The sequence below is a fragment of the Chitinophaga silvisoli genome (assembly GCF_003412465.1).
Lineage (GTDB): Bacteria > Bacteroidota > Bacteroidia > Chitinophagales > Chitinophagaceae > Chitinophaga > Chitinophaga silvisoli.
In genome coordinates this window covers 1-57671 of the sequence record NZ_QTJV01000001.1, presented here as the reverse complement: position 1 = coordinate 57671, position 57671 = coordinate 1, and the positions used below count along the sequence as shown (strand labels likewise).

38 protein-coding genes (1 of these 38 running past the window's edge) are annotated in these 57671 nt (G+C 46.4%); 19 read left to right on the top strand and 19 right to left on the bottom strand.

What is annotated here, in order from left to right; all coding sequences use genetic code 11:
* Nucleotides 1-918, top strand: partial view of a TonB-dependent receptor gene (locus DXN04_RS00185; protein WP_116851321.1) — the 3' portion only. The gene continues 1092 nt to the left of window position 1, outside the view; 918 of the gene's 2010 nt are visible here — the last part of the coding sequence; its start codon lies beyond the left edge, outside the window; its stop codon occupies nucleotides 916-918.
* Between the two features lie 139 nt (nucleotides 919-1057).
* Here the strand turns inward: DXN04_RS00185 and DXN04_RS00180 are convergent, their stop codons facing one another.
* From DXN04_RS00180 to DXN04_RS00165, 4 genes are all read right to left on the bottom strand, one after another.
* Nucleotides 1058-2122, bottom strand: a complete 1065-nt coding sequence (locus DXN04_RS00180; RefSeq protein WP_116851320.1) for a UDP-glucose--hexose-1-phosphate uridylyltransferase — start codon at nucleotides 2120-2122, stop codon at nucleotides 1058-1060.
* 214 nt (nucleotides 2123-2336) lie between these two features.
* Nucleotides 2337-3503, bottom strand: coding sequence for a galactokinase (galK, locus tag DXN04_RS00175; RefSeq protein ID WP_116851319.1), 1167 nt, complete (start codon nucleotides 3501-3503; stop codon nucleotides 2337-2339).
* A gap of 30 nt (nucleotides 3504-3533) precedes the next feature.
* A complete protein-coding gene (locus DXN04_RS00170; RefSeq protein WP_116851318.1) occupies nucleotides 3534-4598 on the bottom strand; it encodes a cellulase family glycosylhydrolase in 1065 nt (354 codons plus the stop codon).
* A gap of 282 nt (nucleotides 4599-4880) precedes the next feature.
* A complete protein-coding gene (locus DXN04_RS00165; protein WP_116851317.1) occupies nucleotides 4881-5903 on the bottom strand; it encodes a LacI family DNA-binding transcriptional regulator in 1023 nt (340 codons plus the stop codon).
* A 228-nt stretch (nucleotides 5904-6131) separates the two neighbouring features.
* On the opposite strand from DXN04_RS00165, the gene DXN04_RS00160 reads away from it, so the two are divergent.
* The gene (locus tag DXN04_RS00160) at nucleotides 6132-7250 is read left to right on the top strand and encodes an acyltransferase family protein (protein WP_116851316.1); all 1119 of its coding nucleotides are present in this window, start codon (nucleotides 6132-6134) and stop codon (nucleotides 7248-7250) included.
* Between the two features lie 96 nt (nucleotides 7251-7346).
* Nucleotides 7347-8132, top strand: coding sequence for an SDR family oxidoreductase (locus DXN04_RS00155; protein WP_116851315.1), 786 nt, complete (start codon nucleotides 7347-7349; stop codon nucleotides 8130-8132).
* A gap of 205 nt (nucleotides 8133-8337) precedes the next feature.
* Here DXN04_RS00155 and DXN04_RS00150 read toward each other — a convergent pair whose 3' ends face one another.
* From DXN04_RS00150 to DXN04_RS00130, 5 genes are all read right to left on the bottom strand, one after another.
* Nucleotides 8338-9768, bottom strand: a complete 1431-nt coding sequence (locus DXN04_RS00150) for a SusD/RagB family nutrient-binding outer membrane lipoprotein (protein WP_116851314.1) — start codon at nucleotides 9766-9768, stop codon at nucleotides 8338-8340.
* Between the two features lie 23 nt (nucleotides 9769-9791).
* Nucleotides 9792-12989: a SusC/RagA family TonB-linked outer membrane protein gene (locus tag DXN04_RS00145; RefSeq protein WP_116852377.1), complete on the bottom strand. Its 3198-nt coding sequence runs from the start codon at nucleotides 12987-12989 to the stop codon at nucleotides 9792-9794.
* Between the two features lie 247 nt (nucleotides 12990-13236).
* A complete protein-coding gene (locus tag DXN04_RS00140) occupies nucleotides 13237-13983 on the bottom strand; it encodes a hypothetical protein (protein WP_147319800.1) in 747 nt (248 codons plus the stop codon).
* A gap of 6 nt (nucleotides 13984-13989) precedes the next feature.
* Nucleotides 13990-14784, bottom strand: coding sequence for an N-acetylmuramoyl-L-alanine amidase (locus tag DXN04_RS00135; protein WP_116851312.1), 795 nt, complete (start codon nucleotides 14782-14784; stop codon nucleotides 13990-13992).
* Between the two features lie 257 nt (nucleotides 14785-15041).
* Complete coding sequence (locus tag DXN04_RS00130; protein ID WP_116851311.1) at nucleotides 15042-17330, bottom strand: GH92 family glycosyl hydrolase; 2289 nt, start codon at nucleotides 17328-17330, stop codon at nucleotides 15042-15044.
* A 296-nt stretch (nucleotides 17331-17626) separates the two neighbouring features.
* On the opposite strand from DXN04_RS00130, the gene DXN04_RS00125 reads away from it, so the two are divergent.
* Nucleotides 17627-19198: a S41 family peptidase gene (locus DXN04_RS00125; RefSeq protein ID WP_116851310.1), complete on the top strand. Its 1572-nt coding sequence runs from the start codon at nucleotides 17627-17629 to the stop codon at nucleotides 19196-19198.
* Between the two features lie 30 nt (nucleotides 19199-19228).
* Here DXN04_RS00125 and DXN04_RS00120 read toward each other — a convergent pair whose 3' ends face one another.
* Nucleotides 19229-20125, bottom strand: coding sequence for an aldo/keto reductase (locus DXN04_RS00120; protein WP_116851309.1), 897 nt, complete (start codon nucleotides 20123-20125; stop codon nucleotides 19229-19231).
* A gap of 95 nt (nucleotides 20126-20220) precedes the next feature.
* Here DXN04_RS00120 and DXN04_RS00115 point away from each other — a divergent pair, with 95 nt between their 5' ends.
* The 12 genes from DXN04_RS00115 to DXN04_RS00060 all read left to right on the top strand — a co-directional run bounded on the left by DXN04_RS00115 (nucleotide 20221) and on the right by DXN04_RS00060 (nucleotide 41623).
* On the top strand, nucleotides 20221-20877 hold the full coding sequence (locus DXN04_RS00115; protein ID WP_116851308.1) for a GIY-YIG nuclease family protein: 657 nt from the start codon (nucleotides 20221-20223) through the stop codon (nucleotides 20875-20877).
* 116 nt (nucleotides 20878-20993) lie between these two features.
* Complete coding sequence (locus DXN04_RS00110) at nucleotides 20994-21776, top strand: DUF6515 family protein (RefSeq protein ID WP_147319799.1); 783 nt, start codon at nucleotides 20994-20996, stop codon at nucleotides 21774-21776.
* A gap of 706 nt (nucleotides 21777-22482) precedes the next feature.
* Nucleotides 22483-29718: a type I polyketide synthase gene (locus tag DXN04_RS00105; RefSeq protein ID WP_116851306.1), complete on the top strand. Its 7236-nt coding sequence runs from the start codon at nucleotides 22483-22485 to the stop codon at nucleotides 29716-29718.
* Nucleotides 29719-29739: 21 nt separating this feature from the next.
* Nucleotides 29740-33906, top strand: a complete 4167-nt coding sequence (locus tag DXN04_RS00100) for a type I polyketide synthase (protein WP_116851305.1) — start codon at nucleotides 29740-29742, stop codon at nucleotides 33904-33906.
* Nucleotides 33894-34190 (top strand): acyl carrier protein, encoded by a 297-nt coding sequence (locus DXN04_RS00095; protein WP_116851304.1) that lies wholly within the window; start codon nucleotides 33894-33896, stop codon nucleotides 34188-34190. Before DXN04_RS00100 ends, DXN04_RS00095 begins: the two co-directional genes overlap by 13 nt.
* On the top strand, nucleotides 34181-34996 hold the full coding sequence (locus DXN04_RS00090; RefSeq protein ID WP_116851303.1) for an alpha/beta fold hydrolase: 816 nt from the start codon (nucleotides 34181-34183) through the stop codon (nucleotides 34994-34996). The genes DXN04_RS00095 and DXN04_RS00090 overlap by 10 nt, the downstream gene beginning before the upstream one ends.
* Nucleotides 34975-36195, top strand: coding sequence for a glycosyltransferase (locus DXN04_RS00085; protein ID WP_116851302.1), 1221 nt, complete (start codon nucleotides 34975-34977; stop codon nucleotides 36193-36195). Before DXN04_RS00090 ends, DXN04_RS00085 begins: the two co-directional genes overlap by 22 nt.
* Before the next feature lie 21 nt (nucleotides 36196-36216).
* Nucleotides 36217-37416, top strand: a complete 1200-nt coding sequence (locus DXN04_RS00080; protein ID WP_116851301.1) for a glycosyltransferase — start codon at nucleotides 36217-36219, stop codon at nucleotides 37414-37416.
* On the top strand, nucleotides 37413-38684 hold the full coding sequence (locus DXN04_RS00075) for a hypothetical protein (RefSeq protein WP_116851300.1): 1272 nt from the start codon (nucleotides 37413-37415) through the stop codon (nucleotides 38682-38684). Before DXN04_RS00080 ends, DXN04_RS00075 begins: the two co-directional genes overlap by 4 nt.
* Nucleotides 38681-39967 carry a condensation domain-containing protein gene (locus DXN04_RS00070; RefSeq protein ID WP_116851299.1) on the top strand — a complete coding sequence of 429 codons (1287 nt, stop codon included), beginning with the start codon at nucleotides 38681-38683 and terminating at the stop codon, nucleotides 39965-39967. Before DXN04_RS00075 ends, DXN04_RS00070 begins: the two co-directional genes overlap by 4 nt.
* A complete protein-coding gene (locus tag DXN04_RS00065) occupies nucleotides 39951-40439 on the top strand; it encodes a hypothetical protein (protein ID WP_116851298.1) in 489 nt (162 codons plus the stop codon). The genes DXN04_RS00070 and DXN04_RS00065 overlap by 17 nt, the downstream gene beginning before the upstream one ends.
* Nucleotides 40440-40513: 74 nt before the next feature.
* Nucleotides 40514-41623: a hypothetical protein gene (locus DXN04_RS00060; protein ID WP_147319798.1), complete on the top strand. Its 1110-nt coding sequence runs from the start codon at nucleotides 40514-40516 to the stop codon at nucleotides 41621-41623.
* Nucleotides 41624-41658: 35 nt separating this feature from the next.
* Here DXN04_RS00060 and DXN04_RS35555 read toward each other — a convergent pair whose 3' ends face one another.
* From DXN04_RS35555 to DXN04_RS35160, 3 genes are all read right to left on the bottom strand, one after another.
* Nucleotides 41659-42267, bottom strand: coding sequence for a response regulator (locus DXN04_RS35555; protein WP_116851296.1), 609 nt, complete (start codon nucleotides 42265-42267; stop codon nucleotides 41659-41661).
* 30 nt (nucleotides 42268-42297) lie between these two features.
* Entirely contained in the window at nucleotides 42298-43455 is a 1158-nt protein-coding gene (locus DXN04_RS00050; RefSeq protein WP_116851295.1) for a lanthionine synthetase C family protein, read from the bottom strand.
* A 237-nt stretch (nucleotides 43456-43692) separates the two neighbouring features.
* Entirely contained in the window at nucleotides 43693-43827 is a 135-nt protein-coding gene (locus tag DXN04_RS35160) for a class I lanthipeptide (protein ID WP_199414958.1), read from the bottom strand.
* A gap of 150 nt (nucleotides 43828-43977) precedes the next feature.
* On the opposite strand from DXN04_RS35160, the gene DXN04_RS00045 reads away from it, so the two are divergent.
* A complete protein-coding gene (locus DXN04_RS00045) occupies nucleotides 43978-46986 on the top strand; it encodes a lantibiotic dehydratase (protein ID WP_116851294.1) in 3009 nt (1002 codons plus the stop codon).
* 52 nt (nucleotides 46987-47038) lie between these two features.
* Here DXN04_RS00045 and DXN04_RS00040 read toward each other — a convergent pair whose 3' ends face one another.
* From DXN04_RS00040 to DXN04_RS00015, 6 genes are all read right to left on the bottom strand, one after another.
* Nucleotides 47039-48349: an alkaline phosphatase family protein gene (locus tag DXN04_RS00040; protein ID WP_116851293.1), complete on the bottom strand. Its 1311-nt coding sequence runs from the start codon at nucleotides 48347-48349 to the stop codon at nucleotides 47039-47041.
* 113 nt (nucleotides 48350-48462) lie between these two features.
* A complete protein-coding gene (gene mnmE, locus DXN04_RS00035; RefSeq protein ID WP_233525489.1) occupies nucleotides 48463-49851 on the bottom strand; it encodes a tRNA uridine-5-carboxymethylaminomethyl(34) synthesis GTPase MnmE in 1389 nt (462 codons plus the stop codon).
* A 98-nt stretch (nucleotides 49852-49949) separates the two neighbouring features.
* Nucleotides 49950-50786, bottom strand: coding sequence for an energy transducer TonB (locus DXN04_RS00030; protein WP_116851292.1), 837 nt, complete (start codon nucleotides 50784-50786; stop codon nucleotides 49950-49952).
* Between the two features lie 45 nt (nucleotides 50787-50831).
* Nucleotides 50832-51431 carry an ExbD/TolR family protein gene (locus tag DXN04_RS00025; protein ID WP_116851291.1) on the bottom strand — a complete coding sequence of 200 codons (600 nt, stop codon included), beginning with the start codon at nucleotides 51429-51431 and terminating at the stop codon, nucleotides 50832-50834.
* Nucleotides 51432-51497: 66 nt separating this feature from the next.
* Nucleotides 51498-52160, bottom strand: a complete 663-nt coding sequence (locus DXN04_RS00020; protein WP_116851290.1) for an ExbD/TolR family protein — start codon at nucleotides 52158-52160, stop codon at nucleotides 51498-51500.
* 66 nt (nucleotides 52161-52226) lie between these two features.
* Nucleotides 52227-53090, bottom strand: a complete 864-nt coding sequence (locus DXN04_RS00015) for a MotA/TolQ/ExbB proton channel family protein (protein ID WP_116851289.1) — start codon at nucleotides 53088-53090, stop codon at nucleotides 52227-52229.
* Between the two features lie 764 nt (nucleotides 53091-53854).
* Here DXN04_RS00015 and DXN04_RS00010 point away from each other — a divergent pair.
* Nucleotides 53855-56425, top strand: coding sequence for a zinc-dependent metalloprotease (locus DXN04_RS00010; RefSeq protein ID WP_116851288.1), 2571 nt, complete (start codon nucleotides 53855-53857; stop codon nucleotides 56423-56425).
* A gap of 84 nt (nucleotides 56426-56509) precedes the next feature.
* The gene (locus tag DXN04_RS00005; protein WP_116851287.1) at nucleotides 56510-57556 is read left to right on the top strand and encodes a LacI family DNA-binding transcriptional regulator; all 1047 of its coding nucleotides are present in this window, start codon (nucleotides 56510-56512) and stop codon (nucleotides 57554-57556) included.
* Nucleotides 57557-57671 lie beyond the last annotated feature (115 nt).

The window sequence follows — 57671 nt, the reverse complement described above, 5'->3', positions numbered from 1 at the left end:
AACAAGGGCAGGAGAGACACTGTGCAGGCAGCCAGCAATATCACTGCCGGCCAACATTTCTTTTTCACCAGTCTCTCGCTGCGCCCCGGTACACAATGGATTGTTGAAGCGGCGTTGAGTGCGAACTATTTCAAATATAGATTTGAAGAAGGCAGAAAGAAATTCGATGCAGAGTTGATGCCCCGCTTTAGTATCTCCTATCTTATCCTCCCGGAATGGTCCGTACGTGCCTCCGTAAGCAAAGGATATTCCCCACCTTCCATAGCTGAAGTACGGGCGACGGACAATATTATTAATACCACTTTACAGGCTGAAACAGGCTGGAATTACGAAGCCGGCTTCCGCCTGCAGGGGCAACGTCATCAATACCAGCTGGATGCCTCAGTGTTTTATTATAAACTACAGGATGCCATCGTACGTCAATTGCACGACGATGGTACCGAATACTTCATCAATGCAGGTGGTACCGAACAAAAAGGGATTGAACTGCAAGGCATGGTATGGTTGACAAAGTGGCTGCAATGCAATGGTAGCTATGCTTACAGCCATTTCATATTCAGTGATTACAATGTGGCCGGTAAAGATCTTTCCGGTAATTCCATTACAGGGGTTCCCCGCCATGTGGTCAATGCAGGGTTACTGGCTAATCTGCCGGCGCACCTTTCCTTATATACACAATATACATTCACGGACAAACTACCGCTGGACGATGCGAATACTGCCTACGCTAAACAATATCACCTATTGCAGGGAAAAGTGAGCTGGCAGATGATGAAGAATGTATCGCTCTATGCAGGGGCAGATAATATCCTGAATCAGTTCTATAGCCTGGGCAATGACCTGAATGCGGTAGGGAACCGTTACTTCAATCCGGCTGCCCTCCGCAATTATTATGGGGGATTGAGAATAAACCTCTAAAACGCTTTCATTTAAGTTATACAGATCAGCATCAGCATATTCTTTGAGAAGGAATTATACACGCTGTTCTAAAAAAGAAAGGGGCCGCCTAAAGGCCGCCCCTACACACATTGGATCAAAAAAAACAAAAAAACATAGATTAAACGAGTTGCCTGCTTTTATAATGGACTGCAGGCAAAGTCCTCAGCTTTTCAGCTGCAAATTCTGGCGTAATATCCCGCTGCGGATTAGCCAGCATCTCATATCCAACCATAAATTTCTTCACTGTCGCAGAGCGCAGTAATGGCGGATAAAAATGCATATGCCAGTGCCATTCAGGATGTTCGCTGCCATCATTCACCGGTGCCTGGTGCATACCAGCTGAATATGGGAATGATGTTTCAAATAAGTTATCGTAACGGATGGTCAGTTGTTGCAGTATATCCGCCAATCCGGTTTTTTCATCTTCATTGAATTGCAGCACAGACTGTACATGACGGCGGCTGATGATCATCGCTTCGTAAGGCCATACTGCCCAGAAAGGCACCAGTGCCACGAAGTGTGCATTTTCAGCAATGATCCGCACCTGCGCTTTTACCTCTTTGTCGAGATAGGCAGACAGCAGGCTTTTGCCATGCTTTTCAAAATACAGTTTCTGCTGACGGGTTTCTTTTTCCAGCTCCATCGGTATATTCTCTGATGCCCAGATCTGCCCGTGTGGATGTGGATTACTACAACCCATGATATCTCCTTTATTTTCGAAGATCTGGATGTACTTAATGTAATCTACTGCTTTCAGTGCTTCGTATTCTTTCACCCATAGGTCTACCACCTGGCGGATAGCAGGAACTTCCATTTCAGGAAGTGTGAGGTCATGCCTTGGGCTGAAGCAGATCACACGGCAAAGGCCTCTCTGTGATTGTGCTACCAGCAGACCATCGTCATCCACATCGCCGGATGGCGTGTCAGACAATAATGCGGAGAAATCGTTCGTAAAGGCCACTGGCCCTGTGTACGCTTCATTCTTGCTGCCATCAGCACGTGTATTGGTTGGACACAGATAACAGTCTTCTACATAAGAAGGACGCTGTACCTGCGCAGGCGCTTCTACCTTTCCCTGCCAGGGTCTCTTGGAACGGTGAGGAGAAACGAGTACCCATTCTCCGGTCAGGATATTCAGTCGGGTATGGGGATGAGAAGTTAAATCAAAGGTATTTTCAGACATTGCTCTTAGTGATTTCACTTGACAAGGATATCTGAGCTTGTATCAAAAGTAAAAAAACGCTCTCTGTGAGGACGGTGAATTAAAAGTAATTTGAAGGCATTAAGAATTACATAAACAAAAATTCTCTCTGTCCGGTGCCCGAATAAAATCCGGGCGATTTTACTTTAAATACCCCTTTTTTACTTTTGATACAACTTCAGATGGAAATGGTATTTTAATTATTCACCAGGTTGTTGATAGTACGGCAACCATCTTCGATGCTGGTCACGTATGCTTTCAACGTAGTATTGAATTGTTGTTTGTAGCCGGCAGCTGCTTTTTCCAGCAGGGCTGGTACAGCAGTTTTCTTCACGATGTTGATGGTACAACCACCAAAGCCACCACCCATCATACGTGCACCCAGTACACCATTTTCACCGGCAGCAAATTCCGCCAGCCAGTTCAGTTCGGGGCAGCTTACATTATACAGCTTATCGAGGCCTTCGTGTGTAGCAAATACTTTTTTGCCGAAAGATGTCAGGTCGTCATTCTGCAGATCGATACAGGCATCCTGTAAACGCTTAATTTCTTCCACTACATAACGGCAACGGTTATATACGGTTGCATCTTTACCTTTTACATAGGCATCCAGCATATCCATACTTACATCGCGCAGGCTGTTCACATGCGGATGATGCGCCTTTACCCAGGCTACACCCTGCTCACATTCAGCACGGCGGGTATTGTATTCGGAAGATGCCAGGGAGTGCTTCACCTGTGTATCCAGCAGAACGAGGTTGACATCGTCAAAGTTGAATGGGATGTATTCATATTCAAGGGAGCCACAATCCAGTTTGATCAGCTGTTGTTTTTTACCGAACATGCTGGCAAACTGGTCCATGATGCCACAGCGTACACCTACGAACTGGTTTTCGGCAGCCTGTGACAGGAGCGCCATTTCTTTGCGACCCAGGCCAAGGCTGAACAGTTCATTCAGGCCAAATACGGTAGCACATTCCAGTGCTGCGGAGGATGAGAGGCCGGCGCCCAGGGGAACATTACCGCAAAATGCACATTCAAATCCGCCGATGATATGACCTCCCTGCTGCAATTGCTGCACAACGCCCAGCAGGTAATCAGGCCAATGCTGTTTCGTACGCTCCAGTTTATCCAACGACCCGGTGTAAGTATCATTTACATCCAGTGCATGCATCACAATTTTGTTGTCGTTGCGCTTGATAATGGCGAGGTAGATAGCTTTGTCAATAGCAGCAGGTAATACGAATCCATTGTTGTAATCCGTATGTTCTCCAATGAGATTAATGCGTCCTGCAGCTCTTACCATAATTGGTTCCTGATCAAAATGCTGCTGGCAATAAGCGTTTAGTTTAGCTTGCTCCACGTTCTAATTTTTTAATCAAAGTTATTGATCCTAATTTTTCCCTGTCAGAGATTTGATCACCGTGATCTCTTCTGTGCTGTAAGGTGTTCCATCTGGTCTGAAGATGTCATGGAACCAAACTTTAGGTTCTGCTCCGTCAGGCATAGGTGTATCCCAGGCATAGATAGTGTTGGTCTTTCCGGATACCAGCCCCCAGTTGTAAGCAGCAACATTTTCCTTTTTCAGGAGCGGCATAATGTTCGCAAAGAAGCTGTTACGGGCACGGGCCATGTATTCAGTGCAGATCAGGGGACGACCATACTTGCGCAGGGTGTCTATTACTTCCTGGTGTTCCTTTTCGTCAGCATAGTTGTGATAGGTGATCACATCAGAATTGTTCAGCTGATATTCATTCAGCTTTGTAAGACTTTTATTCCATACACCTGAGCTGATAGGCTGTTCTGTATTGGCTTCTCTGCCCCAGGTGAATACTAATTGTAATAAAGGCAGGCTCTTCTCACCATAGTCAGAGTTGCCTGGTTCGTTGTAAAGATCCCACAGGAGAATGCGTTTATCTTTCCTGAAAGTAGTCATTACATCCAGCACATATTTATGCAGGGTATCGTTCAGCTGTGGAGAACTTTCTCTGCGGATACCGGGGTCCTGCAGCCAGCCCGAATTATGAATACCGGGTTTTGGTGCCGGCTGGGTACCAATAGCATAAGTTTTATTCCAGCAGTCATCAAAGAGTACGAAGATGGTAGAGATACCATAGCGGTCAGCAATGCTGAGGTAAGTATTGACACGGTCCCTGAAACCCTGAGGATCCTGTTCCCATGCAGCATGGTGCAGGAATACACGCATAGAGTTCATACCGATAGAAGCAGCATACCCAAGCTCGCGGCTAATGGTGGCTGTATCAAAAGATGCTGCCTGCCACATTTCCAGCTGGTTGATAGCGGTGCTGGGAATGAAATTGGCACCACGCTGCCAGGGATGTGATTTATACCATTTCTGCGCTTGTTTTTTGGACCACTGTGGTCTTGGCTGAGCTTGTGCAACAACGGCCATCGTCGCAATCAGCAGTGCAGCAAGTAACGAAACTTTTCCTTTCATGCTTTTCAGTTTTGTGGAGCTGTATAGATGTGGGAAATAATAATGAAGGTTATTAAATCTTATTTTCTATAGCCATGGAATTTTTCCTGTTAAAAAATGTGGAATCGCGATATAAAAATATAAGATTTACGTAAACGATTACAATAAATCTTACAAAAGGTGGAAAAAATTATTTAATACATTGTAAATGAATGAATTATTTTTAAGTAATCGTTTACATTTTGAAGGCTGGAAGTAACTTTTTTCCCTTTTCTCGCCCCTCCGCAGTAGCCACCGGCAATTTTACCTCCGCATCGACGATTGCCTGTACACCGGTACCGGGTCCAGCACCACCCTTGACTTTACTAATGTCCCTTCCTCCCCTTCATTAATCAGCTCCATCAGCAACTTAAACGCCTCCTTGCCCATCTGCACCGTCTGCTGATCGATGCTGGATAAACTCGGCGTGATATGCTCATCGAACGATTCATTTGCAAACCCTACCACCCCAAACGCCTCCGGCATGTCGATCTCCCTGTCTTTCAATTCCTTTACTGCTCCCAGCGCCGTAAAATCCTCCACCGCAAATACTGCGTCCGGCGGCTGTGGCAGCCCCAGGAAATGCTGAATCGCCTGCCTGCCCGCCTCAATAGAGACGTTCCCCTGGTAGATGAGGTCCGGTTCTACCGGTATACTATAAGCGGCCAGGGCAGATTTATATCCTTCCAGGCGGTCTTTGAAAATCTTCAGGTGCTGCTGCCCCGTAATGTGGGCAATGCGCTTGTAGCCCTGGCGAATCAGGTGCTCTGTAGCATAATAAGCCCCCCTGAAGTCATCCACCACTACCGAAGGAATATTCAGACTATCATTTGCACGGTCAAAAAAAACCAGGGGTACACCCCGCTCCTTGATCTCGAGATAATGACTAAAGTCTAAGGTCTCTTTAGCAATAGAGGCCAGTATGCCATCTACCCTGGTGCTCAGAAAGGTCTCTATCCCCTTCTGCTCATATTCCGGCTGCTCGTTGGACTGGTAAATCAATACATTGTAGCCATGCTGATTGGCCATGCTTTCGATACCGTGGATCACAGACCCAAAGAAGTTGATCTCCGCGCTCGGAATGATGACCCCAATAATATTGGTTCTGCCGGAACGCAGGGACCAGGCGATCCTGTCCCTCCGGTAGTTCATCCTTTCCGCCGCTTCCTGTACCATTTTACGGGTTTCTTCGCTCGTGCCCTTGCGGTTATTCAACGCCCTGGACACAGTCGCACCCGTCAGGTTCAGCTCCCTGGCAATGTCTGCTATTGTAACTTTGTGGTTCAATAAAAGCTGTGTTTACTACTAAAGTATAAAATGATTATTTAATACAGCAAAAATAATGGAGGACGGTCGTGGATCGTTTTGAATTTAATATAGCCGGTCGCAGACTGGTCAGATTCTCCGGACAGCTGCTGATTTTTTGAAGAAGAAAATGAAATTGATTCACCCCGACAAAAAAGTCCGTATTAAGAAATTCGTTGCATTATATTTATACTAATCTAATCCTTACCAATGCAAGCAGCCAATCAACGCTTTCTGCCACTGGACGTATTCCGTGGTCTTACTATCTGCTTTATGATCATTGTGAACACACCCGGTACCAATGATATATTTGCACCACTTGAACATGCTACCTGGCATGGATTCACTCCCACCGACCTGGTTTTCCCGTCATTCCTCTTCGCCGTGGGCAATGCCATGAGCTTTAGCATGCGCAAGTATTACGAACTGGACAACGCCACCGTACTGGCGAAAATATTCAAAAGAACCCTGCTCATCTTCCTGCTGGGATTCATTATGTACTGGCTCCCTTTTGTTCATCATACTGATGACGGCAGCCTGGCCTTCAACTCCATCAGCAATACCCGCATCATGGGAGTATTGCAGAGAATTGCCCTTTGCTATTGCTTCGCTTCCCTCATGATCCGGTTCCTGCCTCAGAAAGCAGTGTGGATTATCAGCGGATTATTGCTGGTTGGCTACTGGGTCATTATGCGCTTTGCCGGCGATCCTGCTGACCCATATGGTTTCTATACCAATGCCGCCGTTCATTTCGATAAGTTAATTCTTGGTGAAAATCACATGTACCACGACAAAGGGCTCATCTCTGAACCCGAAGGATTACTCAGCACAATACCTGCCATTGTGAATGTCGTGATCGGTTACTATACCGGCCTCTATATCCAGCAACGCAAGCCCAATACGCTAAGTATCCTGATCAGGGTGGGCTGCTTCTTTATCGTACTGGCCACTTTCTGGAACACGGAATTCCCAATTAATAAAAAGTTATGGACCAGTACTTTTGTATTGCTGACCGCTGGATTTGACCTGCTGATCCTAACGCTTCTCTTATATATTATCGATATTAAGGAGAAAACCAGCTGGACCGGGTTCTTCACCACCTTCGGGAAAAACCCCTTATTCCTTTATCTTTTGTCAGAAGTGATGGTTATATTCCTCTTTTTCTTTACTATTGGGAACGAATCAGTATATGCCTGGATCAACAGCCACTTTTTCCAGCCATTAGCCCCGGGCAAAGTAGGCTCTCTCCTCTTTGCTATTACATACATGCTGTTTTGCTGGTGTGTGGGTAAAATTCTGGATAAAAAACGTATATACGTTCGTGTGTAAGAAAGGTGGTATACTATATTGCCTTATCTTAGCTCCTGAAAAACCCAACGTGTCTTGTTTTGCTTTGTTTTGAGAAACTGTTAGTCATGAAATAGTATGGAACTATCGTTAAAGGGAAAAACCGCCCTGATCTGTGGTGCTACCCAGGGAATTGGCTTAGCCACTGCCAAAGAACTAGCCGCTTTAGGAGCTGAATGTATCTTAATGGCCAGGGACAAAGAAGCCCTGAAAGACATTATACCTACGCTTGAAGCAGAACATTTCCAGGAGCATAGTTATCTTGTGGCTGACTTTAAGAACCCGAAAGAAGTGGAAGAAGCAATCAAAACAGTCACTGATAAACAATCTGTTCACATCCTGATCAATAATACAGGAGGCCCTGCGGCTGGTCCCATTGTCGAGGCTGAAGTTCAGGAATTCCTGGATGCTTTCAACCAGCACCTGGTGAATAACCATATACTGGCACAGGCTGTACTGACAGGTATGATCGGTGCTGGCTATGGCCGGATCATCAATGTGATCTCCACCTCCGTAAAAGCTCCACTCAAAAATCTCGGCGTTTCCAATACCATCCGCCTCTCCGTTGCAGCATGGGCTAAGACCATGGCGACAGAACTGGCACAGTATGGAGTGACCGTCAATAACGTTTTACCTGGTTCAACCAATACAAACCGTTTGCGTTCACTGATAAAGACTACTGCCAAAAAACGGAATGTGGAAAAAGATGTGATAGAACAGGAAATGCTGAGTGAAATACCCATGAAACGATTTGGAGATGCAAAAGAAATTGCGGCTGCAATTGCATTTCTGGCTACACCAGCCGCTGGTTATATTACAGGTACAAGTATCCCTGTCGATGGCGGTAAAACTCCTACCTTCTAAGATCTTATAAAGTAAAAGCCCCGGCAAATGTCGGGGCCTGATTCATCACTTTTTACTATTACAAATTGAACAAGTGTGTATCTGATTGTGCAAAAATCTTTTATCTGAAAGCGTAATCAAAAGCGGAAAAGGAATTTTATTTACGCAAAGGGGAAAAACAAAAAAGGGGGGCAGTCTGAGACTACCCCCCTTTTTTTATCATCATTTATCTTACATCGAACCACAGGCGGGTCACCAACTGATCGGCTCCCTGGTGCGCTACGGCTTCTCTATAATTCGCTCCGTTCAGCGCCTGCTCGGCAGATGGATAAGTCAGGCGCAAAGGAATTTTACCATCCAGCACACCTGCATACGCTGGTTTCAATACCGGATAGTCCAGTCTTCTCCATTCTGCAAATCCTTCCAGCCCTTCACCAAACAGTGCCAGCCATTTCTGTTCACCAATACTCTTCCTGTAATTAGCTGCATCATATGCTACTGATGCCTGTGCCAGGTAAGTAGTTGCTGCTGCATCGCTCAGGTTATATTGTTTGAACGAAGCAGTAATTGCCTGCTTATACAGATCTTCCGCATCGCCACTCAGCAACCCTCTCTGTGCCGCCTCAGCCTTGATAAACAATAACTCAGCATAGTTGAAAATCACCCCTGGTGCAGTGGTAGCAGTGAATACCGCACCGACATCTGAAGTCTTGTTGAAGCCCAGTCTGGATGCAGAATCCGTAGGCAGCCCATTCGTGATACCAACGATGGTGTTTGTATCTTTGGGTACTGCACCATATACTGCCAGGCGAGGATCATTGTAAGCACGCAGCAAATCCACCACACTCTTACTGATACGATAGTCACTACGGGTTTCCCTGTTCTTGGCTACCGGGTTCTGGTTTGGAGAAGCCAGGTACACCAGTTGCGCATTCTCGCTATTGGAAGCGATCAGCCCAGTGTTGTCTGCACCAATTTCATCGAACACTGCTTTTGCTGCGTCGAACTCCTGGTCAGCAATTCGCAGTGCAATACGCAGCCTCAGTGAGTTGGCAAATTTTTTCCACTTATTCATATCACCACTATACAATACATCTCCGCCTATTGCATCGCCACTTGTATTGATCAGGCCAGCAGCCGTTTTCAGTTCTGCCAGCAATCCCAGATAGATATCACGCTGGTTATCGTATTTCGGAGTCAGGTATTTTTCAATGTTTGCAGTCTGTGAATAAGGTACATCACCATACAGATCTGTCAGTACCTGGAAGATCCAGCTACGCATGATGATACCGACTGCTTTGTAATTCGGATTGTTCAGCGTATCGCCCAGCTGAATCAGCGTGGTGAAGTCCTCTACACCCTGTGCATAGAAGTTGTTCCAGATAGTCTGGATACTGGTCGCAGCAGGAATGTATTTGTCAGGATCCGTGTACTGGATCTTCGCCCAATATTGTACATACAACAGGCTTGTTTCCATCGAAGCATCGGTGCCCCAGTAAGTATCCACATTCGTTTTGATACCATTGGTGAGCAGGTAATCCGGCTGTGCAGATTCCGCTTCATTCGGATTTTTGTTAACCTTTTCCAGTTCTTTGGAGCAGGATGTGAGCACCAGTGCAATACCAGACACCCACAGTATATATTTGAATAGTTTCATGATCTGAATTTTTGATACTTGAATTAGAAGGATACTTTCAGGTTCACACCGATGCTACGTGTGGTAGGGATCTGCAATGTTTCCAGCCCCTGACCATTACCGGTATTGAAAGCCGTTTCCGGATCAATATTCGGTACCTTTTTATCGATGTAAAACAGGTTACGCCCGGTCACGGTCAGATTCACACCCTGTAAACCCCATTTATGCGCCAGTTCCAGCGGCAGCGCATATCCTATTCTTACCTCTCTCAGCTTGATGAAGCTGGCACTGTATACGCTGCTTTCGTTCAGAGAACTGCTATATACCGCTTTGTAATAACGCTGTGCAGGCAGGATCGCTTCGTTCTTTTTACCATCTGCAGTTACACCATCGAAGATGATACCATCATGATATACTGTTTCACCATTTGGTGCAGCAGCTGTATGATTTTCCAGGCGCACGGCAGCACTCTGCTGGTTATTGTTTGCATAGTAATAAGGAATACCACCATGCTCTTCATCACGACCCGGCATACTTGCAGCCAGTACCCCTGTGTAGATCCCGGTGTAGTTAGTACCAGACCAGATCTGGCCACCCTGGCGGGTATCGATCAGGAAGCCTACAGTAAAGCCTTTGAAAGAGAAGTTATTGTTGATGCTACCTGTCCATTTTGGTGTATAGTAACCCAGCACTTTTTTATCATCAGCTACGATCGGCGCACCACTGGCACTAACCAGTATTTCACCTTTGTCATTACGCTTGTAAGCCTTACCATACAGGGCACCATAGCGTTTGCCTTTGGATGCCAGTACCTGCATGTTGCCGGAGCTACCCAGTACATAATCGTTCAGGAAACCTTCTTTGTCCAGCTCTATTACTTTAGAAATATTCTTAGCGTAATTGATATTCACATCCCAACGGAAACCTGAAGCGGTGGTGATCGGTGTACCGCCCAACATTACTTCCACACCATGGTTGTTGATCTTACCGGCATTCAGAATCTTTTTCAGATCACCGGTAGTAGCACTCACATCTGCCAGCAGGATCTGGTTGTAACTGCTGGAAGAATAGTATGTCACATCAGCATGAATGCGATCTTTCAGGAAACCTGCTTCCACACCGAATTCAGTAGCCTTGGTAATTTCAGGTTTCAGGTCCTTCTTCAGGAATTTATCATTTACAGTCAGCATCGGATAGCTACCGAATGGCTGGCTGAATGGATAAGTATTCACCAGCTGGTAAGGATCGGTATCTTTACCTACCATTGCCCAGCCACCTCTTACTTTCAGGTTGGTCAGCACATTACTCTGAATGTGCAGTGCATCGCTCAGTACCACGCTCGCATTCACAGATGGATAGAAGTAAGAGTTATTGCCTGCAGGCAGTGTGGATGACCAGTCGTTGCGGGCAGTTGCGCTCAAGAAAGCCCAGTTTTTATAAGACAGGGTGGCAGATGCAAAAGCACTGTATACTTTCAGACGGGTAAATACATTTGTAGAGATCACCGGATCACGGGAGTTATTCAGTGTATATACATCTTTCACCGCCAGCTTGGGAGCCTGCTGATAGTTATTTTCATATTGGTTGGTACGGATGTTACCGCCAGCCAGACCATCGATAGTGAAGTCGCTGTTCAATTTCTTCTTTGCATTCAGGGTAAATTCACCATTGGTTTCAGTCACTACGTAGTTATCTTCAGTATAAGAACCGTAAGGCGTACCGTTGGTATAGTAAGCCACTTTGTACTTACGCTTATCGTTGTAAGTATCGGTACCTACGCGGAAGTTGGCAGAGAGCCAGTCGGTGACATCATAGCTCAGGCGTGCATTTCCGAAGAAACGGTTACGTGCCTGACCTACCGTATTTTCATACTGGATCCAGTATGGGTTGCTATAGTAGCTATGGTTCCAGTTGAAGTCTGTACCATCCGCATTTTTATAGTTTCTGAGCAGACGGGTATCTACCTGGCGGCCAAACCAGGTGTACTGCAGGGTCACACTGTTTGCACGTTTGCCATCAATACCAGGCAGGTTGTCAGCACCGGCCTTTACATAGTTAGCATAAGTGCTCAGCGTAAGTTTTGGAGCCAGGTGGAAAGTGGTATTCACAGCAAAGGAGTTGCGGGTGATACCGGTGTTTGGCATGATACCAGTCTGTTTGGTATTATTAAAAGAGAAACGGTAATCTACCTTGTCATTGCTGCCGCTTACAGCAACACCATTGTTCAGGGTATAACCGGTCTGATAGAAATCCTTTACGTTGTCAGGGTGTGCGACGAAAGGCACTGCTACACCATTGGAGAAGAACTGGGGAATCAGGCGGCCGTCCATTTTAGGCCCCCAGCTTTCATCCACACCATCGTTGATGCCACCTCCTTTACCATCTACGTAGGAGAACTGGCCGCTGGAGCCCTGTCCATAGCTGTTCTGGTATTTAGGCAATACCAGAATGTTTTCGAAGGTAGCGCTGCTGTTTACAGTTACACCATAACCTTTCACACCTTTACCTGTTTTGGTTTTGATTACAAGTACACCACCTGCAGCACGGGAACCATAGAGAGCAGCGGCGTTCGGACCTTTCAATACGTTCAGTGATTCAATATCGTCTGAGTTCAGATCCGCAATAGCGTTCGCAAAGTCACGGCCAGTACCTACACCCAGCTGACTATTATCCAATGGAATACCATCTACGATGAATAAAGGTTGGTTGTAACCCGCGATCGAAGTTTCCCCCCTGATCACGATACGGGAAGAGCCCATGCTACCCTGGCTGCTGGTCACGGTCACACCGGCAATCTTACCGGTCAGTGCGTTCACCACGTTTGTCTCGCGCGCTTCCGCAATATCTTTTGATTTAAGTTCCTGCACGGCATAACCCAGGGAACGCTTCTCACGGCTGATGCCGAGTGCGGTAACCACTACTTCCTGGAGTTTGCTTTCATTGTTTTCCAGGGCGAAGTTCAGCGTCCGGCTTGAGCCAACTACCTGCTCAACAGCGGTGTAGCCGATAAAGGAGATGCGGAGGGTATCTTTTGGTGAAACGTTGATGGAATATTTACCATCAGCATCAGTTTGTGTACCATGATGACTGCCTTTTACAGTGACAATAGCCCCTGGAATAGGTGTGGCATCGGTACGGGATGTGACAACCCCTGTAACCCGGTTATCCTGTGCCTGCCCCCATTGAAATGTGAGTAGGAGAGCCAGTATAAGACCGGCGATTCTGCGTAGTTGGTTATACATTGTATCAGATTTCAGGTAATTAATGCCCATGGCAATGCCTGGCCGGTTTTGGACCAGCAGTTGACATGACTCACAATTGCGTTGACTAAATAATGACGAGTAGGAAAAATTGCTACTACTTATACAGACATTAAGCGACGATTGTTAAATACAGGGGCAAAATTAAGGAGGATTTTATTAACCTACAAGTCTTATAGACTAAGTTGTTAAGATTTTTGTAAAATTCATCACTTTAGTAGTATAAATTTTATTCGCTTTTGAGGAAACCGGCTGATTCTAAGAGCCTTTTGATAGTGGGGTTATTACTATAATTACTAATAGGAGTCTTCAATTCTTTAGTGACCAGGCTCAGTTTGCTATACTTTTCTCCAAATGCGCTTGCAAAGGCATTGCCATAAATCAGGTTCATAAAACCGTGATAGGGTTCAAAATGCCCATATCCCCTATCCTGCCAGAATTTATCCATCCTTTCATTGAAGACCTGCAGGGCGGCGCCGAATTCCTGTTCAGTTATTTTGGATACAGGACCTTTGCGGCGCTCGGCATCGATGACTTCTTTTTTGAACAGGGTAATATAAAAATCAGCGCCTTTATCCTTTGCAATAGCATCCAGGGCTTCATTCAGTCCTTTATAGCCGTCTTCTATTCCATCGGCACAATACATCAGTACAGAATCGCCTGAGGGGCTTTTCTGCAGGGTGGTCACGAAATATAAACCATCGAAGGACTGGAAGATCAGGTAGCTGCGGTTATTTTTCTCTACTTTTTTCAGGATTTGCAGGTGTTCGGCCTTCATCTCATTGGATTTCCGGCCGCTGATACCTCCTTGTTTAGTGGCGGGGTCAGTACGGTCCAGCACCATTTCATCACTGCTGATGGTCACATGGACCGCAGGCGTGATGCCTGTGCTCCATGTATACCAATCACCTTTCTGGGCCATAGTGGCCGATATAAAGAAAAATAAACAGAGACAGCTACTGATTATCTTTTTCATGGTTTATTACTCACTTTTTTGCATGAGATTATAGAGAATCTTCTTCTCTCCTTCATCCAGTTTTATGCCGGTTGTAGAATCTGCCGGTATAAAGTGCCTTTTAAAGGCAATAATTGCGGCGCTGGTATCTCTTACATCATAGCCAAAGAGGCGCAATGCCTGTTTGATATTAAAATCCGCCGGCAGGCTCACATTAGTGGTATCATACCAGAGCCCAAAACCTTTTTCCGCCAGTTGCTGCCAGGGAAAATAGCGGTTGGGATCGTTTTTCCGGGTAGGGGCAATGTCGCCATGGCCGATAAAGTTAGCCGCGGGAATATTGTAACGGTGCTTCAGGGTATCCAGTAAGACCATGAGGCTATTAATCTGCTGTGGCTGAAAGGGTACATATCCATTATTATCCAGTTCAATTCCGATAGAACAGGAGTTCATATCTGTCACATTTCCCCATTTGGACAGGCCGGCATGCCATGCCCGGAGGTAGTCGTTGAGCATTTGTACCACGGTACCGTCTTTACAGATCACATAGTGGGCGCTTACACTGGTGCGGGTCAGGGTAAAGGTCCGGAAGGTACTGTCGCAGGTGCCCTGGGCAGTATGGTGAATGATTACGTAATTGGGCTTACGCATGTTGAAGTTGGTGGTGCCAATCCATTGTCCTGCAGGTTCTGCACGCAGGGTGCGGGCGTAAGATTTGGCCTGCTTGCGGTAAACCTTGTTGGTCGTACCGTATGGAGAATGTGCACAGCTGAATAAGATAGCCGGTAGGGCTAAGCAGAGTAATAGTCTGACCTGTTTCATAGCTAACAAACATACAATTTAAATACCACGTTCCTCCATCCTTTCACCTTCCTCCTATCATCCCGTTTTCAATTCCAATAGGTCACCAAAAGCTCACTATAAGGTCACCAAAAGGTCACTTCAATATCCCTGGGATAATGAGGTGACCTTATAGTGACCTTTTGGTGATAGGTTAGTATTAAAGAAGCACTATAGATAGATAATAAAAAAGCCCCCTCTTTCGAGGGGGCTCCTATCTGTAATGATATTATATTATCTTATTTAACCTCCTGGGTCATGGAATAAGGCACATCTTTATCAGAGATACCTCTGCTCTTATTAGGTGTAGCATCCATATCGAAGTTAATAGTTGCTCCCTTCATCAGCGTATTGTAATCCAGCCAGTTGTTAGTCAGGTTCTCACCATTGAAGGTAGCAGATCTGATATAACGGTTTTCATCGCTGTTTCTTGGTGCATTGATCACGATCTCTTTACCATTTTCCAGCTGCACGGTCGCTTTCTTAAACAGCGGTGCACCCACTACGTACTGTGGCGCTCCGGGTGTAACCGGGTAGAAGCCCAGTGCACTGAATACATACCAGGCAGAAGTCTGGCCATTGTCCTCATCACCGCAGTAACCATCAGGTGTAGCAGAGTACAGGCGGTTCATTACCTCTCTGAGCCAGTATTGAGATTTCCATGGTGTACCTGCATAGTTGTACAGGTAGATCATGTGCTGAATCGGCTGGTTACCGTGTGCATACTGACCAAAGTTCATGATCTGCATTTCGCGGATTTCATGGATGGTGGTACCATAGTAGCTATCATCGAAAACCGGAGGCATTGTGAATACGGAATCCAGCATCTGTACGAAGGTTTCTTTACCCCCCATCAGGTTGATCAGCCCCTGTACGTCGTGGAATACTGACCAGCTATAGTGCCAGCTGTTACCTTCGGTGAATGCATCTCCCCATTTGGTAGGGTTGAAAGGAGTCTGGAATTTACCGTTCTCATTTTTACCGCGCATTAATTTGCTTTCAGCATCATATACATTGCGGTAATTGCGCGCCTGTTTAGCAAAACGCTCGATTTCCGCCTTTGGACGGTTCAGGGCAATTGCCAGTTTCCAGATAGTCCAGTCATCATAGCAGTACTCCAGTGTACGGGCAGTGTTCTCATTGATTTTCACATCATAAGGCACATAACCCAGTTTATTGTAGTATTTCACCCCTTTACGGCCTACTGATTCCAGCGGACCTTCGTTGTTGGAGTTCTTAATGATTGCTTCGTAAGCAGTATTGATGTCGAAACCTCTTACGCCTTTCAGGTAAGCATCTGCAATGAGGGAAGCAGAGTTGGAACCGATCATACAATCGCGGTGACCAGGGCTCGCCCATTCAGGCAACCAGCCACTTTCTTTGTAAGCGTTCACCATACCTTCCATGATGTGGGAGTTCATAGAAGGGTACATCAGGTTGAAGAACGGGAACTGGGCACGGAAAGTATCCCAGAAACCATTGTCGGTGAACATATAGCCTGGCAATACCTGGCCATTGTAAGGGCTATAGTGTACTACAGCACCTTTCGCATCGTATTCGTAGAACTTACGGGGGAACAGCATAGAGCGGTACAGGCAGGAATAGAAGGTACGGGTCTGGTCAGATGTACCACCTTCTACCTTGATACGGTTCATTTCTGTGTTCCATGCAGCCTTCGCCTTGTCCCTGATAGCTTCGAACGTGCTGCTGCCGATTTCCTGGTTCAGGTTCAATACCGCCTGCTCAGGACTGATGAAGGAAGAAGCCACTTTCACGTTTACCTTCTCACCTTTTACAGTAGAGAAACCAATTACGGCACCTACATGGTTCTCCTTTGCTTCTTCAACCCCCTTGGTCAGTTCGCCATTTTTGAAGGTAGCGACATAGGTAAATGGCTTGTCGAAGGTGAGCACGAAATAGTTCTTGAAATTAGCTGGTACCCCGCCACTGTTCTTAGTGGTATAACCAACGATCTTACGTTCTGCAGGCAATACCTTGATGTAAGAACCCTTGTCCAGCGCATCGATCACTACGAAAGCACTGTCTTCCTTACCATAGGTAAAACGGATCGCAGCTGCTCTCTCAGTCGGAGTGATTTCTGTGGTCACGTTGTGATCCGCCAGGTATACACTATAATAATATGGCTTGGCTACTTCCGCTTTGTGCGAGAACCAGCTGGCTCTGTCATCTTCTTTGAATTTTACGGATTTTGTCACCGGCATGATGGCAAACTGGCCGTAATCATTGATCCATGGGCTGGGCTGGTGGGTTTGTTTGAAACCACGCAGTTTGTCCGAATGATAGGTATACGCCCATCCATCGCCCATTTTGCCGGTCTGCGGCATCCAGAAATTCATACCCCATGGGCAGGCAATAGCCGGGTAAGTATTACCCGTAGACAAGGAACCCTTAGAATCGGTTCCCATAAGTGGATTGACCCATTCCACCGGGTCGGAGACGCTGTTCACAGTCTGGGCCTTTGCAAAACAGGATGCCAGCAAAAGGGCCGGAATGATGAGTTTTTTCATGTTGAGAGTGTCTGGAATTTTAGCATGATAAAGGACGTAAAAATAAGTTTTCGCGGCTTAAAATACAGTTTATTTTATAAATGGAAGAATAGCTGTACTGGCGAGCGGAGATAGGCTAAATTGTTTTAGCTATAATATGCTATACAGGGAGGTGTTTCATTTTAGAAATTAAGAAAGCCGGGGGTTCGGGTTGCCGGAATATTAACTTTTCCTTAAAACTAAACTTTAAACCAACCCCGCAGTCCAATACAATCGTATTGTATAAGTATCAGTTGATTTGAAAATCCATCCTTCTCATGAATAAAAGATTTACGCTGGCTATCTTGATCGCAGGATCAATGTGTGCAGGATTCTTTTCTGCCTGTAAAAAAGAAAGCAAAGCCGGTGGTACTACTACCACTACCACATCAGGCACCGCCACCTCAGACGAGGACTCCCTAAAATACCTGATGTACAATACTATGCAGGTGAGTTATGTGGATGGCGGCAGAAGCACGACCACCAGTCTGCCTACCTACTACTGGTATTCCAATGTACCTACCCTGAACCCGCTGAGCAGCACCTATGCCAATGCGGACTCCCTGCTGGAAAGGATGAAGGAATATGCTGTAGGCACAGGCTCTACCGTACTGGACAGGTATAGCTTTTTGGACAGAACGGGGTCTTTATCCTCCTCCCTCCAGGATGGGGTATCCGGTTCACTGAAAAAAGTGGCTGCTACTTCAGGCGATTACGGGATGGAAGTCACCTACGTATATGCTGATGCCAGCATGTCGACCACTTACCTGTATGTGCTTTATGTGGATAAGAATTCCCCTGCAGGTCAGGCCGGATTGCAGAGAGGCGACAGGATCACGGCAATCAATGGAGATACCAATATCTCTTATGACGGAACTTCGGGCAGCAATTATACCAAGGTGATTAATGCCCTGTACAATTCCACTTCAGTGACCCTGAAAGTGAATAAGGTAGGTACATCATCCACCACTGCTACTTATTCCCTGGCGACTACTACTTATAATATTAACCCGGTATTGTTTGATACGACTTACACGATCAATGGGGCTAAGGTGGGATATTTTGTATTCTATACTTTCACCAGTACCTATACCAGTAAAGGGGTGGCTTCCAATACCAAGACCGTGTTGGATGCCCTGTTTTCCAGGTTTAAGTCAGAGGGTATCACGAACCTGATCGTGGACCTTCGTTACAATGGTGGCGGATCTGTAACCACTGCGGAATACCTGGATAGTGCGATTGCACCGGCCAGCGCTGCGGGTAAGACCATGTATTATTACCTGTACAATGATAAGCTGACGGCGAACCTGGACCAGGTAGGACTGGAAGCGAGTGTGAATTTCCCCGCTAGTATGGGGGGACTTGCACTGGATAATGTGTTTTTTATCACCTCAGGCAATACAGCATCTGCAAGTGAGATGACGCTGAATAACCTGAAACCATATATGAATGTACAGCTGGTAGGTACCACGACTTATGGCAAGCCTTGTGGATTTATTACATTCACACTGTCCGACCATGATAGCACAGGTAAGGAGCAGTACCTGGCGGATCTGTATGCGATTAACTTCGCTACGGAGAATGCGAATCACACCGGCGGGTACTATTCAGGAATTTCTCCGACTGATTCTGCGGCGGATTATATCGATGCGCCATGGGGTAGTTTAACACAGGATGAGAACCTGTATAATATTAAGTATTACCTGACGAATGGCAGCTACCCTGCCAATACAGGTGGCAGACTGGCTGCGGGTAGTAATTCAGGCGTGCTGAGGGTGTCTAAGGCACCGCTGAATACAAAGAAATTTAGTGGTATGGTGGATTACAGGTTAGGGAAGAAGTTGAAATAGTTTAAAGGGCCGGCTTAAAGCCGGCCTTTTTTATCTGTGCTGGTCGTAGAAATTGGGTGGGATGGACTGCTGCAACCCATTGATTTCTTCGGGTGTCAGTACGGCGGACTTAAATACTCCTGCCGCTTCTTCCAGCTGATTCTGGGTTCTGATGCCGACTACTGCCGCAGCAATTGCCGGCTGGTGCAGTACAAAGCGCAGGGCTGTCTGGGCCAGTGTATGCTCCTTCCCTGAGATGTTCGCTACTGCCAGTGCTGCTTTGGCCACAGCTGCCGCATCGTAGTTCAAGTAAGGCTCCGGGTGCTTGCCGGCCAGCAGTCCTTTGGCGACTCCTCCCCTGGCTAAGACCCCGATATTATTTGATTTTAATAATTCCAGGCAGCTTTCCTCAGGTCTGCGGTCCAGCAGACTATATTGCATCATTACACTCACAATATTGGAGCGTTTAATGTATTCCCTGATCACATTCGGGCGAATGGAAGAAATACCATAATAACGGATCTTCCCCTCCTGCTGCAACTGTTCAAAAGCAGCAATGGTCTCATCAATAGGATCTTCCATCATACCCCCGTGCAGCTGGTACAGGTCAATGTAGTCAGTATCCAGGCGGCGCAGGCTCTCCTCTACTGAACCGAGAATATATGTTTTGGAAGGATTCCAATCCCAGCCGCTTTTATCAGCTCTCCACTGGTTACCCACCTTGGTGGCAATCACGGCCTTATCCCGTTTACCTTTTAGTGCCCGTCCCAATTGTACTTCATTGTCGCCGTGATTATAGAGATCCGCCGTGTCAAAGAAGTTAATCCCTTTTTCCAGCGCGCGATGCACCAGGAATGTGTTCTCTAAGGTGTTCTCTCCCAGCGACATGCATCCAAAAGCGATTTCGCTGATCTGAAGGTCCGATTTACCCAGGGTGTTGTATTTCATAGTACTAATTTAACTGCGCCTGCAAAAAAATAGCACCATTATTAAAAAAATTTCTACATTTTGCATACAGATCCTCGGATTGTCATTCTGTCACTATGGAACAAGTCCTCATTGGCAAGTGTGTTTATATCATCAATACAGGAAAAAACCTTTACAAGATTGGGAAAACCCATGACCTGCAAAAAAGGCTTTCTTCCTATCATACTCACCTGCCTGTAATGTTCCGGGTGATCCGCCAGTACCCTGCTGCGAATATGGATGACCTTGAAGAATGCCTCCATGTCATTTTTCAGCACAAAAGAGTAAAAGGTGAATGGTTTGAACTCCAGGCCTCCGACCTTATCATTTGTGACAATATAGCCCGCAATTACGCACTCAGCCGTATACATAAGCAAGCCAGGCAATATGGACAGATCCGCTTCAGTGATGATCCCTTATTGCAGGTTATGGAAGCTAACGAAAAATACCTGCAGGACTACAGTCGTGTGGCGCAGGACATTGAGCTTGGCCTGAGTACGGATGAAGTATTTGAACTCCACGAAGGCGCAGTACCTAAAGCAGTGATAGAAACTGTACGCCGCTTACTGAAATATCGTACCCCAAACTCCGCATTTTTGAGCAAATGGCTGCCGGTTGTGAACGAACTGAGCAATGGTAGCACGGAAATTGCTATACTTAATAAGTACAAGGGACAAATAAGCCGCAACACGATCCAGATGATCAAAAGGATCCTCCGCAATCAACTGTTTTAATGCCATTTTAAGCGGGATTTAAGCCCTGTAAATTTACCTTCACATAAAATGTTAAAGCGGTTTTTAACGTTAAACTTACAGCATCCAAATCGATCTAATATATAAATTCAGGCAAAATGAAGACTAGAGTATATATGTTGCTCACCCTTATAGCCCTGGTAAGCGTTGCAACAATGGATAGTGCTTATGCACAAAGAGGACACTGGGGTGGCGGAGGCCGTGTAATAGTGGGTGGTGGTAGTCGTGTGGCAGTTGGTTTTAGTGGTGGTAGCAGAATTGGGATAGGCATTGGTGCCAGCATCGCAGGCCCTCGCATTTATGCGGGTGGTTATTACCGCTCTCCTTATCATTATTATCCCCGTCCATATTATCGCCCATACCGCTATTATGGTATGCCAATTGGTTTCGTGGTGAATGTACTGCCTTATGGATTCCTTTCTTTTAATACGGCATGGGGACCTTACTATTACGCTGATGGATACTTCTATCAGCCGTATGTAAGTGAAGGCACACAGCGTGAACAATACCAGGTAGTAGACCCTCCAATGGGTGTGGTAATACCAAGTTTACCCAGTGGGGTAAATACCGTGGTGATTGACGGGAATACTTACTACGAAAAAAACGGTACTTACTACCAGGAAATCCTACAGGATAAACAAGTAAAATATGTGGTAGTAGGTAAGAACGGACAACTGGATACAGGCAAAGCTCAGGAAGAACAACCAGCACCTGCACCAGAGCCGGAAGTGCTTGAACAACTACCAAATGGTAGCAGAGGAGTTGAGATTAATGGTCAACAATTATACGTGTCTCCGGATGGTATGTATTACCAGGAAGTCACTAACACAGACAATTCCAGAGGATATAAGCTTGTTGGAAAAATGTCTGCAGATAACTAAGTATCTGTTTACGATTCAGTGCAGGTGGCATGGGTTTCCGTGCCACCTGTTGTTTTAGTAAGACGCCGTTCTCTACTCATATTAGTACCATTTTTAAATATTAATTTCCTGTTACGCCCCCCAACTTCATCGCTAAGCCCTATATTTTTTTCAAGGAAAATTCATTAGCTTTAACATTAACATCAAGGGTGTTCCTGTGACACTTAACCATGGATACATCTCAAATAACCAGATCATCTATTTTATATCTTTAAAGTCTATGAAAACCACAACCCGTTCACAGTGCGAAACCCGGCAGGAGTATAAAAAATCAACAGTGCTGTTGCATCAGTTTATCTTCGAACGTCAGCTCTATTAAGCCTCGTATCAGGATAACCATTACCGGAATCGCTTTTTATTTTCATCAGGAATCGTCATACTAAAAGCTGCGAGAATAGATCTCTCACAGCCATTTAACTTTCTGTAGCAAGAGAACTTTGTTCATGTGAGATCCAGGCCCGTTTAGCCTTTAATAAGTCTGCGCTATGAAAAAATCCAGTTCGTAAAAACAGGATGGAAATGCTATGTCCAGACGTCAGCATAGCAGACTCCAAGGCTCAATAGCAATATTAAAATAATTCAGGAACGCGGTATAGCAATTACTATGATCAATCGATGATCATGGACCGGTATAGTCATGCCCGTTACCTAACTCAAATAACCTAGTATGAATATGTCTACAATTATCGGGATCACCCCGTTCGAAAGCCCTGACGTTCAACTGGCCATCGCTTTGGCGCAAGCGAAAGCCTTTCCTGTGCTTCATTTAGGACGTAACAGACAAGTAGCTGAACAGGCACTGTCTGAGTTGACTCAACAACTGTCACAGCCATTCGGTGTATGTATCTTACATACTAGTGTTGCGGATCTTTCTCTCCCTGAGCAGGTAACACTGGTCATTGCACCCTATGGTATGAAATTAAAAGTGCCAAAGAGAGTACAACTGTTTTACCAGGTGCATAGCCTTGCGGAAGCGAAGCTGGCAAAGAAAGAGAAAGCCGATGCCATCATCCTCAAAGGCAATGAAAGCGGTGGTAAAACAGGTGATGAATCATCTTACATCCTGTTCCAGCAGGTGGTAAAAGCTATGCCCGACACCCACATATATGTACAGGGAGGTATCGGTATTCACACTACAGCGGCCCTTATAGCCACGGGTGCAAGCGGAGTGGTACTGGACAGTCAACTGGTACTCTTCCCTGAATGCAGGGCCCCTAAATCATTAAAAAACGTATGCGAAAAACTCAATGGCAATGAGACCCGTGTCATTGATCATTATCGTGTACTGGTACGCCCCAATTCCCCGGAGCTACCAGAAAATGCGACCATGGCTGAATTGGAGCCACTGCTGGGCACATTGGACCTGGACAGGTCTTACCTGCCACTGGGTCAGGATATTGCTATTTCAACCGATCTCGTAAAGCGATATAAGAAATTAGGCAGATTGATCACTGGTATGCATCACGCCATCCGCGGGCATATCAGGCAGGCACAGGCACAACCTGTCATTAGTCCACACAATGCACTGGCGAAGGAATTGAATATTACCTATCCCATTGCACAGGGACCAATGACACGTGTGAGCGATGTGCCCGCCTTTGCTGCGGCTGTAGCCAATGCAGGTGCACTGCCATTTGTAGCCTTGTCTTTATTGAAAGGCGAATCAGCGAGGAACCTGATTCGCGAAACCAAACAACTTGCCGGTGACAAAACCTGGGGTGTGGGTATACTGGGTTTTGCACCGCAGGAGCTGAGAGATGAGCAGATTGCTTACATCCAGGAAGAAAAACCGCCATTCGTGCTCATAGCCGGTGGCCGCCCCTCCCAGGCCAAAGCGCTGGAACAACAGGGCATTCAGTCTTTCCTGCATGTACCCTCAGCTTCCCTGCTGGATATGTTTATTAAAGAAGGGGCCAGGAAATTTGTGTTCGAAGGCCGCGAATGCGGTGGCCACGTTGGGCCCCTGTCCAGCTTTGTACTGTGGGAGAAACAGATTGACAGGCTCCTGCAGGAAGAAAATGCCGCACAGTTCAGCCTGTTTTTTGCCGGTGGTATTCACGATGCATTGTCTGCTGCATTTATTGGTGTGATGGTAGCGCCCCTTGCCACCAAAGGTGCTAAGGTAGGTGTACTCATGGGTACCGCTTATATCTATACGAAAGAAGCAGTGGAAACCGGGGCCATCCTGCAGCAATTCCAGGACCAGGCAATTGCACATAACCATACTGTATTGCTGGAGACGGCACCCGGCCATGAAACCCGCTGTCTGCACTCTCCTTTCGCCGATTTCTTCAATAAGGAAAAAGAACAGCTGATAGCTGCGAATGTTGATAAAAAAGAGATCTGGACCCGGCTGGAATCACTGAATGTAGGCCGCCTGCGGATAGCCGCAAAAGGTGTAGACAGAACAGCTGAAGGTTTAGTGAAAATAGCGACGAAGCAACAACTGAACGAAGGTATGTACATGATAGGTCAGGTTGCAGCCATGCGACATGAAACCGTAACCATGCATGCACTACATGAAGATGTAGCAGCTATGAACCAGGCCATTATTGATAAGGCGGCATTGCCTGCACCATTGACCCAGCCGGAGAAAGCACTGGATGTGGCCATCATTGGTATGGCCTGTATTTACCCGGGTGCAAAGAACATCGATGAGTTCTGGGCGAATATATTAAATGGTGTAGACTGTGTAACTGAAGTGCCGGACGATCGCTGGAATAAGGAACTGTATTTTGATAATAATTCGAATGATGGAGAAATGTCGCCATCCAAGTGGGGTGGTTTCATTCCACGCATCGACTTCGATCCAATGCTATTTGGTATTCCACCACAGTCACTGGCAGCGATTGATCCTACCCAGTTACTGGCACTGCTGGTAGCGAAGCAGGCACTGGACAATGCGGGGTATGGTGGTAAAGAATACAATACGGAAGATGTATCGGTGATCATTGGTGCTGAAGGCGGCACTGACCTGGCCAACAGCTATGGATTCAGGTCTACCTACAGGCAGTACCTGGGTGAGATGCCGGAGGAATTAAAAGCAGTACTGCCCAGGATGACGGAAGATAGTTTTCCAGGGGTACTGGCCAATGTGATCTCTGGCCGTATTACGAACAGGCTGGATCTGGGAGGCCGCAACTATACAGTAGATGCAGCTTGTGCATCTTCGCTGGCAGCCATTGATCTGGCTTGCCAGGAACTGGTATTGGGTAAGTCGGAAATGGTGCTGGCAGGCGCAGCAGACCTGCACAATGGTATCAACGATTACCTGATGTTTAGTAGCACGCATGCATTGTCCAGGAAAGGTCGCTGCGCCACTTTTGACAGTGAAGCGGATGGCATTGCGCTCGGCGAAGGTGTGGCAATGATTGTGCTGAAAAGACTATCTGATGCAAAGAGAGATGGAGATAAAATATATGCTGTGATCAAAGGCGTAGGTGGTAGCAGTGACGGTAAGAGCCTGGGATTGACGGCTCCCCGCAAAGCCGGGCAGGTAAAGGCTCTGGAACGTGCGTATGAGATGAGTGGGATCTCACCTGCAAATGTGGGCCTGGTAGAAGCACACGGTACGGGTACGGTAGTAGGTGATAAGACCGAGATAAGCGCGATCTCTGATATGCTGATCCAGAATGGTGCTGTGATCGGGCAAACATACCTTGGTTCCGTAAAGACACAAATCGGGCATACCAAATGTGCGGCGGGTCTGGCAGGATTGATTAAGGCGGCATTGTCTGTGTATCATGGTATCAAGCCGCCGACCCTGCATATGAAGACCCCGAATAGTTTTTATAACCCCGCCAGTAGTCCCTTCCTGTTCAATGCAGAGGCGGGCTTGTGGCTGGATGATAAACGTACCGCCGGGATCAGTGCATTTGGATTTGGCGGTACGAACTTCCATGCGGTGATAGAAAATGACGCGAGTGTGCAGGATAATAGTACGGCAATGAAGGCATGGCCCGCGGAATTATTTGTATTCAGAGGTAATAGTCAGCCGCTATTAAAAGCGGTGAGCAGCATACTCCAAAACAATGATAGTATATCGCTGAAGGATCTGGCTTATAGCCTGGCAGTATATAGCCAGGAGCCGGTGACCTTGTCTATTGTGGCTAGTGGCCGGGAAGACCTGATGATGAAATTGGATCTGGCACTGGCTGGGGCTACATCTAAGGATATTTATGTGACGGCACCTGTAGAAGGTAAGCTGGCGTTCTTATTCCCGGGTCAGGGTAGTCAGCGCATCAATATGGCGAGAGAGCTGTTTGTGGCCTTTCCGGTCATGCGTCAGTTATTGAAGAAGTACCCGGCTTATGAGAAAGTGCTTTTCCCTCCTGCGGTCTTCAACAATGAGGCGAGTCAGTTGCAGAAAGAACAAATCAAAGATACACGGGTCGCACAACCGGTATTAGGTATCGTGGATCTGGCCATAGCGCAGTTCCTGCAGTCTTTGGGCATTGAGCCTGATATGGTGGCGGGGCATAGTTATGGCGAGCTGCCGGCACTGTGTTTTGCAGGCGCATTTGCTGCCGAACAACTGGTACCGCTGAGTGAACTGCGTGCAAAAGCCATCTTAGGCGGTGTAGCAGATGATAAGGGAATGATGGTAGCGGTGAGCTGTGCGGAGGATGTACTGCAGGCATTTACAGGAGAAGGCACTGGTGTATATCCCGTGAATCATAATTCTCCTGCTCAGTGGGCGCTGGCGGGAAAGACAGCGGACATGGAGGCATTGATGGTGCGACTGAAAGAAGCGAAGATTACTTTCAAACAGATGGAAGTAGCATGTGCATTTCACAGTCCGGTGATAGCAGGAGCGAAAGCGCTGTATGCACAGGCAATAAAGGATGTGGAATTTGCGGCACTGTCAGTTCCGGTATGGTCTAATACCACGGCGCAGTTGTATCCGACACAGCCAGCGGAGATCAGGGATCGATTGGCGGAACATATCGTTCAACCGGTATTGTTTGCAGAAGAGATAGCTCAGATGTATGCTGCAGGAGCACGGCTATTTATTGAGGCCGGGCCGGGCAAGGTACTGAGCAACCTCGCGAAAGCCACTTTAGGGAAAGAAACAATCGTACTGCATACAGAAGATAAAGCACCGAATGCAATTACGCATTTGCTGAACACACTGGCGAAATATATCAGCACAGGCAGAGTAATCAACTTAGAGCAATTATTTGATGGTCGCGATGCACAGGTATTACAGCTGGATAATCCTGCTTTATATAAAAAGAGTGCTACCGTGTGGTTGGTGAACGGGCATATGGCAGTACCTTCTGTAGGCAAGCTGCCGGCGCATGGAGCGATGCCTTTGCTGCAGCCATTGAAGTTAAATATGGGTACAGCCCCTGTTGTTGTGGCTCCTGCCGGCAATGCGGAGCATATGGTGCAGGAGTACCTGAATAGTGTGAAATTGTTAGTGCAGGCGCAGAGAGATGTGATCCTGGGATATCTGGGACACACGCCCGCAGCTATGCCGATAGCTGCTTCATATACCGCTCCTGTAGTATCTTCAGCAGCACCTGCCCCGACTCCAGCTCCCGTGGCAGCACCTGCACCTGCGAAAAAGGATACCAAACGCATACTCATAGAAGTAGTCAGTGAAAAAACAGGTTATCCACATGAAATGCTGGGACTAGAAATGGACATGGAGGCCGACTTGAGTATTGACTCCATCAAGCGGATGGAAATCATTGGTGAGCTCCGCACCAAAATGGGTGGATTCAAATCAAGTGGTAAATCAGAAGAAGCGGTGGTAGAACAGCTGGCCGGGATCAAAACACTGAATGGCCTGCTGCAATGGATCGCTGAGAATGTAGACGCACAGGCATTGCCTGATGCCGGAGGTGTATCGCTGCAACATGCCATTGCACAACAACCTGCTGTGGATATCAAAGAGACGATCCTGCAGATTGTGAGTGAGAAAACGGGGTATCCACAGGAGATGCTGGGATTAGACCTCGATATGGAAGCAGACCTGAGCATCGATTCTATCAAGCGGATGGAAATCATTGGTGAACTGCGTACCCGCCTGGGTGGTTTTGGTGCTGTTAACCAGAGTGATGAATCTGTGGTGGAACAATTAGCGGGTATTAAGACATTGAATGGCCTCTTATCCTGGATCTCAGGGAATATGGCGCAAAAACCGGCAGCTCCGGCTCCTGTAGCCCCGGTGGCCAGCGTTCAGACTTCTGCAACCTGGTCTGAAAGTGAAATCAAAAACATCCTCCTGCTCACGGTGAGTGAGAAAACCGGCTATCCTACTGACATGCTGGGTATGGACCTGGATCTTGAAGCTGACCTCAGTATTGATTCTATCAAGCGGATGGAAATACTGGGTGAACTGAAGATAAAGATTGGCAGCTTCTCTCAGAATGGAGAAGATAAAACGGAAGCACTGACTGGCATCAAAACACTGAATGGATTGCTGCGCTGGATTGCTGAAAATGTGGGCAGTACCGCACCCGAGATTCCTGTGTACAACACGGCAAATGCCATGGCAGCAGCTACAGCAGCGAGCCTGTCAAGACTGTGCTTTTCTTTGACCCCTTCTACCTTTGGGCAGGCGGTGTCTATTAAAGATGCGCAGTTTGCCATCATGGATGATGGCAGTACATTGCCCGCTACATTACAAAGTCTGCTCATTGAAAAAGGTGCCAGGGTGACTATTATTAAAGGCGATGAGTCTTTAGACGAATACCAGGGGCTGATCATTCCGGATCTGCTCACTGCTCCCGGCAGACCTAACATCCTGGCAGCATTTGATACTATCAAAAAACTGAATCCTGACAGCGTGAAATGGGTTTACGCCATCTCCGGTGTATTGAATGGTGATGCCAAAGATTTACGCAGTGTACAGGGCTATCCTGGTTTCCTGAAAAGCCTGGACAAGGAATGGGAAACAACCAAGTGCCGCAGCATCACCCTCACCGGCCAGTTCCCTGCCGATCGCATTCCGGGCATGATCATCGATGAGATCCTGCATCCTGATGATCCTGCAGAAGTGATCTATCACAATGGCAGCAGGCATACTTACAACCTGATTCCTTCCCAGTTGCCGGTGGGCGATACTTCGCAGTTACAACTGGATAAAAACAGTGTGGTACTGGTATTAGGCGGTGCACAGGGTATCACGGCAGAACTCATGATCCGCTTTGCAAAAGACTATCCTTGTAACTATATCCTGGTAGGCCGCTCAGCTGACCCGCGCAATACAGTGCCTTCACAATATGCATCCTTAAATAGCAAAGATGCTATCAGGAAACAACTGATTGCCGAAGGCCAAATTACCAAACCCGCGGAGATAGAGAAGAAGGCTTCAGAGATTCACAAGGCGAACCAGATATTAAGTACCATTCGTTCGCTGGAAAAAAATGGAGCAGCGGTTAGTTACCGCTCGCTTGACCTGCGCAATGAACAGGAGATCAGTCACCTCATTACCCAGGTATACAAAGACTATGGCCGTATTGACGGTGTGGTACATGGTGCCGGTTTACTGGAGGATAAACTCTTCCAGCAAAAGACGACCGAATCATTTGAACGTGTGTTCACCACCAAGGTGACACCGCTCAGAATACTGGCAGAACAGCTTCGTCCGGATGTACAGTTTGTGATCTTCTTCAGTAGCGTGGCTTCTGTATATGGCAACCGTGGTCAGACCGACTATGCTGCTGCCAATAGTGTGATGGACCGATATGCATGGGAACTGCGTAATACCATCAAAGGCAAGGTGACGGCCATTAACTGGGGTCCATGGAAGGGCACCGGCATGGTATCGCCTGCGCTGGAAAGGGAGTATGAGCGCAGGGGCATTGCCCTCATTCCTTTGCAGGAAGGCATGGAGCACTTTGTGAATGAGCTGAAATATGGCAATGAGAGTCAGGTACTGATCATGGCTTAACCTTTAAAATCGTCCGCAGATATGAATGTAGCAATCATAGGGATGTCCGGTATCTTCCCCGGTGCGGGCAATATCCAGGCTTTCTGGCAAAATATAATTCAGAAAAAAGACGCAATACAGGCGGTGCCTGAAAACAGGCTGGATGCCACCTTCTTCGATACAGAGACAATAGCGGTAGACCGTTTTTATTGTCGCAAAGGAGGCTTCATCGATGAATACGCCAGTTTTGATCCTATTCGTTTCGGCATACTGCCACTGGCGGTAGAGGGTACAGAACCAGAGCAGTTGCTTACCCTGGCCCTTGCCCAGCAGGCATTGCAGGATGCAGGTGTGTTGGATAAGAATATCTCTTTTGAGAAAACAGGTATCATCATCGGGAAAGGGAATTATCCCGGTCCCGGTGCTACCAGGGCGATTGAGATCGTGCGTACGGGAGAGCAGATAGTACAGGTACTGCAAACATTATTACCACAGCTCTCCGGCACCGATCTTGAAAAAGTAAAGAAAGAGTTCCAGCAAAAGAAAGGACGTTTTGGCCCGGATACGGCCATGGGCCTTATTCCGAACCTGGTTGCCTCGCTGGTAGCGAATCGCCTGAACCTGGGCGGCGTAGCCTATACACTGGATGCAGCCTGCGCCAGTTCGCTGCTGGCAGTAGATCATGCCATCCAGGAACTCAGCACCGGCCGGGCAGATATGATCATTGCAGGTGGTGTACATGTATCGCAGAATGCACCATTCTGGAGCATCTTCACACAATTGGGTGCATTGTCACGCCGGCAACAGATAAGGCCATTCGATCAGCAGGCAGATGGATTACTGATAGGTGAAGGATGTGGATTTGTGGTGCTGAAGAAACTGGATGATGCTATTCGCGACAACGACCGGGTGTATGCCGTGATCAAGGGAAGCGGCATCTCCAGCGATGGTGCAGGTACCAGTGTAATGAGTCCTTCCGTAAAAGGGCAGTCCATTGCCATCAGGCAGGCCTGGGAGCGTGCAGGAATCGGACTTGACGAAATCGGCTACATCGAAGCCCATGGTACAGGTACGCCATTAGGCGATAAAACAGAGTTAGAAACACTGGCAACTGTGTTTGGTCAGCATAGCCAAAAAGCAGGCATTGGTTCCGTAAAATCAATGATTGGCCATGCCATGCCGGCAGCAGGTATGGCGGGATTGATCAAGACTGCACTGGCATTGTATCACAATACCCTGCCTCCTACCCTTCACTGTGAAGAACCGGTGGCAGCCATGCAAAATACCCGCTTTGCCCCTGTGCAGGAAGCGACTGACTGGCAGGCTACCGGCTTGCCACTGCGTGCAGGCGTGAATGCATTTGGTTTTGGTGGTATCAATGCACACCTGGTAGTAGAAGGGTTTAAGAATGTGCCGAAAGGCGTATTTAATGGCTTTAGTCCGGCGAACGTGGTTTTGCTTGCCAGGAAAAGTGCAGATGCTTTGATCCGTGCATTGGAAAATAATGAAACCGATCCGGGTCAGGGAGATTATCGCATTGCACTCTTTGACCCTTCTCCTGACAGGATTAAAAAAGCGGTAAAGATCGTGGGGAGGAATACTCCCTGGAGAAATAAGCAGGATATCTGGTTCACCAATGAACCATTAATTACAAGAGGCGGGAAAGTGGCGTTTTTATTCCCGGGTCTGGATGGTTTAGGTGGTGGAGAAGTGGATAGCGTAGCTACTCATTTCAAATTAGCAGGTACGCATACCGCTAATAAAGACAATGTGTATGAATCAGCACTTACCCTGCTGGAAAGGAGCCGGATCATAGATACTGCATTGAAGCAAATGGGGATCCGCCCTGACCTGAATGCAGGGCATAGTATGGGTGAATGGCTGGCCGGCCGCTCTGCGGGTATGGCGACAGAAGCGTCTATTCTTGAAATATTACAGGACCTGAATCCACAGGCATTAGAAACAGAAAATGCGAAATTCCTTGTAACCGGTGTTGGCTACGACCAACTCCTTCCTTTACTGGAAGGCAGGCAGGACATCTATTTGTCTATGGACAACTGTCCGCAACAAGCCATTCTTTGCGGCACAGATGCAGCAGTGGCAGATTTTATCGAAGTACTGAAAGCAAAGCAGATCTTCCACCAGATCCTGCCTTTTCAGTCGGGTTTCCACTCTCCTTTTGTAGCGAAGAAAACGGATGTATTGCTGGCAGGGATCAGCAAGATCCAGTGGCTGAAACCGGAGATTCCTTTCTGGTCGGCGACTACCCTGGATTTATATCCGGATACTTATGAGGCCATCAGGGATTTGAGTGTGGATCATTTGATCAAGCCGGTACGATTCAGGGAATTGACACAGAAACTCTACGAGCAGGAAAATGTACGCGTGTTTATCCAGGCAGGTGCAGGTGGCCTGATTGGCTTTGTAGATGATACCCTGAAAGGGAAAGCATATAGTGCCATTGCGGCGAATGTACCTACACGGGGTGGATTGGATCAGCTGCAACGGGTGATGGCTGCACTGTTTGTAGAAGGTAAGGAAGTGAACCTGGGGTTCCTGGGCATTACTCCGAAAGGGAAAACCAGCATGCCGCTGCAATTGGGTTCTCCCTTTGTGAAGGAGCTGGAGAGCCTGAAAGGTTTGGCGGCACCTGCTATCAAACCAGCTTTTCCATCGCCTGCGCGGAAACCCGTTTTACAGGCATTCCTGCAGAATGTAGATGAGATCACAGCAATCCAGGATGAAATCATTGCACTCTTCAATGATCCCATCTCCGTACAACCTATTACTCACACACTGAATATCTCCCTGGAAAATACTCCTTACCTCATCGACCATGCATTGGTAAAGCAAAAACCGGGATGGCCCATTAAAGAGGATATGGACCCCGTAATACCGATGACGATGATCTTTGAGCTATTCGGCGACATCGCCCGTGAAAATGGTCAAAACAGGGCTGTAAAACGCATTTACAATATACAGGTGTTCCAATGGATGAACGTCTCCTCTCCTTTTAAAGAAACCATCAGTGGAAAATGGGAGGGGAATGACACTGTTCACCTGGACTTACCCAATTATGCAAATGCAACGGTGCAGCTGACAAAGCAGTTTCCGACAGCACCTGCAAAAGATTTCTCTATTGGGGCTTCACTTGGCAATGAGTTGTATAAAACACCTGAGCAAATTTATGAGCGTCACATGTTCCATGGTCCCGCCTACCAGGGTATCAGGAAAATTGTGCACATGGGCGAAAAAGGCATCACCGGGATTATAGAAAGCAGCACAGGAAAAGGTTCCTTATTAGACAATGCCGGGCAGCTCTTTGGGCTCTGGTTGCAACTGGTCTTAACAAAAGACAGGATCGCCTTCCCTGTCAGGATTCATGAAATTGCTTTCTATGGCGATATGCAGGATCAGTCGGGCAGTTTCGAATGTACCTGTAAGCTCACTGAGCTGAATGATGAATTTGCCACAGCTGATTTTGTCATTAAAAAAGCAGGGCAAATCTGGGCGATTGTGATAGGCTGGCAAAACAGGAGGCTGGAAATAGACGAAGCCCTGTGGCAGATCTCCATGTCACCCTTGCAAAACAAACTGGCAAAGGAGATTGCACCCGGTGTATTCACTTTCCACAATGCTTACCAGCGGGTAGTATCATGGGATTTTATTCAGAAGCGCTATCTCAACCAGGCAGAGAAAGCTTTTGTAAAAGGCTTATTGCCGATGAAGCGCAAAGAAAGAATCATCAGCCGGGTGGCGGCCAAAGACGCTGTAAGGGCCGTATTGCAACATCACTGCTTCCCGATAGAATTTGAGATCAAAAACAATGCTAACGGTGCCCCTTATGTAGCAGGTGTAGAAGGCATTCATGTATCCATTGCACACAAAGGCATGGAAGCAGTCGCCATCGCACGCTACCAGCAGGCTGTGGGCATTGACATAGAAGAGATCAAACCACAGGGCGCCGGCTTTTGTGAGCTGGTATTTAATGACACGGAGCTTGCACTGCTGCCTGTCACGGACCGCGACGAATGGATCATCCGCGCCTGGGTAGCGAAAGAAGCCTATGGCAAATACCTGGGCAAAGGGCTCCAGGGCAATCCTAAAAGATATACCATTACCGCTATCAGTGGCGATGAGTTACGTATCAACGACATCAACATTAAGACAATCAAACACAACAACTTTATAATCGGATGGACGCTATAGCTACACACAAACTGAACAGCGAAGAAATCTTCGCCCTGCTGAAACAATTCATTACCGAGGTAATCGGAGAAGAATTCGTAGAAGACATGGATATCTCTAAGGAAAGCTCTTTCACCAGAGATCTGGAAATGGACAGCATTGAGATCGTGTCCTTTTCTGAGAAGGTGAAGAGCCACTTTGGCGAGCACGTAGATTTTACAGGATGGCTCTCCGGCATGGACCTCGACCAGCTGATCAATTTAAAGCTGGGTGACATTATTAAATACATTGAACAATGCCAGTAATCAAAATTAATCACACCTCCGTTCATGTCCAGGAAATGAACAAAGGAGCGAAGGAAACCATTTTGCTGATACACGGAATGTTCAGCAACCTGTCCGTCTATTATTTCAACATCGCCCCAATTCTGGCAAAGCAATTTCATGTAGTCATGTATGACCTGAAGAGTCATGGCATGAGTGGTAAGGAGAAAAACGGATATGACCTGAACTCCCTTACGGACGATCTGTTAGCCCTGATGGAAACCTTAGAACTCAAAGCTGTACACCTGGTAGGCTATAGCTTCGGCGGGCTTGTAGCCCTGCGCATGGCGAGCCGCTTCCCCGGCAGGGTGAAGAAACTTGCGGTGATTGAAGCTCCCGACCCAGGCGAAAATGAAAGGCTGGGTATCATGGATATGTACAGCAAAGAATTTCTGATAGACTACATCAACAACTTCACCGACACCACCAAATTCAGGATGGGCAAGCGACAGCTGGAGAAAAACCATCGCATGTACGAGTACCTGTTCAACGAGACCTCCATCAAATCGGACCTGAGCAAAGAGCGTGGCTTCTTCTCAGGAAAAGAGATCGGGTATATCAAACAGGATACCCTGCTGCTCTATGGCAAAGACTCAGACTGTGTACCCTCCGGACAAACATTATATGACAGACTCACCCGTTCTAAAATTGCCTTACTGAACGGGGACCACAACCTGCCGCTACAACAGCCGGAAGAAACGGCCATACGCTTAAAAGATTTTTTCGAAGGATGGCAGAGCAAATTCAGACAAATCAATAATAAAATATGGCAAGGTTTGCGTTTATAGTTCCTCCCTTACATGGGCATGTGAACCCAACATTGAGCCTCGGTGCTGAATTATTGACAAGAGGGCACGAAGTAGGCTGGATCACGCTGGATCCCTCACTGGGCAACAGATTGCCTGCAGGTGGCCAGTTATTGCTGGCAGAATACGATCAGGATAGCGAAGCCTATCTGGATCAGATCACTAAAAAAAATGTATCAGGTATTGAAAGTATCAAATTCCTCTACGAAGAGGTACTAATCCCCCTGAACAGGTTCATGTACGAAGGAATCAATACCCTCCTCGATCGCTTTAAACCTGATGTGGTGATCAATGACCACCAGCTCTTTACCGGTGCCATTGCAGCTTACAACAGGCATATGCCATATGCTACTTCCGTGACTGCACCGGCAGCCATCAAGATGGTGGAAGATCTGCCCGGCGTGCATGACTGGGAGGTTAAGCAGATCGTAGGATTACAACAGGAACTTGGCGTACCCGGGAATGACGCGATAGTTCTTTCTGAAAAACTTACACTGGTATATACTTCAAAGGATTTCTTCGGTTATATGGATACGCCTGATCACTATAAGTTCATTGGCCCTGTATTCAACAACCGGCATACACCACCTCCTTTCAACTGGGAAAAGCTATCGCAGATGGGAACCGATCCCAGGATCCTCGTCTCGATTGGCACCACATTCGACCATGCTTACAAGAAAGAATTCTTCAGCAAGGTCATAGATGCTTTTGCAAACGAAGCAGTGACAGTGATTGTTGTATCTGATGAAGACCTCTTTGAGCACTGGCCTTCAAACTTCATTGTACAAAGCAGGGTACCACAACTGGATCTGCTGCCTCACCTGGATGGCGTAGTTTGTCATGGTGGACACAACACCGTGTGCGAAACGCTTTCACATGGATTGCCACTGGTAGTGATTCCTATTGCGTATGATCAGTCGCACGTAGCAGGCCAGGTTACACAGGCAGAGAGTGGTGTACGCCTGAATTTTAAACGATTCAAAGCACCTCATCTTCGTGAAGCAGTATGGGAGATCCTGAGGAACCCTGTGTATAAACAAGCCGCACAGCGCATCCAGGATTCCTTTGAGCGCTCCGGTGGTGCCGCTACGGCAGCTGATTTGCTGGAAGACCTGGCACCCGTAATACCTCCATATGGCATGACCATGAGTCAGGCATTTTACCGCAACAAAGTCTATTAATCTATATTAAACCACTATCCTATGTCTAAATTCATGTTTGTAGTACCGCCCTTCTTCGGGCATATCAGTCCAACGCTCAGTGTAGGCAGCAGCCTGATTGCCAAAGGACATGAAGTGATATGGGTAGGATTGAAAGAACTGGCTCCTGAGCATATTCCTGCGGGAGGGAAGTTCATCGTACCACATCCGGAACTGGCGGAATACCAGACCGCTATCCATCATATCTTACAAAAGCAGGATGAGGGGCCTAAACTATCTGGTGTAGAGACCCTGAAGCTGGCGCTGGAAGAGACCTACCTCCCCTTCTGCCGGATCATGATCAATGGTGTGAACAGGGTGGCTGATGAGTTTCAACCGGATGTGATTGTGAGTGATTGTATCACATTTGCAGGTGCTATCTGTGCCTATCAGAAAGATATTCCCTGCGTGACCACAACTCCCGTTCCCCCTGATGTAACGGCCGATAGCATGAACTCTCCAAAGATCTTCGAATGGCAGCAGAACCTGATCAAAGGCCTGCATCATGAGATGGGTATTTACTCAGGTGAGTTTGCCATTCATTCAAGAGAAATGAATATCGTGTTCACATCCGAAGAGTTTTCAGGGTGTAAGGATCCCTTGCCACATATGCGTTTTGTAGGTCCTGTAAAGGGCAGACCGAATAATACACCTTTTGACTGGGATCGTTTATCAAGAGCTATCGGACCGAAGGTATTTGTATCATTAGGCACTTTATTGGTAGATATCAGGAAGGAATTCTTTGGCAAGCTGATCGCAGCTTTTGCAGATGAACCACTGACGATAATAGCTGCAACGGATCCGGCGATCTTCCCTGAATGGCCAGACAACTTCATTGTACAGGGTTATGTACCACAAACACAATTGATGCCGCATATGGATGCGGTAATCTGCCATGGAGGTTTCAATACTGTGAACGATGCCTTCCTGAACGGATTGCCCATGCTCATTACTCCCATTGCATACGATCATTTTCATACGGCTTCACTCATTGAGAATGCGGGCTGCGGTATCAAGCTACGCTACAAGCGGCTACGGGTCAGCGATCTGCGCGACTCGATGTGGGAGGTATTGCAAAATGAAAAATACAGACAAGGCGCACAGCACATCAGGGATACATTCATTCAGGCCGGAGGAAACGATAAAGCGGTAGAACTCTTAGAAACTTTTGCACAACGCACTAAAGCAAGGTTAACTGCATGAAAAGAAAATTACTCTTTCCCGAAAGACTGATGTTGGGAGATGGCAACACACCTTTCAATGTCGTATCTACCATCCGCATCAAAGGCACAATTTCAGAAGAGAACCTGGTACATGCACTGGCTTGTATTCAGGCCAAGCATCCTTTGCTCAGGGCGAGTATTGTTGATGATCACTATGTGGTACAGGAAACGGCACCTGTGATTCCAATGAAGATTGTTCACAGCACGGACTGGATTACAGTTACGTTAGCAGAACTCGCACTGCCTTTTGACACCACGACTGCACCATTGGCAAGGGTGACCTGGATCAGGGCTGTAGGGTACTGTGACCTGGTGCTTGCCCTCCATCACTGTCTCTGCGATGGTGGCGGCAGGTGGGCATTGATCAAAGAAATTGTTGCCCTGCTGGATAATCCGGCTAAAGATATTGGCATTCATCGTTCCTTACTGACACTTGAAGATATTATTCCTGCTGCACAACGTAAAGGCTGGCCATTATTCAAGGCCAGGTTTACAGGCGGCATTATAAAATATGGCTGCAAGCTAATGGCTGCGCTGGTTTCAACAAAAGGGAAGTCAAAGACCAACCGTGAAAAAGACTATTTATTGCACTGGAAACTGGATGCGGAAACGACTTCCACCCTCATACGGCAATGTAATGCCATGGGGGTAACGGTGAATACGGCACTCTGCGTAGCGCTGGCCGCTGCTTTCAAAAGGGTAAAAGGTGATCAGGGAGCGGCGAAGGTAACCTGTCCTGTAGATATCAGGAAGTATGTACCGGCTATTACCAAAGATTCCATCTTTGCGGTAGGTCTTTCTATCACGCTGGAAATCCTGGATGATCACACCAAGCCATTCTGGACAAGGGTACAGTTGCTGCAACCTATTGCTACAGAAAAACAAAAACGACTCAATACTTCCATGCTCCAGGCACTGGAATATGCACACTCCGCTATTCCCCACATGATCAGGTTCCTGACTTATGGAAAGCTCAATTACAACCTGATGTTTTCCAACATGGGCAAACTGGACATTGAGGAGCACTGGAATACCTTTGATATCGATACGGTATTTAGTCCAGCTGTGATTGGGCCTTTCGCCAATCCGAATACGGTTTTGACCAGTACTTTCAAAGGGCAGATGGATTTCACGTTTATATCTAATGACGACTTTTTAGCTGAAGAAGATGCGCTGGCTATTAAGAAGGCTTTCCTGCAAATATTAAAAGAAGTGCTGCCCAGCACCACACCAATTTTAACCGTATGAACAGAAAACTAACTGTTGGAGAGAGGGTCATGTACGTATCCTCTGAGGCACCTGTGAATTGTATCTTTCCTGTAAAGATAAAAGGGCAGATTAACAGGGAAAGGTTGGAACAGGCCCTGCTGAAATTGCAGCAGAAACATCCGCTGCTAAGGGTGGTAATCCGGGAAGATGAAAAGGGCGCGCCTTATTATGTGACTGATACGCAAATCGCGCCGATTCCTATTGATATACGGGAACGCTATACTAATGACGACTGGCAGCAGGTGAGTGTAGATGAATGGTATAAACCATTCCAGGTGTCGAAGGGGCCACTGGCCAGGGTAGTCTGGTTAAAGTCTGACAGCGTGTCGGAGTTACTTTTGGTTTGTCCACATTGTATTTGTGATGGCAGTTCTATCCTGACTTTGCTACGCGAAATGCTAATGGTATTGGATAATCCATTATTGGAATTAACACCTTATCCATCCTTTGAGGCGATTGAAGATTTATTGCCGGCGGCTTTGCTGGCGAATAAGAAATTTAAGCTCCGGGCAACGGTGATTGGGAAAATAGCGGGAGCGGTATTGTGGTTTAAAACACGAGGATTAAAGCCTGTCACAAGCAGGGGGTATTTATTGAACTGGAAGCTGAGTCAGGAATTGAGTTCTACCCTGGTACATCGATGTAAGGAAGAAGGAACTTCTCTTTTTGCAGCGATATCCGTTGCTTTCCTGGAGGCTTTCAGGCAGGTGAGGCCATCGGCTGCGCATAATAAGCTTATTTGCCCGGTGGATATCAGGCGATTTGTGCCGGAGATTGGGTCCGATGAATTGTTTGCTTTTGCACCGATAGTTGAGTTGTGTGCAGATCTCAGTGCATTGACAGACTTCTGGTCCAAGACCCGGAGTTTTAAGAATGACCTGACGGCGAAGATCGATAAGATCAACATTCACGAGTTGTTATATATGGGGGAACACTTTCATGGTTCGCTGCCACGAATGGTGACATTTCTCAAAACGACAGATGGTACGCATGATGTAACGTTGTCCAACATGGGAAAATTGCAGCTACCGGAAAGTTTTGAAACGTTTGAGCTGGAGACGGTGTATAGCCCGAGTGCCGGTTTCCCCTGGCGCAATCCGAATACATTAGTCGCTTCTACCTACAAGGGTCTGCTTGATTTTACATTTATTTCCAACGAGGCTTTCCTCCCTGAAAGTGATGCCCGTGCGATACAAATGAAGGCGATAGCTATCCTTCAGGAGAAAAGCCGTATAAAACAAACCTATGGGGTCCAGGGATAAGCTGCTAAAGGTATTCACACGTAAGCAATTATATATCTATTTCATCACCAACCTGCTGATTAATGCGATTGTACCTTATTTCGGGTTTGAGGACAGGCATGCAGTGAGTTTATTTCATGGGGCGCATTCTATGGCGCGTTTCCTGATTCCCATGTCGGTATTTGTGCCTTTTGGCATCACGTTCGACATATTAAAGAAATGCATCACCTTTTCAGAGAAAAACGGGCTGACACCTTTGTTTCCCCAAGGCTATCCACGGATACCGTTTATGTTGAAACTGGCCGGTGTGAATGCTTTGGCTACGGTAGTGCTGGTGGCGGGTGTCATGTGGATCGTGCATGTGAGTATGCCGGCGGGCTATAGTTTTGAGGGGAGCTGGCTGGCACTTATTTCGGGGGGTATAGCGGGTGGACTGGCAATACTATTTACCTGGTTGCCGCTATATGTAGTGAAAAAACTGCCGTCTGCGTAATATTACATAATTTAGTGACTGTGATGCCCGTTATTAACCCGATAGCGGTCGTTGCTATCATTAAATTCACATGGATGAAAAGGTTTCTAGCATTTTTCATGCTCCTGCTCCCCATAGCACTGAGCGCACAGACAAAACTTTCCGCTAATATAGCAGAGGACTTTTCCAATAGGGTAGCTGAACGTTATCAGCAAAAGAATCATCAGGCCGAGCTTTTCATTGCCGACCAGCTTTCCAAAAGCGGTACCGGCGGGTTGGATATTGATAAGACGATGACCGATCTGAAAAGTGATCCGGCAGCATTGGATGAATCCCTGAAGTTTTTGTACCAGTATAACGATTGTAACCGTCAGACCCTGATCGCATATCTCCGTGAGATGGGAGTACTGAGTGGCAGTGTGTATCCACTGGCGACTTATACTGTGAATAAGTATAAGAATGAAAGTAAGGCGCTGATTGAAGAAAAGGCGACTATCATCAAGATGGGTACCATGCCGGTAGCTGCGGCAACGCCACAGCCTATTCCGGCAAAGAAACCGGCTACGAAAAAACTGACTGAAGAAGAAGCGACAACGACTTCTTATGATAATACGCCTACAGCGGCATCAGCCGGGGTAAAAGAACCCGGCGACACTACAGCCGGGGCTACAACTACTGCGGCATCCGGGGATGATTATAACTGGGATGTACGTACACTGTTTAAACTTCGTACTCCACAGGAACTGGAAAACCTGTACGGGAAGGAGAATGTAGTGTACCGTGGTACGACGGACCTGGCAGGCAACGATGCAGGCAATGCCTACTTTGTATTCCCTGATACTGACAATGAGATGCAGGTGATCTTTGACGGTGATAAGAGTCCAACCATTACTTTTACGAAGCCGCATTCTAAGTGGAAGTCTCCATTTGGGATTAAGGTAGGTGATCCTTTGGATAAGGTGGTGAAAGTAAATGGCCGTGATTTTAAGATCAATGGTTTTGAGTGGACAGATGGCGGGATTGTGAATAGCTGGGAAGGTGGATCAATTGCAGGAAAGGGTGTGTTGGTGTTGTTTAAGGCGAATAACTCAGGGGATCCGGGTATGTATGATAAGGTGACGGGAGACAAGAAAGTGAAGACGGATATGGGGGTATTAAAGAAGCTGGAAGTGGTTGTAGATAAGATAGAATTTAAGAGTAATTAATAAAAGTCAGCGGCCCTCCTTACGGAGGGCCTTTTTTATACTAACAGGTTATTATCAACCGCATATTTTATTAACATGGCAGTGTTTTTGACTTCCAGTTTGGCCAGCAGGTTCTTCCGGTGACTATTCACCGTATCAGCACTAATAAACAATTTCTCCGCTATTTCAGGATTTGTATTCCCTTCAGCTATCAGCGACAGCACTTCTTTCTCCCGGCGTGTCAGGTGATGCTTTTTCCCCTCTCCCAATAACTGGTTCACGCCCGGGGAAAAATAAGTGCCTCCTAGATGCGCTGTATGAATTGCCTCCAGCAATTCCTCCCTGTCCGCGTCCTTCATTACATACCCACTGGCTCCGTGGGCCATCATTTCAGTTATATACTTCACATCCCTGCAGGAACTCAATGCAAGTACCTGGACTTGCGGATATTCAACTTTTATAGCGGCACACAAATCCAGCCCATCGATATCAGGCAGGCACACATCAGTAAGGATCACATCAATAGCATGTGTTGAAAGGAAGTTCAGGCAACTCGTACCATTGCGGGCTTGTCCGGCGACGATGATGTCGGGTGCGCCCTTTAGCAATGCACGCAGCCCTTCCAGGATCAATGGATGATTATCCACAAAATACAGGCGGATCATGGGTTTCTCAATTATATAATTTACTAATTCCTAGGAAAGCAGGATACACCTATCCCAGGCTGGGTCCGTATCCTTGTCCACAGCGGCTATCAGGGCTAGTCCTACGCCGGCTATGCCTTCCAGGATTCCTTCCTTTATTTCGTATTTTCCATCGGCATAAAATCCTAAGCCGGCAGGGCTCTCATAAAGTTCAATAGTATGTTGTAACCATTTTTCGGCTCCCTGTCTCAGGAGGGAGTCCTTTGTATGAAGATACGCTCTGTTGAAGATATGTGCAATACCTGCACTTCCATGACAAATACAGGTGTCGTGCACCATGCCATTCTGAACATTCCTGTTTTGTATACTATGGGCCAGGATTTCGTAGGCCTTGTCGGCATATCCGCCATTTAACAGCGTCATGGCCACCGGCAGATCACCATAACACCAGCCCATACGGCTATGCCTGGCAGTGAGTGCGACTCCTTCCTTGTTCACAAGTGTGGGATATATGGAGGAAGATCCGGCCGGATTGCTTACTGACAGCATCCAGTCCAGACTTTTTTCTACTAAATGACCGGTGTCGATTCCCTTTGCTTTTATCCTGGATAAAATGGTTGTGATCGCAGGCATACCATGTGCTATGCCTAAATTGTAGCAAGGCTCATCAGGCAGGGAAGGTACTGATTGCCGGGAGAAACGGTCTTCCCAGCTGATACCCTGTGGGAGATGGGTAGCGGCAGCTTGCAATGCGGTAACCACCTGTGAGAGCCAGGGGCTGGGTGATTCTTTTTCTAAAAAATATACAGCGATACCCAGTCCTTCGTGCAGGAAATCGTATTGCCGGTTATTCAGGTCTGCAATCATTTGTTGGCCCAGTAGTGCATCCACATCGGAAAAAATCTCTTCCATATCTCCATCTACAAAGCCCTGGTTCATGAGGTGCTGAATGCACCATACCATGCCGGCTATACCATTGCAATGAGAAGGCAGCAATTCGCCGGATGACATGGCATCCATACTGTTGAGTACGAGTTCATGGACTTTTTCGAGGTATTTTTCTTTTCCGGTGAGTTGGTAGTAGTAAGCGTAGAATAATGCACAACCCGTGTGCCCGCCCAATAATCCGGGCTGATGGTCTGTTTTGAGGAGTTGATCCAGCTGCTGGCTGATGTCTTTCAGGATATGGGTTACTCTTTTCTGGTACATAGGCCTAAGCTACGAAAAGGGGCTCACTTTACGGCAAGCCCCTTTTCTAATACTCAATATCTGCAAGAGTCGATACTGCAGATAGACAGAACCTGGCTGGCATTGTTAGTGCAAACCGCAAATGATACGGTGGCAGCCTTGTCCTGTTTAGTGCCTTGCAGTGAAGCGATTTTCACTTTACCTAAGTTCAATTTTTTGGTGGATTGTTTTTTCATGAGATTTTATTTTGAGGGTGATTTAAATTGTTGGCGTGCATTTTCTAAAACTGCAGCCGGTGACGAGTGTAGGCTTCTTGTCTTCAAATTGCTGGGCTTTCAGGTTCGCAATACGGATCTTGCCGAGGGAGAGCTTTTTAGCGCTTTGCTTTTTCATGGTTAATAGAATTTATTTTAAGTTAAATAGAAAATATCCACAGGCAGGGTGATTTTCACAACTTGTTGTCCAGTTGAAGAAATTTCCCCCTTTCAGGGTATCTTGCAGGCAAGACAATAATGTTATCTTACTATACTTAGCCCATCCTATATGATCACCGTCAAGGACTTTTATTTAGTACGCACACCATTACAGTCAATCCAGTTCTTAGATCAGTTTGAGCAAATTGATATGGCAGCCTTACCTGCCAGGCTGCAATCGCTGTTTCAGGATCCGGCTATGCAGGAGGCGATTTACATTGCATCGCCGGAGTTGTACCAGGAGCTTATGAAGTGGTTGCAGGGTGGTGCGGGTAGTGAGAAAATGTGTATGGCGCTGTATAGGTATGTGCTGAGAATGAGTACCCGTTGTACTCCTTATGGACTATTCGCGGGCTGTGCCACCGGGCACTATGCTGCCTCTACGGCTATCGAAATCGGTCAGGAGCATAAAAAACATTGCCGGCTGGATATGAATTATGTGGCAGAGCTGGCAGCCATGATCGCCCAATTGCCAGCGTTAAAGGTTCAATTACGGTATTTCCCTAACAATTCTATTTACCCGGTAGCTGATACTTTCCGATATGCTGGGTTTACAGTTAAGAATAAATTCAGGAACTATGAGCTGGCGGCGGTGAGCAGGACCCCTTACCTGGAAACCTTGTTGGCTGTCGCCCGGGATGGCGCTACCATTGCAGAACTTTGTGCTGCCATTGTGGATGAAGAGATTACGGAAGAAGATGCGAGGGAATTTATTGATGAGCTGATCATCAACCAACTATTGGTGAGTGAACTGGAACCTACGGTGACCGGCGAGGAATTTTTCTCTTACTTATTAAAGCGCTTATCCACATTATCAGGTACGGGGGCTATTGCAGCAACCCTGGCACAGATCCAACAATTATTATCTGATACCACTACAGGTGTGGATAAGTACCTGCGCACACATGCTTTGGTACAGGAATTATTGCCTGATACCAAGAGTAAAGACCTGGTGCAGACGGATTTGTTTTTAGCAACTACACAGAATACGATCAGTGCTACTTTGATCAGGGATTTGCAGGACCAGGTATTGCCTTTGTGGAAAATGGCGAGACCGAATACCAATACAGATATGAGCAACTTCATGAACCGCTTCAGAGAGCGGTATGAAGAGCAGGAAGTATCGCTGGCACTGGCATTGGATAACGAAGCTGGTATTGGATATGGCAATAGTCAGTCGGATCATACTCCATTGATTGATGACCTGGTAATTCAGAATAACGAGGAGCAGACAAATCTTCAATGGAGTCAGCTGCGGAGTTTTCAGCTGGAGAAACTGCACCTTTGTATGCAACAAGGCAAGACCTCTTTAGAGTTGACAGATGCTGATCTGGAAACCCTGAAAAGCCCTGTACCAGTAGTATTGCCATCGAGTATGTACCTGATGGGAAGTTTACATGGCAGCAGTGCAGAAACGATAGATGGCGGGGAATATTTGTTTGAATTTAATGGCTTCAGCGGACCTTCTTCTGCTAATTTGCTGGGGAGATTTTGTCATGGAGATGCACAGTTGTTGGCCCATGTAAAAGAGTGCTTACGAGAGGAAGAACAACAGGATCCTGATGTGATCTATGCAGAAGTCGTGCATCTGCCCGAAGCCAGAACTGGCAATATCCTTCTACGACCTCAATTGAGAGAATATGAAATCGTGTACCTCGGCAATGGCAGCGTGGCTCCGGACAAGCAATTTCCTATTACAGATCTGATGGTCAGTATTCGTCAGAATAAAATCGTTTTACGCTCCAGGCGTTATAATAAACGGGTCATTCCAAGGCTTAGCACGGCACATAACTTTGCCAGGAATAGTCTGCCTGTCTACCATTTCCTTTGCGATCTGCAATCACATACTGTGACCGGCTGGCAATGGCACTTGCCGGTACAACCTGCGTTTTTACCAAGGGTGACCTATAAAAAAATCGTGCTCGGAAAAGCGACCTGGCATTTACAGAAAGGAGATGATTTAAAAGCGCTGCAACTGCCACGTTACATTACCATTATGGAGGGTGACAATGAACTGTATATAGATCTGCAGAACCAGGTGAGTGTAAAACTGCTGCAATCCATGCTGGAGAAGAAAGAGAAACTAACAGTACAGGAAGTGATCGGAACACCTGATCAATGCTGGATTAAAGGTGTTGGTGGAAGATTTACCAATGAAGTGATCATTCCTTTTGCGAATAAAGTTAGTGCCTCTGCATCCGTAGAGGCCATAACCCGGGAACCGGTACGTAGGTTCATAACTGGTAGTGAATGGCTTTATATTAAACTATATGGGGGCAGCAAAACTTCAGAAGACGTGCTTACCTCAGTAATAGCACCACTGATTGCACATGTGGAAGCTGCGCAACTGGTGGATAAATGGTTCTTTATCAGGTTCAATGACCCGGACCACCATATCCGCCTGCGTTTTCATAATAGCAGTGATCCCACCTTCTGGCAACAAATCCTGCATTTGCTGTATGAACAACTCGGACAGTATCAGAAGCAGGAACTAATATATAAAGTACAGACGGATACTTATGTGCGGGAAATAGAAAGGTATGGTGCTGAAACTATGGAGTTCAGTGAGCAGGTATTTCATGCTGATAGTAAGGCTGTATTGAACTGTATTTGTCAGCTGGAAGGTGAAGACGGTGAACGATATAGATGGCTGCTGGCTGCGAGAGGTGTGGATGTGTTATTACAGGACTTCGGGTTTGACCTGGCGGGGAGAGCAGCGATCATGAAAGTGATCAGAGAAGGTTTCTTCAGGGAGTTTGGTGGTTCACAGGATTTACAGACACAGTTGAATAGTAAGTATAGACAAGAAATGCGGCAGTTGAGTAGTTTTCTCGATCCCAGGCAGGATGGAGAAAATGGTATTGAGGGATTGTTCGATGAGCGCTCTGCTTTTATCAGGGCAACAGTTCCTCCAGGCATTCCTGCAGACTATTTACTGCCTAGTTATATCCACATGTTTTTGAACAGGATCTTATTAACAGGACAGCGTAAGCATGAGTTGGTCTTATACCACTTTCTGAGTAAATATTATGATTCGCAACTGGCGATTCAGAAGAAGGCGGGAACGTTTCAAAAGTAATTTTCCCGATTAAGGTTCTTCAAATTACTTTTGAAACGGCCTCGTTTAAGTGTTATTTTATAATGCCTGCAGGCACTTTTCCATCGACCTTTCCTAAGTCGAGTTTCAGTAACGCTGCTATGATAGGCGCAACGTCAGTCACGTTCATTTCTTTTACATGTCCGCCTTGTTTGATGCCGGCACCATATGCTACAAAGCCGGTCTGAATTTCTTTGAAGTCAGGATAGTAGCCATGGGTACCTCCTTTCGCAGGTTTTATTAACTCCCCTTTCTTTGCACCGCCAATAGTCACGTGGCCTAAGGCAGCAATCGCCATTGCAGCATTGGGGTCAGCACCTATTTTGTCCAGTTGCTGACGATCCAATATTCTGAACATTTTTTGCTGCTCCGCAGGCAATGCTTTCAGTATTGTGATCACTTTATCCACAGTTGCTTTGTCATTTTTATCTTCCAGGTGTAGGAATGCTGAACCTCCGCAGGCATGGAACTGGGCTTTGATATTGTTTTTAGCTAACAATACATTGGGGTTAAATGACTTCTCAATATTCACAAAGCCATGGTCGCCGGTGACGATGATGGTCGTGCTATCCGCTATACCGGCTCTGTGTACGGCTTCCAGGATAGTACCGAGGGCTCTGTCAGCACCGGATACTGATTTTCTTACCAGGTAGCCGTCACGGCCTATCTGGTGTTCGTAGTGATCTGTACATGGAAGGTGGAGTGTAACGAAGGCCGGTTTATATTTTTGAATCAGGTAGCCACTGATCCTGGCAATGTTTTCATCGAAGATCAGTTCACCATTGTTCATTGCCCAGTCATCAGGCTGGATCTTGCCGGTAGCGCTGTCCTGAACTTCCTGCCATAAGTCAGATGGATTTGCATTTTCAGCCATCGCAATTCTCCTGTCATTATTTTTGCCCAGTGGCCATACATCAGGAATGTTGTAATCAATAGGTGCATGCACAGATACCGGCCATATGATGCTGGCTGATTGCCTACCTGCTTTGTGCACTGCATCCCAGAGACTTGGCACTTTCAGTGAATCGTAATAAAAATACCAGACACCGGTGGCACCCTTTGGTTCATAAGGCGTGTTGTAATAAATGCCGTGCTTCATGGGTGTCACACCAGTGATGAGGGAGGTGTGATTGGGATAGGTCACAGTCGGAAATACGCTGTTCACCCCATCAGCATAGCTGCCACTATCCTTCATCATACGCAGGTTAACCATTCCCCAGGAGGCATCCTGGTAAAAGTCGGGCCTGAAGCCATCAATAGTGATTAAGATGACATGCCTTGATTGTTGGGCGAAGCTTGTGAATGTCAGCATGAGTAATGCAGAGACGAGTAAGATCCTTTTCATAATCGAGAGTTTCCTTGTATAAATAACTGCTCAATGATAGGGGTACCGCCAGTATGCAGACGTAATTCATAATTAGTTAACAATGGGGGTTGCTTCAGCCAATCTGCAAAAGATTACTTCCCGATACAGAACTTACTAAATATAAAATCCAGCTGGTCCTCATTCGTGATCTGCCCCGTGATCTCACCCAGGAAATGAAGGCAACGCCTGATATCCAGGGACAGCAGGTCACCGGGTAACTGGTTGTCCAGGCCGTTCTTCACATCGATCAGTGATTTCATGACTTCCTGCAGGGCTGCATGGTGGCGGGCATTTGTAACAATCGTTGCTTCTGTATTAATATCCCCGCTCATGACCTTATGCACTAACCGGTCCTTCAGGTCTTCGATATGTTCATGCTGACGGGCAGAGATGTAAAGGATGTTTTCAATACCGGCAAATTTAGCCTGGTTAGCAGCCAGTCCGGCGATATCAGTTTTATTTCCTACCAGCAGGTAGTTGATATTGTCTTTCTTAAAGGCATCAATTTGTTCCTGCAGTTCTTCTACACTGGTCTGGTTTACATCGAACATGTAAAGTACCACACCTGCCTCACGGATCTTCTCCATGGTTTTCTGCACGCCGATACTTTCAATGGTGTCGTCGCTTTCACGGATACCAGCAGTATCGATCAGTCTGAAGAGGATCCCCTGGATATTGAGGATTTCCTCGATCGTATCACGGGTAGTACCGGCTATATCACTTACGATAGCGCGGTTTTCATTGAGCAGGGTATTGAGCAGGGTTGATTTCCCGGCATTGGGTTTACCTACGATGGCGGTGTTCACACCATTCTTAATCACGTTGCCCATCTGGAAGGAATCTGCCAGGTGTTTGACTACCTGCATGGCTTCATTGATGAGTTTATAGAACTGTGTGCGATCTGCGAACTCCACATCTTCCTGGCTGAAATCCAGTTCCAGTTCAATGAGTGCAGAGAAACTGATGAGTTGTTCCCGAAGTGCGGACAGTTCTTTGGAGAATCCGCCTCTCATTTGCTGCATGGCCGTTTGATGACTGGCGGCGGAGTTACTGGCGATCAGGTCGGCTACGGATTCTGCCTGGGTCAGGTCCAATTTTCCATTCAGGAAAGCCCTCATGGTATATTCACCGGGTTTGGCCATTCTGGCTCCGGCACGTATGCAGGCATCTATGATTTGTTGCTGGATGTAGGGAGAGCCATGGCAGGAGATTTCCACGATGTTTTCACCGGTGTAAGAGCGGGGAGCTTTGTAAAGGCTTACGACTACTTCATCGATTGTACGTCCGTTTTCCACAATACTACCAAAGTGAAGGGTGTGGCTGGCCTGTTTATGCAGGTCTTTCGCCGGAAAGAGCCGGTTGCAGATGTCAATGGCATTGGTTCCATTGAGGCGTAGTACGGCAATTGCGCCAACCCCGGCGGCGGTAGCGGGGGCTACAATAGTATCATCGTATCCTGTAAGATTATTCCCTAGCATCATAATATCATTTGCAAATCAGGGGGCAATATACCAATAAATAAAAACACCCTGTCAAAGCCAGGCCTTGACAGGGTGTTTTCTATAAAGCGTACTTAGTACTACTCTTGCAGTGTGAAGCGGATAGGCAGGTTAAACTGAACTGATACCTGACGGCCGTTCTGTTTACCAGCTTTCCATTTGGGCATGATTTTCACCACGCGGATAGCTTCTTCTTCAAGACCGCCACCTTTCGCAGCACCTACAGTTTTCACATCTTTGATGTTACCTTCTGAGTCAACTACGAATTGTACGAATACAGTACCTGAGATCGCATTTTCCTGCGCTACGCGAGGATAGTGGATGTTTTTGCTCAGGAACTTCGCCAGTGCTTCTTCACCACCTGGGAAGGTAGGAGGCTGTTCTACGAATGTGAAGATCTCTTCTTTAGCCGGAGCTGGAGGAGCTTCAACCACACCGGTACCTTTACTGTCTTCCAGCAATCCTGGGTCGATACCGTTAGGATCACCTTCTACTGTTTTAGTACTCACAGCTTTATCTTTCAGGTCCTCTTGCTTAGGTGGCACCTCATCTGGTGGCACTTCGTTATCTTTTTTGATAACAGGAGGAGTGAACTGCACTGATGGCTTCACCGGTGGTGGTGGAGCTGGTGGTGGTGGAGGTGGAGGAGGTGTATGTGGATCATCTGGGATCTTTACGTCCTCCATCTTGATTTGTTCGATAACGGGCTTAGTAGGGTGTTCCCTCTCAGCCTTCACTATCGCTGTATTGATAGCGTAACCTGCGATTACAATCAACATCAGTGCAGCGCTGCCGATGAGGGCATTGCGCACCCTTTTGTTGTATTGTCTTCTTAGGTCATAAGCTCCATATTCCTTATTCCTGTTCTCAAACAGGATGTCCAGAAAGTCGGAGTTTAAGATTTTAGCGGTATCCATTGTTTCAATTTTTAAGATGGATGCAAAAGTTAATTAGTTCCTCAATTACTGGTTGCCGCCACCACCGCCGTTAGCAGCTTCTGTCTGATGGATCCAGGTTTTATCCTGGTCGCTGATATCGACAGTAGCGTAACGTGAAATACGGTTGATAGCCATTTCATCCAGGATGTCTACAAAGTTCTTATACTTGGCATCATCATCTGCCTTGATAATCACTACAACATCTTCAGGTTCGCCTTTTGCATTTCTCAATTTTGCAACTTCATCCCGCTTCCTGATAATAACATCGCGAATACCGTCTTTGTTACTAAAGTTGGTCGCTTTGAAAAAATTAGGATCAGCTGACGCGTCAGGATTCTGTGCTAAACCTTCGTAATAATATACTTGATTGTTTTTTCCAAGCAATATAGTGAGGGCCGTACTTTCCTTAACCTTGTTTTGCTCTTCTTCATTTTTTGTATCCTTCGGCATGATCAGGTCCATTGTTTTGGGCTTGCTCATGGTAGTAGTCAACATGAAGAAGGTGATCAAGAGAAAGCCGAGGTCCACCATCGGAGTCATGTCTACGCGTGTAGAATGCTTCTTAGATTTCGTACCCTGGTGTTTCTTCCCACCGCCACTACTGCTGGTATCCATTTCTGCCATAGTAGCTCTTTTTTTTAGTTTTCAAAAGCAACTCAGCGCCTCAACGCTGCCTGCCGTTTACTTTAACTATTCTTCTTTCTTTTCACCGCTTTGTGCACGAGCCAAAGCAGCAGCAGTACCTGGAGGTGGTGCCTCGAGGTTAGTTACCAGATTCAGCTTCTGAATACCCTTCTTTTTGAAGGTATCCAGCACATCCTTGATCTTAGGATAAGGGGTGCTATTATCAGCCTTGATACAATACTGCAACTTAGGATTACCTCCCTGTGCAGATCTTGCATACTCGATCCATACTGCTACCTCATTGTTAGCGGAGTCAGTAGGGATACCAGTTTCAAGACCAGATTTCTTACGATCAGCTGTTTTCAGCGCCAGGTAAGCCTTCAGATTCTTCAGCTCAGCACCAACACTGGAACCAATGATGAAATTGTTCATTTCATGCTGATCCAGATTCAGTTTATACTGGGTATTCAGGTCTTCGATCAGCTTCTGACGTTTAGGCTGGCCATCCATACTAAAGAATACCCTTCCTTTTTCGTCGATTGTTAACATGATTACATCAGAATCAGGTAACAATTTGGTGTTGATTGAAGACGGAGTTACCACAGTTACCGGTTCATCCGGCTTAAATTTAGTAGCCAGCATGAAGAACGTGAGCAGCAGGAAAGCTACATCACACATCGCGGTCATATCAACCAGCGTGCTCTTCCTGGCCATTTTAACTTTTGGCATCTTTACTCCTTTTTGGTTTACTTATAAGATTCAAAACCTCATTTTTTCCACACAAATAATTAGAAATTATTTGTGGTTTGCAGCGAAGCTCTGTGTTAAAGTAAAGCCAGACTCGTCGATAGCGTAAGTGATGCTATCAATATTAGTTGTAAAGTAGTTATACATGATGATCGCAACTGCTGAAGTAGAGATACCCAGAGCGGTGTTGATCAACGCTTCAGAGATACCACCTGCCAGTTTACCAGAATCCGGAGCACCAGAAGCTGACATCGCAGAGAAGGATTTGATCATACCCAATACTGTACCGAACAGACCTAACAGGGTAGCTACGGAAGCGATAGTGGACAGGAACACCAGGTTCTTTTCCATCATAGGCAGTTCCAGAGAAGTAGTTTCTTCGATCTCCTGCTTGATAGCACTGATCTTCTGCTCAGTATCCAGCTCGGTGTTAGTGATCATTTCTTTGTACTTCTTCAGACCTGCTTTCAGTACGTTACCAACAGAACCTTTCTGTTTGTCACACTCAGCCAGAGCAGCGTCAACATTTTTGTTAGCCAGGTGATATTGAACTTTTCTTACCAGCTCAGCACCGCTAAATTTACCTTTCGCTCTGGAGATATAGAGGAAACGCTCAATTACGAAAGTGATACAAATCAGTAATACAGAGATCAGAATAGGTACGATGATACCACCCATGTAAACTGTACCAAACCACTTACCCATACCTTCTTCAACAGGATGTGAGTTTTCGTTGATTACACCACCCTGGAAGTTATTAGGATTACCTAATACAAACATGTAGAAAAGAATACCTATTACGATACAAACAGGCACAGCAAGCATTGCAAACGTGTTGTTTGATTTCTTAGGTTGATGAGATGAATTCGCTTTGGCAGAAGCTGCAGTCACAGTTGTTTTAGTCTCAGCCATGTTGATTGAATTTTAGTGTTAAAGATTAAACTATTGTTTTTTTGTTATTTCTGCAATGTTAAATACGTGATTCGCAAAGTTATACGGTTGACTTAAAAAAACAAGTGCAGCTCAAAAAATCTCACAAAATTTAACTTCCCTCCCCAAAAGCCCGCCTGTAGCCGACTTTACTGCATTCCGATTTTTATTTGAGCAACACTTAATTGTTTAAATGCAATCTATATCAAAGAATGGATCATTCCCCTTAAGAAATACTATCCCTGGAACCTGAAATTTATTGATTTTTTTCAAAGTTGGACGCACAATTTAAGAAATATTTTAAATGTTCCAACAGAAATTTTATCTCATTTCTTTTACTATTTCCCGCTACCAATGGCACTTTGCGTCAATTTGCCTGATTGATGGTTATCTTGCCGTTGTGCCATTTCAGCCATTCACATATAGCTCCCGTCATTCTTTCTGATTCTCATAAGCGTTTTCATTTGATGGAAAAACCCTGTGAACGTGGACTTCACCGGATCCTAATCATAGCCTAATATAAATATAAAAGCTACCATATCAATAAATTTACTCATAATCTCTGGCTCCCGCTACCACTTTAACATACCTTTAATTAAATAATCCCCACATAGAGCTAAACTTCCACTCCTAAAGGTATTAAAGCGTTTATGGATTTCCCGCATAAGTTACTGCTTAATATGTTTATTTGCAACTTACTTTCTAAAAAAACACCTAAATCAAAAACAACCACTTAATAACTATCAATGAATAAACGCTTTATCCGCTCCGCTGCGGCTATCTTTTTCAGTTCGTTTCTGCTGATTACAGGCACTTTCAACCCTGTCTCAGCCCAAAGAAAGAAAAAACATGAGGCCAACACCACACCTACCGACTCCACTGCTCGTCCCCCACTACCTGCGAAAAGTGGTCCCAAGACCGCTCCAAAGAAGTTTAGTGATGTAATCACAGCCAGCGCCAGAACGGACTCCGGGCTGTTCATTATCTACAAACAGGACGATAAGATCTTCGTAGAAATCCCTGATTCCCTCCTCGGAAGGGATATCCTTGTCGTAAACCGTATCTCCAAATCCGCAGCAGGCCTGCGTTCTTCTATTTCTATGTATGGCTATAGCGGCGATGAGATCGGGGAAAACGTCATCCGCTTCGATAAAGGTCCAAATGACAGGATCTTCCTTAAGAATATTTCTTATACCGAGATCTCTAAAGATTCCAGCCAGCCCATGTTCCAGGCAGTGATGAATTCTAATATCCAGCCCATCGCTGCGGCTTTCGATATCAAAGCATTCTCCGACAGCTCCCATGGCAGCATCATTGACCTCACTGAATTTATTCAGGGGGATAATGATATCCTCTTCTTTGACCCACGTATCAAGTCTGCCCTCAAACTGGGCGGCCTTCAGCAGGATAAGTCCTATATCGTGGATGTGAAGTCCTATCCTATCAATACCGAGATCAAAACAGTCAAAACCTATTCCAAATCAGGTGGTGGCCAGGGGCCCCAGGGAGCCTCCCAGGGCGGTAATGCAACTCTGGAACTGAATAGCTCCATCATCCTGCTGCCAGCTACCCCTATGAAGAGCCGGTACTTTGATCCACGTGTAGGTTTCTTCACTACCTCCGTAACCGACTTTGATGCCGATCCACAGGGTGTGAAAAGATTATCCATGATCACCCGCTGGAGACTGGAACCTAAACCTGAAGACAGGGAAAAATATAATCGCGGGGAACTCGTGGAACCCGCGAAACCCATCATATTCTACATTGACCCCGCCACACCTAAAAAGTGGGTACCTTACCTGATTCAGGGTGTGAATGACTGGCAGACTGCTTTCGAACAGGCTGGCTTTAAAAACGCCATTATTGCTAAACTAGCCCCCAGCCCTGCTGAAGATTCTACCTGGAGCCTGGAAGATGCCCGTTTTTCAGCTATCGTGTACAAACCATCCGACATTCCAAATGCAAGCGGACCACATGTACATGACCCACGCTCCGGCGAAATTCTTGAGAGCCATATCAACTGGTATCACAACGTCATGCGTCTGCTGCGTAACTGGTACTTTGTACAATGTGCTCCTAATGATCCAAGAGCCCGTAAAATGGAGTTCGATGATCAGCTTATGGGAGAGCTGATTCGCTTTGTATCTTCCCATGAAGTGGGCCATACCCTGGGCCTTCGCCATAACTTCGGCTCCAGTTCCGCATACCCTGTGGAAAAACTGAGAGATAAAGAATGGGTAAAGGCTAACGGACACGCCCCCTCTATTATGGACTATGCACGTTTCAACTACGTGGCACAACCAGGAGATGGCATTACCGGCGCTGATCTTTATCCCCGTATTAACTTCTATGATAAGTGGGCCATTGAATGGGGATATCGCCAGATTCCCGGTTTAAGCGATCCTAAAGCGGAACAACCTGTTCTGAATAAATGGACCGTTGAAAAACTGAAGGACAAGAAATACTGGTTTGGTACCGAAATGAATCCTGACGATCCAAGATCTCAGAATGAAGACCTGGGTGATAATGCGATGAAAGCAAGTGAATATGGTATCAAAAACCTGCAACGTATTATACCGAATCTGCTCACATGGACCAGCACTCCCAATGAAGGATATGCCAACCTCAATGAACTGTACAAAGAAGTCAATACACAGTTTGGCAGATATATGGGACATGTAGCTAAAAACATAGGTGGTGTATATGAGACACCTAAAACCGTAGAGCAGGAAGGTGGCGTGTATGCAGCAGTACCTAAGGCTACCCAACAGGAGGCCGTTCAGTTCTTACAAAAGCAATTGTTCACCACTCCAAAATGGTTGCTGGATAAAGAAATCCTGAGTCGTACAGGTAATAATGCTACTACTATTATCAGTGCACGTCAGAATCCCATTCTGCAAAGAATCATGAGCTCCGGCACGCTGACTAAACTAATCAACGCTGAAGCCAATGAAGGAAGCAATAATTATACTGCCGCCGCCCTGCTGACTGATCTGAAAAAAGGTATCTTCAGTGAACTGACCAACCATCAGGCAATTGATGTATTCCGCAGGAACCTGCAGAAAAATTATGTGGATAACCTGGTAGACCTGATCAGTGAACCTTCTTCTAATCCCGATGGAGGTATGATGGTGATGATCGGGGCAGCTTCCGGCATATCTTCTACTCCTGCTGATGTGAGCAGTATTGCACGTGCACAGCTGATGGCCCTGAAGGGAGAAGTAAAAGCTGCTGCTGCAACGGCTGGAGATAATATGAGCCGTTACCACCTGAATGAGCTTTATGAAAAGATTAGCCAGGCCTTAGATCCTAAATAAGATCTTCCTGCTATCGATATCAAAAACGCTTTCTGTCACTGGCAGAAAGCGTTTTTTTTGAGTTGCAGCATTTAGATTATATTTATGTCACTGAACCTCAAAAATGTGAAAGAACGCACGTCTAAAGTCACCATTTACGACATAGCTAAAACGCTGAATCTATCTGCTTCCACGGTCTCCAGGGCACTGCAAAACAATACCCTGATCAATCAGGAGACACGTGAAAAAGTGAGACAGACTGCCACTGATATGGGCTATGTCCCCAACTGGATCGCTTCCAGTCTTCGAAAGAAACGCTCCAACATTCTGGGGCTGATCGTTCCACGTACTTCCATGTATTTCCAAAGCACTGCCATCAGCGGGATCCAGCACGAAGCTCATAAGTATGGCTTCAGTATTGTGATTGGGCAATCCGATGATACAGTGGCAATGGAGAAAGAACTGGTGCAAACCTTTTATTCTTTAAGAGTAGATGGATTACTGGCGGTTTCTTCGATGTTTACCACAACATTTGAACATTTCAATCCCTTTATCAAAAACAACATTCCGCTGGTATTCTATGACCGTGTGCCTTCGGATTTCAACGGTTATACGATAACCGGGGATGATTTCAGAGGGGGCTATCTGGCTACTGAGCACCTGATCAAACAGGGATGCAGGCGTATTGCCCACTTTTCGGGTATTCTGACCTGTAATCTGTATCAGCAAAGATTAGGAGGTTATAAGGCTGCTTTGGCGCAATATGGACTTCCTTTTGATGAATCACTGGTGCATGTGCATAACCTGACGACTGATGCAGCGATTGCTGCCTCCAGACAATTATTATCACAAGAGGTATTGCCGGATGGATTGTTTTCTACCAATGATACTTCAGCGATTGCCTTTATCCAGGAGGCCAGACATTTTAATATTCAGATCCCTGAACAGATTAAGGTAGTGGGTTATTCCAATGACCAGTCATCACGTATTATTTCTCCTTCTTTAAGTACGATAGAGCAATCCGGTTATTCAATGGGTCAAAAGGCGGTAGAGACTTTAGTGCAGTTGATTAATCAGGATGAGACGGTGAAGATTACACAAAATTTTGTGTTTCCTGTTGAATTAATAGAACGGGCTTCCAGCAAGGTATAAAACGAAAAAAGCCTCTGATATGAATCAGAGGCTTTTTCAATAAATATGGCAGCTACCTACTCTCCCGCATGATAGTGCAGTACCATCGGCCATGAGGGGCTTAACTTCTCTGTTC

Coding starts and splice junctions, on each gene's coding strand:
- DXN04_RS00180 (WP_116851320.1), bottom strand. CDS start 2,122: ATGTCTGAAAATACCTTTGATTTAACTTCTCATCCCCATACCCGACTG.
- DXN04_RS00170 (WP_116851318.1), bottom strand. CDS start 4,598: ATGAAAGGAAAAGTTTCGTTACTTGCTGCACTGCTGATTGCGACGATG.
- DXN04_RS00160 (WP_116851316.1), top strand. CDS start 6,132: ATGCAAGCAGCCAATCAACGCTTTCTGCCACTGGACGTATTCCGTGGT.
- DXN04_RS00155 (WP_116851315.1), top strand. CDS start 7,347: ATGGAACTATCGTTAAAGGGAAAAACCGCCCTGATCTGTGGTGCTACC.
- DXN04_RS00150 (WP_116851314.1), bottom strand. CDS start 9,768: ATGAAACTATTCAAATATATACTGTGGGTGTCTGGTATTGCACTGGTG.
- DXN04_RS00145 (WP_116852377.1), bottom strand. CDS start 12,989: ATGTATAACCAACTACGCAGAATCGCCGGTCTTATACTGGCTCTCCTA.
- DXN04_RS00140 (WP_147319800.1), bottom strand. CDS start 13,983: ATGAAAAAGATAATCAGTAGCTGTCTCTGTTTATTTTTCTTTATATCG.
- DXN04_RS00135 (WP_116851312.1), bottom strand. CDS start 14,784: ATGAAACAGGTCAGACTATTACTCTGCTTAGCCCTACCGGCTATCTTA.
- DXN04_RS00130 (WP_116851311.1), bottom strand. CDS start 17,330: ATGAAAAAACTCATCATTCCGGCCCTTTTGCTGGCATCCTGTTTTGCA.
- DXN04_RS00125 (WP_116851310.1), top strand. CDS start 17,627: ATGAATAAAAGATTTACGCTGGCTATCTTGATCGCAGGATCAATGTGT.
- DXN04_RS00120 (WP_116851309.1), bottom strand. CDS start 20,125: ATGAAATACAACACCCTGGGTAAATCGGACCTTCAGATCAGCGAAATC.
- DXN04_RS00115 (WP_116851308.1), top strand. CDS start 20,221: ATGGAACAAGTCCTCATTGGCAAGTGTGTTTATATCATCAATACAGGA.
- DXN04_RS00110 (WP_147319799.1), top strand. CDS start 20,994: ATGAAGACTAGAGTATATATGTTGCTCACCCTTATAGCCCTGGTAAGC.
- DXN04_RS00105 (WP_116851306.1), top strand. CDS start 22,483: ATGAATATGTCTACAATTATCGGGATCACCCCGTTCGAAAGCCCTGAC.
- DXN04_RS00100 (WP_116851305.1), top strand. CDS start 29,740: ATGAATGTAGCAATCATAGGGATGTCCGGTATCTTCCCCGGTGCGGGC.
- DXN04_RS00095 (WP_116851304.1), top strand. CDS start 33,894: ATGGACGCTATAGCTACACACAAACTGAACAGCGAAGAAATCTTCGCC.
- DXN04_RS00090 (WP_116851303.1), top strand. CDS start 34,181: ATGCCAGTAATCAAAATTAATCACACCTCCGTTCATGTCCAGGAAATG.
- DXN04_RS00085 (WP_116851302.1), top strand. CDS start 34,975: ATGGCAAGGTTTGCGTTTATAGTTCCTCCCTTACATGGGCATGTGAAC.
- DXN04_RS00080 (WP_116851301.1), top strand. CDS start 36,217: ATGTCTAAATTCATGTTTGTAGTACCGCCCTTCTTCGGGCATATCAGT.
- DXN04_RS00075 (WP_116851300.1), top strand. CDS start 37,413: ATGAAAAGAAAATTACTCTTTCCCGAAAGACTGATGTTGGGAGATGGC.
- DXN04_RS00070 (WP_116851299.1), top strand. CDS start 38,681: ATGAACAGAAAACTAACTGTTGGAGAGAGGGTCATGTACGTATCCTCT.
- DXN04_RS00065 (WP_116851298.1), top strand. CDS start 39,951: ATGGGGTCCAGGGATAAGCTGCTAAAGGTATTCACACGTAAGCAATTA.
- DXN04_RS00060 (WP_147319798.1), top strand. CDS start 40,514: ATGAAAAGGTTTCTAGCATTTTTCATGCTCCTGCTCCCCATAGCACTG.
- DXN04_RS35555 (WP_116851296.1), bottom strand. CDS start 42,267: ATGATCCGCCTGTATTTTGTGGATAATCATCCATTGATCCTGGAAGGG.
- DXN04_RS00050 (WP_116851295.1), bottom strand. CDS start 43,455: ATGTACCAGAAAAGAGTAACCCATATCCTGAAAGACATCAGCCAGCAG.
- DXN04_RS35160 (WP_199414958.1), bottom strand. CDS start 43,827: ATGAAAAAGCAAAGCGCTAAAAAGCTCTCCCTCGGCAAGATCCGTATT.
- DXN04_RS00045 (WP_116851294.1), top strand. CDS start 43,978: ATGATCACCGTCAAGGACTTTTATTTAGTACGCACACCATTACAGTCA.
- DXN04_RS00040 (WP_116851293.1), bottom strand. CDS start 48,349: ATGAAAAGGATCTTACTCGTCTCTGCATTACTCATGCTGACATTCACA.
- mnmE (WP_233525489.1), bottom strand. CDS start 49,851: ATGATGCTAGGGAATAATCTTACAGGATACGATGATACTATTGTAGCC.
- DXN04_RS00030 (WP_116851292.1), bottom strand. CDS start 50,786: ATGGATACCGCTAAAATCTTAAACTCCGACTTTCTGGACATCCTGTTT.
- DXN04_RS00025 (WP_116851291.1), bottom strand. CDS start 51,431: ATGGCAGAAATGGATACCAGCAGTAGTGGCGGTGGGAAGAAACACCAG.
- DXN04_RS00020 (WP_116851290.1), bottom strand. CDS start 52,160: ATGCCAAAAGTTAAAATGGCCAGGAAGAGCACGCTGGTTGATATGACC.
- DXN04_RS00015 (WP_116851289.1), bottom strand. CDS start 53,090: ATGGCTGAGACTAAAACAACTGTGACTGCAGCTTCTGCCAAAGCGAAT.
- DXN04_RS00010 (WP_116851288.1), top strand. CDS start 53,855: ATGAATAAACGCTTTATCCGCTCCGCTGCGGCTATCTTTTTCAGTTCG.
- DXN04_RS00005 (WP_116851287.1), top strand. CDS start 56,510: ATGTCACTGAACCTCAAAAATGTGAAAGAACGCACGTCTAAAGTCACC.